The following is a 42,678-nucleotide window of genomic DNA, read 5'->3' as shown; positions in this document are numbered from 1 at the left end:
CTTTCGCCACTGTCCCCTCTCCTAGCAAGCTATTTGAGGTTCTCGTACGACTTGCATGCCTAATCCACGCCGCCAACGTTCATTCTGAGCCAGGATCAAACCCTTCAATTTTGTATTGATTCACCAGTCAGTAAACTGACCGGGAGAAAGCAAAGTTAAACCGAAAGTTGATTCTGCTCTGAGGGCCTCGGTAAAGACCCTCAGCGATTCGCCATTTGTTTTCGATCTTGCCACAACGCCGAAGCTATGTTAGCAAGTTCAAAGAGCGACTTCGCACTGCTGAACTCAACAGAATAATCATCACCAAATTGTCAAATATCAATGTGTCTGGCTGGCAGACTTGTCTCAAGCGAGCTTAGCGGTTTAGTCCGTTGCTCGCAAGAGGTGTTTTTAATTTTGTTTTCACAAAACTGACTGAGTGAAAGTGTCATTCGCAGGAAGCACTTAAAGTGTTTGCCGTGCGAGGTTTGCTTTCGTTCAAGGCTCGGTATCTTAGAGCCTCAAGGCGATCAGTCAACCGCAGTTTCAAAGAAAGTTTTTTAAAGCTTCATTTGAATTTCACTTGATTGAGAGGGCTGGGCCGGAGGCCTTTTCGCTCTCAGCGACTCGCGTTGCTGCGTGTCACGTTTCAAGTGAGGCGGAAAGATATAGGCCACGGCCGTGGATGGCAATAGCCTTTTGATCATTTCCATAGAATTGTTTTCGTCTTCTTCATGCCAAGATCATCAAGCGATTATGGAAACGGCATATAGTCCCTAAAAACGGTACGTTTTAACGCGGGCATTTTGAATGCCTCGGTTGGACATTTTGGTGAGAAACGCGGTTGGCGGGGCGAAATGCCGCTGCTTATCCCTCGCCGCTCCTCATTTTCCAGCCCGATTGCGGCAGCCCTTTGCCGGAAACTGGGGCGCTGGACGGCAATTCCCTGGGGAGTTGCGTTGCAGCTAGGGTGCCTTGGCAAATGACGTGGGATTCAAACCGTAGCTGCGGTCGTAAAACCTTGTCCACGACGTGGTTCACCTTCGGGCGACGGATGCGACATGAAAATGAACAATGCTCTAGCGACGCAGCGCCGATCGAGAAACGCTAGAGAGACGCGTTCGCGTGCGCTTGGTGATCCGGATCGAGCCGAGTGATCGCGTCGACTCAGCGGGTGGATGGTCCCGATTTGCCGCTCCGGTGGGGGCGTTAGCGCCGGCTGGTCGGCGATTGGTCCAACAACAGCGTGTTGGAGACATTGTTTCCAAAGTCAGCGTAGCGTTGGAACGTCCAGCGCACCTTTTTGGTTTCGGGATCGAGTTCGACGATTTGCGGCTGGCCGGGACCTGCGTGACAGTTGCCTAATGTGATGTTTCCGTTTTCGAGCAACTCCAAGGTCGTGACCCAGGCTAAACGAATCGACGGCAAGTCGTTTTGATGGATTTGCCACGCAATCTGTTTGTCGGGAGTGACCTCTAGAACACTGTGTCCATTTCCCGTGGCAATGAGGGTGTTTCCATTGGGCCGTCGAATCGCTGCGAACAAGCGGTTTCCAAACGCTTCGGGGCCATGCCCCCCTTTGGCTTCGCGGTCAAACATCGGGACTTTATATTCCCAGACGACGGTTCCCGTTTCACGCTCATATTCCCGGACCGCACCATCGGCTTCATGAGCGACCAGATAGTTCCCCGTTTCGAGTTTGCGCACCAAGCGGGTATCTGAATGGGCGTTGGGGTGTTCGACGACAAACGGGATTTCAGTGAGCAGGTTTCCTTGGCGATCGATCTCGATGATTCGAGCGGCACCCGATTCCGCGATCATGATGCGATCGTCGTCGATCCATTGAGTGGCATGGACTTCAATGCGTTTGCCTTCATTGCCATTGCGTTTTGCAGCCTCGTATCGCCAAACGACCGCTTTGGTCTGGGGGTTAATCTCCACAACCTGGTTGCCGTTTTGCAGCGTCAAGTAGTTGCCGTTAGGCAAAACGTGCAGATCGTGGATCCCCTGCCAAGGCATTTCCCAGCTGATTTGGCCATTCGCTTCAACGACGGCAAGCTTTCCGTTGCCTTGCAGTAGCACGCGATGATGGCGAGCAGGATCGGCGCTATTGGCTCCGGAAGTGGCGAGCAAGATGAGGCTAAGCGTTAGCAAAGCGACCGAGCGATGGAGCATGTTTGATATCCTGGATGGGGATTTATACCCCATTCAGGATAATCAATTTCGCTACGCCCGTGACGAGCATGGTCGTAGCGAAGCCGTTTTTGCGTGGCTGTCGCCGAGCATTTCACGATGGTGGAGAGGGAAGCTGGGGTGAGCAGGGAAGCCGGTTCAAGCGAACTTCCCGATTCACGGATTAACGATCCCCCCTCTCCTGCTGATGCCGCGAGTGTGGGCGGGTTAGGAGATCGCCGTTGGAGCGGGCGAGGCGGATTGGGAGAGGCATTTGGCGATTTGGCGGACCGCTTGGCGCAGTCGTTGCTCATTTTCGACTAATGACATTCGCAAAAAGCCTTCCCCTGCACTGCCAAACCCGCTGCCCGGACTGACCGCGACATTCCCCTCTTCGAGTAATTTCATGGCAAAGTCCATCGTACTCATTTTGCTTTTCCAGGGCTCAGGGACTTCGGCCCAGACGAACATGCCTGCTTTGGGCGGGTTCACGTTCCATCCCAGACGTTTTAAGCCACTGACCAAGGCATCGCGGCGGCCTTGGTAGATCATCGATTGCTGCTCGACCTTCGCTTCGGTTTCGCGCAGGGCGACGATCGCAGCGATCTGGATGGCTTGGAACATGCCGTAGTCGTAGTAGCCTTTGATGGTTCCGAGTCCTCGGATCATCTCGGAATTTCCAGCGCAAAATCCCACACGCCAGCCAGCCATGTTGTAGCCCTTGCTCATCGTGGTGAACTCGACACCCACGTCTTTGGCGCCGTTGGCGCTCAAGAAGCTCGGTGGTCGGTAACCATCGAACGCGACGTCGGCATAGGCAAAGTCGTGAATGACCATGAACTTGTACTTTTTCGCCAAGCGAACCACTTCGACGAAGAAATCACCCTCGATAACGGCAGAGGACGGATTGTGCGGGTAATTGATGATCAAGATTTTTGGCTTGGGAGCCATGTGTTCGCAGGTGTAGGCGACATTGCGTAAAAAGCGATCGGGGTCCGCTACATCGAGTGCGACTACATTGCCACTGGCCAAAATGACGCCGTACATGTGCACCGGGAAATAGGGCGAGGGGATCATGGCGGTATCGCCGGGCCCCATCAGCGCCAAACACATGTGCGAGAAACCTTCTTTGCTACCGAGACAGGAGATGATTTCCGAGTCGGGGTCAAGTCGCACCCCGTATTGTCGGTTGTACTTGCTGGCGACTTCCTTGCGCAAGTTAGCAATCCCGTTGGATTTGCTGTAACCATGGTTCCCAGGATCCGACGCGGCGTCGATCAGTTTTTGGATCACGCTCTGGTCTGGCGGGTCGGAGGGATTGCCCATACCTAGATCGATCACGTCGTCGCCGGCGCGTCGTTTTTGATAGAGCGAGTTGTTGATTCGCCCAAACATGTAAGGAGGCAGACGGTCGACGCGTGAGGCAAATTTGACCTCAAACGGCTCGGGAATCGGGTCGGTCGTCAAAGGCGAAATTGCGGGAGCATCGATATTGGGCGTATCGGCGTCAAAAGGTTGACTCATGTCATTCAAGCCAAAAAGTAATGTCGGAACCGGGGCGACGGTGAACTTACCGCCGCTTTCTGTTTAGAAGTATTGTCGGTCAGACACTGGCAATCGCCCAGGGGTTATCGGTTTGTTGCTTGCAGAATTGCGATATCCAGCGGCAAAATCCCCGCGAAGTGCCCGGCAGGAGGACACGTTGTCCCGGTGAGATGCCCTCCGAGCAAGGATCGAGCAAGCAGCTTGATCGCTTCTGTAAAAGCAGAATCCGATCTGAAAACGCAAAATCCGATGAACGGGCTCCGATAAGCAGGTTCCGATAAGAGACAAAAAAAGCCCGACCATCAGGCCGGGCTTTTTAGGTCACCATCAGTTTGGAGTGCTGCGGGTGGTAGCAGGATTGGGATCCCGTTTACTTTTTGACCCGTTTACTTTTTGATTGGCTCGGCGGGAGCTGTTGCCATTCGGGGGAGTGCCTTCGTCGCGACGAAGAAGTTATCGATTTCGGCAGCCGATTTGAGTTCGTCAAAGCGGATATTCATGGCCATGTTCAACTTTTTCTCCGACAGATCGCGTACCAGTTCCGAGCGAACGTCTTCGAGTTTCTTGACCACCGGCTCGGTGTAGCCTTGGCATCGCATGATGATGTACTTGTCGCCCGTCACCACAATTCCGCTCAGGTCACCTGGTTTCATCGCAAACGCTTCTCGCTCAATCGCAGGTTGACCGCTGTGTTTACGAATCGGTGGGACTTTGCCCATGTTGCTCGCCGAAACGGGTTCGACGCTGTATTGTTCGGCCAATTTTCCGAAGAATGCATCGGTCGCGTTGTCACGTGCCATCTCCCAAACTTTCTGAGCCGTGCGTTGATCCGACAACACAATCGCTAGCACTTCGACTCGCGGTCCGTAGGAAGACTCGAACCCTTGTTGGATGTCTTGATCGCTGAGTGAAACGGAGTCTTCGACGAGTTTCTTTAAAGCGACACTCGGCCAGACTGCGTCCCGCAGGTACAGATCACGGGTGGTGGTGCCATCGGAGGTGACCGATGCCATCCAGGCATCGACGTCGGGTTGGCCCTGAGGTGTGAGAAAGCCAAAGCTCCCAGCGGCACGTTGTACTTCGTGTTGCAAGTCAGCGTCGGTCACTTCGGTCTTGGCTTTTTTGAGCGCTTGGGCGAGTAGTTTGCGATTGATTTCGCCTTCGAGCACCTCGGTTCCATGACGTTTGGTGCATTCGGCGGCAACCGCAGCGAGGCTGACTTGTTGGCCATTGATGATCGCAGCCACACCAGGATGTTGTTGTGTCTTCTCGGCGTCACCAAAAACCATCACCACTTGGGCTTCGCTTTGGAGTTGGGCGAACAACTGAGTCGCAGCGCCACGCATCTTTTTGTCACGGATTCGATCGTTAATCTGTTCGCGAATGCTAGGCATCGCTTGCGGGCTCGGCGTGGTCTCGGGCAAGCGACGGACCGCTTGAATCACAATCCATTGGTCCCCGAGTTGTAGCACTGGCGAAACTTCATTGTTCTGCAATGCAAACGCAGCGTCTTCTAAGCGTGAATCGCCGGTGTAGCGGCGGATCGGGGGAATCAAACCGCCGACACTCGCACTGGATTCGTCTTCGCTGTGTTCTTTGGCCAATTGGGCAAAGCGATCGGGATTCGCGATGGCTTGTTGACGCAGCGATTCGGCGTCCGCTTTGCTGGCCTTCATGATCAGTCGGCATTTCACCGCTTCGCCAAACTGAGACAGGAACGCTTGGTTGAATTCTTCTTCGCTGACTTGCACTCGGTTTGCGACGAGGCGACGCAAAGCCAACATCGGCCAGACGATTTCGCGACTGTATTGGTCGGGTTGGATGTCACGTTCTTCTTGCAACAGTTGCAGGTAACTTTGCATCGACAACCCAAACTTGGAAGCGATGCGGCCGATTTCTTCGCGAACTTCGGTCGAGGTGACCTCGATGCCATGCGTCTTACAGGCTTGCATGATCAAATGGCGGTTGACCATGTTTTCGAGAACGTCATGCCCATAACGACGAAGTGATTCTTCGTTAAGCGTTTTGCGAGTAATCGGGTCGGCATTGACGACCGCCACGACATCGTTGGCAGTCTCTTGCGCCGTAGCGGCTTGGTCAAAAAGTGCCGGGATGACGCTCAGCAATAGGGTCAGATAAAGACCGACGCGAAGCAGGGAAAGCATCCACGGCTTGAGTTGATGGGAAGATAGTGGCATGGCGGTCACTCCTTTGAGCCGACTTGAACGTTAACATCGCCGAGAACGAAACTCGAGCAGCATACAACTGCATTCTCTGGCGATCGTGCCTTCGTGGCGGAAGATAAGAAAAATTCCGAGTTTGACTCAAGACCGAAATCTTTCGTACCGAGCGCCGTTTTCGTGCCGGTCCAGTGGCTGTGTCGAACATGCGGCCATTCTACAAAGACATTGTAAATCCTACGGAGGTACGTCTTCGATGATGCGTGGGTCAGCAATCTGTTTTTTCCTTAACCTCTTTGTGGTTAACCGTTTGCGGTGTTTGTTGTCGCTTTCTTTTGCGTTTTGGCACGGTCCGTGCATTAACACTCTTTCGTTGCCAAGGCGGAGTAAACCTTCAAGGGTCGCTACCGCTGGGTCACGCCAAATTAACCTCGAAGAAGAATTCACACGCAAAGGACACTGCCATGTTGGTTTTAACACGCAAGCTTGATGAAAAGATCCAAATCGGAAACGACATCACCATCACCCTGATTCGAGTTCAAGGGAATACGGTTCGCATCGGTATCGACGCCCCCCGAGAGATTCGGGTGATTCGCGCTGAGCTTGAATCGCATGATGCGGCGGAGGCTAATGTCGAACGTCCGTTGAGTGAGCGTGAGGAAGCCTTTGCACACCCCACCCTCGTCACGGGGCGTTCAAAAAAACATGTCGTCAAAAAGGAAAATGTCGCTGCGAGTCGCGAATCCAACGCCAACGAAGTTAATCGCGTGGGCACGTTAGCGGAGTCGAAGGTTTATATGACTCGTCTGCCTGTGGCGGGCAACAAGGTGCACAAGAATGTCGCTCCCTTGGCTGCGTTTTTGCAGACCGATGTGAACGTGGGCATTGCTCAATAACGGGCTGGCGGCGCGTCGTCCGCGGATGAAGTCCAACGGTTCATGCCATGGGCTCACGAGTTATCTGGCCCACGAGTTATCTGGCCCACGATTAAACTGGCCCACTAGAACCCGCGATCCAATCAACGCCGGTACGCATCCATCCCCGGTCGCATGACTTCATCCGGTTGAATGGCAATTCGATCGTTGGCATCGACTTCTTGAAGGTGTTCAAGCAGGATGCGTCGCACTTCGAAAATTGCTTTTCCGGTCATGTGAATTTGAGTGTGTTCCGCATCGACCGTGATTTCGCTTTCCACGTCGTCCATGTGAGCGCTGGCATATTCAACGACCCCATCATTTTTGCGAGACTTGGGACCCAACAGCGACGGCTTTTCTAGGACGCCGATGATGTTATGAAATTTGACGTTCGGGGACTTTTTCGCCCGTAACATGACGGGGAAGATCGGTGATTTTGGCGAGAGCGAGTCGACGGCGTTGACCGCCGTTAGCAGTTTGGTGTCACGAAAGAAATCGGGGTTTTCGCGTGTCAAACGCTGGCCGGTGGAGACGAACATCTGAGGCAATTTGATGAATTTTCGGGCTAACCACTGCGTGTAATCGTTCGAGAAATCGCTGCCCCGGTGCGGAGTGCCGATGGTAATCACGCGGCCAACGGATTGATTCGGTTTGAAGAACAATGTGCTCACCAATTTGACGCGGTCCGCTTGCGTTCCCTTCATCTCGTCGGCGGGGTGGTCGCTGACGATTTTCCAGAAATCGTTTCCGCTTTCCATCGTTTGCAAACGGCTGACGAGTCCTCCCATGCTGTGCCCTACCAAGACCATTTGATCGACGGCGCGATCTCGGCCTCCTGGGTCAAAGGATTCTCGCATCGCGGCTAAGTCTTTCCGCAACTGTTGGGCGCTAATCCAAAACGGTTGGCCGGTCGGATACAAATAAAACCAAAATTGGTAGCGTTCACGGATTTCCGGAAAGCTCCTCAAGTCATTGAACATGTCCATCCACGTCAGCGGACTCGACCACAGCCCGTGCACCATCAACACGGGGATGCGATTGGGGTCGTACGGTTCGAGCATGTAAACGCCACGCCGTTCCTGAGACCCATCGGGGTCAAGCAAGCCTTCGGTTGCATGATTGCGTTTGCGGAATTCAGGACTGTCGAGGAAATAAGCTAGCGGAGTCGTGAGGTCGGTTTCCAGCGGTACCCACTGCTTGGCAATTTCAATTTGGTTGGCTTCGAGTGGATCAAAGAATTCGAGCACGCATGTCGGCGATTCGCCGACGCGTCGTCCGCCGATGCCGGGGGAACATCGCATCATCGCCGAAACGGCATAGCTCAGTCCGGTGGGATAGTACCGCTCGCGTGAATCGTCTTTTGCAGCCGGTTTTCGGACTGCGATCAAGGGAACGCCTAACCCGTAAGTGGTGTGACGATTGTTGAGTGTCTCGATATCGAAATCGCTGACAAACTCGTAACGATCGAACTCCTCAGGCTTCCATTTGCCCCGCATTTCCGTGCGGACGATGAACTCACGATCGGGGGTCGAAATGGTATACGTGCTGCCCGGTTCAATGCGATGCTCGCTACACAGAATGCGAAGCGTATCTTCGAGCGATTCGTTGTAGAGATCACAAGCCGCTCGAAATTGAGGGTCGAAGGCGTTTCGTGTGATTTGAAGGTCTTCGCTGAACAGATAGTCGTAAGAATTCGTTAAGGCGATTCCGTAGTGATTCAATGCATGCAGCAGATCACCGCTCCGCTCCGCCTTTTTGCCTTCGACATAAGACAATTCGCTCAGCGCGTAGACCAGTTCGGAATCAGGCGAGTGGGTGATCGCTTGGCGAATTTGCTCGAAACACTTTTGGTGATCCTGAGTGTATTGATCTGCCAACCCAAACCGATTCAGCGTGTGCCAGGTCCGCTCGCTGACCTCGGGACCGCGAAAGGTGACCAATTTCAAGCTGTTGGTCAGCGGGTTCTCGCGAACGGATCGGCTCGAAACGTACCGTGTCGAAGTGCAACCCGAGGCTAGGCAAAGCAAAGCCAGGAGGATCAACGGCGGAACCACCTGGTCTGCGACTCCAAAACGTGCCGCAATCGAAACAGCGGCACGCGATCGCACAACCGACCATCGCGCAATGGGCAACGGTGCATCACACGGAGTGTGAAGGCGATTCGTTGCGCAGTCCGTTGCAAGCAATTGCGGCATTCCGATCCATCATCCCTACGAAACACAGCGGCTTCGTAGGAGGCACGATAAGGCGATATTGCCCAACGGTAGAAACGTTGGGCAATGGGTGTCAACCTTAGCTTGTCACCGTTATTAGAAACCGACGTTGCCGCCGCCGCCGCCGCCAAGACCGCCACCGCCAAAACCACCGCCGCCAAGGCCACCGCCGATACCGCCGCCACCGCCATCGTCGGTGCCCCCTTCGCCTTCGACGAAGTTAAAGGTTCGTACGTCACCGATTTGCGAGAAGAACGGAGCGGGGCTGATGCGAACGTAGCGACGGTCTGCCGAGATAATTGCTAGCGACATGACCGAGGCTCCTTCGGGAAGCTGAGTGATTTCAGGTCGGAAGCCGACCGCTCCACGATTGAAGCGTCCCAGTCCGTCTAGCCCTAGGCCACCAGTGTTGCCACCGATGCTGCCCCCCGTCAGTGATTGAACATCATTGAACAGGTTTTGTAGGACTTGGCCCGCATCGGGGCCGTCGCCGGCAAATTGAGCGAGGGCCGCGTGTTCCATGTCTCGTTGCACATTGCGAAGGTGAGCAAGTTGAGCCGCTGCGACCTCTTCCTTGCGCTGTCCGTCTTTGACTTCAAAGACAACCAGTGCGTCTTGCTCGCCAATCGGAATTTCTTGGCGGATAAATCGTTGGGTTGGGCGACCGACGTCCGTGACGATCTCGACCGTGGCATGGCCGGTGGAGACGTTGCCCCAAACCCGACGCACTAGCAAACGATATTTGCCCGAAAACCCTTTGGGGCACAAGTAGGTTTCTGAAACCGTTCCCGTCTCATCCTCACCCCGGCCGGGGTAGGAGTCTCCAAGCAAGGTGCCCCCGCCAGCCGACGCAGGGCTGTCGATTGCACAAATGGTTCCCGATGGTTCCTCGATCGCCAGATCCAAATCGGCATCGCCGGTCCAAGAAACGCGAATGATCGCGTCATGGGAAGCGGCGAGTCGAAGGGAGTCGCTAAATTTTTGAGCCTCTTCGGTTCGTCCTTCGGCAATCAATTCGCCGTGGGTCGCTCGTGCGACCAAGCGAGCTTGTTCGACGATCGGTTGGAATTTTTCGGGCCACGCTTGGCTCAAAACGCCACTGCATGCCCAAGACAACGCGTCGACGTCATTGATTTGTTGAGCGATGCGAAGTCCCATCAAGTAAGGTTCACGTCGATAGGGATCGATTGCTGAAACCTTTTTGCACAATTCAAGTGCGGCGGCTCCCGAGCCCACGTCTTCAAGTCTCGCCGCAACGTGCAGCACTTCTTCGGGGGTCTCGGCAAAGTCGACTGCCGAAAGCAGCGTGCGTTCGATTTCTTCACGAGGTGCATTCGTTGCTTTCAATGCAATCGCATAGGCTTGGTACATCCACGTTTGCACGTGTCCGGCTCGCATGGTTGCCGCGATCGTGTCTCGCATCTCCGCAAAGTAGGCCACCGTTTGCTCGGTCTTGCCCGCTTTTTGTGCGTTCAATGCCTTGGTGGACAATTCGCCCACGGTAGCGCGAACGCGCTGATCCAAACGGGTGAGGTCTTCGGCTGACTCGATCTTCGTTTCCGCAAAGAATTGGTCCCAAGCTTCCGCTTTGGATTGGCCCTCGGCGACCTGAATTCGGATCGGTTTGATGTCAAAACGTGACAGCGTTTTCTTGGCTGGTTTTGCAACGGATGGGGGAGTCGCGTTTTCAGCGCGAGTGGCTGAAGAGGACACGGAGGCTTTGCTCTGCAACGAGACGTCGTCGGGAACCGCGAACATACCGCCGCCTCCCATGCCGCCCATGCCGCCGCCCATACCGCCCATGCCGCCGCCCATGCCGCCGCCCATGCCGCCACCCATGCCGCCGCCCATGCCGCCGCCCATGCCGCCACCCATGCCGCCGCCCATGCCGCCACCACCGAGGTCAATGATGGGCACGACGAGGTCGCCTACGGGATAAACTTTGGTGATAAGGTTTTCATTGGCAGCTTCTTCGGTGGTGATTTGCATCACTTCATCTTTGATCATGTAGGTCAAATCGAGACCGCGAAGCAACAACCGCATGTACGAGCGGAGCGATACGTTTTCTAGTGTTAGCGAGACGGGGGTGTCCGCGGTCAGGCCAATTTCTTCCAATGCACGAATGTCAACGACGATGGGAATACCATGGTCCGCACTGATTTTTTGAATCGCTTCGTCCAATGGGGTTTCCACGAACGTTTGGCTGGTTTCGTCGCCAAGGGCGCTTTGGATCCGACGTTCGGTGTCGTTATCGCCGACCAATTCGATGGCACCATAGCGTTCAATTCGACGTCGGCTGAGCTTTTGCCAAGCGTCGGCTTCAGGCCAAACGACGGGAGGCTCATCGACAAACGGAATGGACGCTTTTAGCACCAGCGAGAATGCATCGACAAAGTTTCGATCTCGCATTTCACTGTAGCGACGGTCGCGTGCGTAGGTTTGCAACCACAGCGGGTAATCAATGAATTGGCGTCCTGCGGTCGAGTCACGCGTGATCGTATCGCCCGCCAAGCGAGCAAACGGGATCGAGACTTCGCCGTCCGCTTCTTCGTAACGCCCTTCGCCGATTAACGCGTTCATTTGTTCGGAGAGGGTTTTCAGAGACTGTTCGTTGCGGAAGGTTTCTTCCAGCAATCGCGTCATCGAATTGGCACCCTTGGCTTGCTGCTCAAGGTTGGCTTGGGCATCCAGGTATCTCGCTTCTTTGCTGCTTGCGATTTGGATGGCCGAACGGACTTGCCCCATTAATTCTTGACGTAACTCGGGGTTGATGTTCGCAGTGTTCTCGATTCTGCCGAGCAACGACTTCAGCGATCCGGAGACCCCTTGGGGATCGTTGATCAATTGACGTCGAGCGGCACGCAGTTGAGCGTTCACTTCGGCTCGCAAGCGTCCCTCGGCAATCGATCGCTCCGCTTCCACGCGGTCGAGCAAATCGCCACCGGTTTCGATCAATTCGTCATCGCCGGCCGCAGGGCCAAAGAAATTGTCGGCCTGGATGGGGGCTGCGTCGCGAGGCATCGCGGCGCGGGGAGCGGGTTGACGAGGAGCGGGTTGACGAGGAGGCGCCGGTGCGGGATTGGCCGGTGCTGCGTTGGCCGGTGCGGCAGCCGCAGGAGCTGCATCGTCGATCGCCATCGGGTCATTTTCGACCGCGGGGGCGGGTTGCTCGGCTCCGAGGGCCTCGGCACCCTCCGCCATGGGAGCGGCATCGGCACCGAAAATATCATCGAAGGGCGAATCCGCTGGGTTCTGAATGATCAGGGTGTTTGCATCCTCGGCAAGCTTTTCAATCGCTTTGGCTTCCGGATGATTTGGATCCGCTTTGAGTGCTTTCTCCGCAATCGCTTTTGCACCACGCAAATTGCCTTGCTTGACCGCCATGTTGCCCGCACGCACGAGGGCATCGGCTTGAGCGGCCAAGGCGGAAGCGGTTGCACGTAGCATTGGCGAACCCGCGGTTGCCAACAACAGCCCGCGGTTGGCAGCGGAATCATCGACTAAACCCGGCAGGAAGGCAAAGTCGGGATGGCTTTCTTCGATTGTGCCATCGGTCTGGATCGCGACGTTCGCGGTCGTGGTCTCACCGCGTAGTTCAAATGCAGCCGTTCCCGAAGACATCGTCATGCGACCGAGCAAAATCGAATCGCGATCGAGTCGCAACGGTGGCAGCCGGTCTTGTTGGACGGTTTTCATGCCCTCGGTTAGCTTGGCTTCGCTAAGCCAAATCGGAGACATCGTCGCCGAACCGCCAACGTGACGAGCGATGTCCGCTGGACTTGCCTCGGCCGCCGTGCCAGCGACTCCCAGGACTCCGCCGGTTTGATTTGCCAAAATGCCCATCACCTCCATGTTGGCCGTAGGGCCAATCACCACGCTGTGAACGGAGATGCGATCGGATCGCAAGGCATCGACTAAGGCTTCGAAACGTTTCTTGTCGGCGCTGGCTTCCAATGACGAGCCGTCGCCAATGTAAACGATACTTCGAGTGCGATGGATCGGTTCGCCCACCAACGTCGCTCGGATCGAATCGACCACCGAGATCAGATTGGTGTTTCCCAGCGGCAAGCGTTGGCTCAGTTTGTCGATCGCGTTTTGCGTTAACGAGGAGCTCGGGGCGTCGAAGGCACCACTTAAATCGGAGGCCTTCACATCGGCTGCGAATAAGCGAACACGGTCGCCCGCACGCAATTGCTCAATCACGCCGCGGATCGCCGTGATCGAATCGCGACGGTATTCACCCACTTGGCTCGCCGATGTGTCGACGATGACGACGACGTCCGCGTCCGCGGATCGGGTCGCGTCCATCAACGTTTCGCTGGCTGACGGTTGGATCGAAGCTGCAAAATACGCATCACCCGACGGCATTTTGAAACTCGTGACGCGGACTTGACCGCCATCACGCGTGGCTCCGTTTACGGAAACGTCATCCGCCAACGCTGCGGGGATCCAAATCGCTGCGGAGAGCAGCAGACCGGTCGCCAGCTTGATGGTGGTGGATTGGTGAACGATTTGTGCGACTTGTCGCAATCCCATCTGATTATCTCTTTCGCGAGTGACAGAAAACGCGTTTGCAATGTTCTGGTTCTGAATAGCTGAAAAGCAGTGTCGAAATGCACTCTTCCTGAAGAGTCTATTTCGCACCTAGTGGTTTCGCTACGAAAAAACCGGGGTTTCACCACGCAGGGTTGCTGATGATTCCGGTTGTAGGTGTTGCACTTTGCTACAGGTGTTGCAAAGTGAATCAGGACAATGCATCGATTGCCCCTTGGAGCGTTACCGAACCTTTCCTAACGCTGATAAAGCTAGCCGTGTGCCAAACCGGTGGCTTCCGCGGAATTCATTACCCGGCGCGTCACGGCGTGTTGATTCAATCATGGTTGCCTTTCGTAGCTTTGCAGCGAAAGACAACCTTATCGATTTTACCTCGCCGAGGCGTCGGAATCGGCCCCCCCATTGCCACACTTGATCCGTTGGCCGACTGCAGTCGGCTGCGGAGTGTCCTTGTTCCGCATACGGAGAAACGAAAAAAGGCGAGGCCAATCTCGAAAGATCGACCCCGCCTCGCACGGGGGGACGCTTAATATTCTGCAAGTGGAATTCCTGATGCGTTTGCCTCCCGCTTACACCCCTAAGACTAGTTTGAAGTGGAGCGGTGAGTCGGAAATCTTGGCCGTTTTGGTACGCTTTGGGCCCCTCTGGCTGTGAATTCGTGACGGTTGTTGCGATCGCGCCGCTTTTGCAGGGAAAACACGGTGATTTCGCCGCTGATATCGCTGCAGCGAGCTTCGCTTTCATGCGATTTCGCTGCTGGTTGTACGCGACGGAAGCTCTGTGTTGCCTCGCGTTGAGCGTTGCCGTGGCCATTCGTACGCTACTCGTCCTTTTGCGCTGGTCGGCTGGTTTGATTGCGCTCGTAAGTGGGGGGAGGGACACAACGAGCGTTCAGGTTGAGGTTGCTCACTTGTCGTCAAGTTCGCAAACTGCGGCTGCATTGCTCGAGGTTTCAAGCAATGGCGAAGCAATCACTGATAACTTTTGGGAGATCCGGCTGTGGGCGATCAGAAAATTAACTTACCCGAGCGATTGGATTTGATCGCGGTGGGGGCTCACCCCGACGACGTTGAAATCGCCTGTGGCGGAACGTTGGCCAAGCTGGCTCGCAAAGGCTATCGGATTGGGATCATTGATCTCACCGATGGCGAGCCGACGCCGAATTCGCCCAGCCCCGAGGTGCGGCTGCGCGAAGCCGATCAAGCGGCACGCGTGCTGGGGGTACACAAGCGGATTCAGCTCGATTTGCCCAACCGCCGTTTGTTCGACTGTTTCGAGCACCGGGTGGCGTTGGCAAAAGAATTTCGACGTTATCGGCCTCAGCTCGTGATCGGTTTTGGCGAAAAGACTCCGATGGCTTCCCCCGACCATTGGCAAGCGATGCAAATCACCGACGCGGCCGTCTTTTACAGCCGGTTGACCAAATGGGACGAGTATTTTCCCGGTTTGCCCGTCCATTCCATTCAACGGCAGCTCTATTATCGCTTGGCGGTCGAACCCGATACGTTGGCCGGGAATCCCTACCACCAAATCGTCGATATTAGCGACACGATCGAAACCAAGATTGAGTCGATCCTGTGTTACAAGACCCAATTTGAGCACAAACCGAACATCGTGACCCGAGTGCGAGCTGCCGCGACGGTCACGGGAGCGGCCGCCAGCGTGACGGCCGGCGAATCGTTTGCGGCTGCAAAACCCTTTGCCGTCGACAATCTGATGCTCACGTTGGCGCTTGAACCGTTATCCGACTAGGCCCAAATGGGCTCTCGGCCCAAGCCGTGATCCCGATCCCGATCGCGATTGCCCCCCCGGCTGCCGCTAGTACTGCTTTCCGCGACTCGGTGGCTTGCTCTCTTCGGGTTCGTCGTCGCCTTCGCGGTGACGGCGGTGCAGGTACATCTTGATCGGCACCTCGCCAAACGGCAGGTGGTCTCGCAATACACCCAGCAAATAACGCTTGTAATCGTGGGTGAATGCCTTCGGATCACTGCACATCAAAACCACCGTTGGCGGTTCCGTCGAAACTTGCGTGGCAAAATAGATCTTGGGACGTCGGTTCTGATACATCGCCGGCGGATGGGCATCGACGGCCGCTCGGACCAAGCGGTTGAGTTGGCCGGTCGAGACGCGTTCGCGGGCTTGTTTGAACAACATCGAAGCGTGATTCAGCAACGTTTTTACGTTTTTACCGGTTTGTCCGGTGATAAAGGCAATCGGGGCGTAGGCGAGGGTTGGGAATTGAGCGTGGATGTAACGAACCCAGCGATCGGTGGGCACTTCGCCGTGGTACTTGTCCCACTTGTTGATCACAAAGATGCAGGGCTTGTGGTTTTCCATCACATAGCCCATCAATTGCTTATCGACCTTGCTGACGGTTTCACCGGCATCGAAAAACAGCAGCACGACATCGGCACGGCGAATACTGCGTTGGGCGCGGTGCATGCCGTAATATTCGAGGTCGGTTCGTTGACTTTTTCGTTTCCGAAGCCCCGGAGTATCAATCGCCATAAAGGATTGACCATCCATTTCGAAAATCACGTCGACGCTGTCGCGTGTCGTCCCCGGAACCTCGCTCACGATCATCCGATCGTCATTCGCCAGCGAGTTCACAAAGGTGCTCTTGCCGACGTTGCGTCGACCGACAATCGCGACCTTCATCTGGGTTTCTGCGACCGATTCATCGTTGGCCTCCGGCAAACGATCCACGATCAGATCGATCAATTCGTCGCGGTTGCGATTCTGAGTCGTGCTGACACGAATTAGATGGCCGCGGCCGAGCCGGTGGAAATCGTCCGCGAGTATGTCGTGATGCGTTTGATCGGCCTTGTTCGCCACCAGAATCACAGGCCGCTGGACCGTGCGAAGTCGCTCGGAAACCTCTTCGTCCAGGGGCATCACGCCGGTTTGCACATCGACGACTAATACAATCACGTCGGCGGTGTTGATCGCAACTTCAATTTGGTTGCGGACGTCATCGGTGAGATTGTCCGCATCGACAACTCCCATGCCACCGGTGTCCACCAACTCAAAAAAGCGATCATTCGCTTCGATCAGTGTGGTCATGCGGTCACGTGTTACCCCTTCGTAATTATCGACGATGGCAAGACGACGGCGCGCAATCCAGTTGAACAGGCTGCTTTTGCCTACATTGGGACGACCGACAATAGCGACTCGAGGGACGGGCATTCGTGTTAACAGGGGTACGGGAACAACAGGGTGACAACAGTCAGAAGCACTGAATCCTATTCTCGTCGACCCGAATCACAAAGCCCTAGAAGACGTTCTCGCCCAGATTCGTTAGAATCCCCGCTATGCTCGAGAACATTTCACCCCCGTTGGATCGTGACCAATTGATCATGCAAGCCGCTGCGCTGGCCGATCATTTACACCGTGCGGGCGTTCAGTGGATGCCGCGGCCGAATGAACAAGCCGTCCAAGAGCTGAAGACGCGGCTGTTTTCGCCAAATGCGGAAGCGGAGGGAGCCGGAAATGCAGCGGCCTCGACGATGGAGGCACCGGGGGCCGGCACGCAAACCCCTGTGAGTCGTCCTGATTCGGCATCACTGTCTGCGGCAAACCCGTCTGCGGCAAAACCCACCCCCGCAAAGACGGTCCCCACAAAGTCAGCCCCTGCAACGACTTCCGCCCCCACCGCGGCAGGGGCGTCCCCCTTGCTTAACGCCGTCGCGAAGCCTTATCCCGGGGCCAGTTTACCGCTGGCTCAGCGTGAAAGTGAGCTCGTGGCATTGGCCAGCGAGGTCGCAGCCTGCCAAAAATGTTCACAACTCGCTCGCTGCCGAACCCACACCGTCTTTGGGGAAGGCAATGCGAACGCACGGGTGGTGTTCTTTGGCGAAGCTCCCGGTGCGGACGAAGATCGCGAAGCTCGCCCGTTTGTGGGCAAGGCCGGAGAGTTGCTCACCAAGATGATCCAAGCGTGTAAGTTCTCGCGTGACGATGTCTACATCCTTAACACCGTGAAATGCCGCCCCCCCGGTAATCGGAATCCCGACCCCGAAGAAATTGCGAATTGCCGCCCCTACTTTGAGAAACAGATTGAACTGATTCGGCCCGAGTACATCGTCTGCCTCGGTGCGGTCAGCGGCCAAGCACTGTTGGACAGTAAGCTTTCGGTGGGCCGTCTTCGCGGCCGTTTCCATCCGTATTTTGATAGCAAAGTTGTGGTGACCTATCACCCTGCCTACTTGCTACGAAACCCTGCGGCGAAGAAAGCGGCCTGGGATGATCTACAAATGATGCTCCGCGATGCTGGCTTGTTGTAATCGGCGAATTTCTTTCCCCTGTTTTCGCATGCCGAATCATCTGTAGGACGGCAAAGGGCCTGAATTGCACTGTTTGCTAGCATTTGCGTGAGGATTTTCCCTCTTGACCGATTGGATTTGATGGGAACAATTCTTCTTCAACGGTGAAGCGGAGGACTGCTTTTCCGAGTGGCAAAGGATTTGCCCTGAAACCTTCATCATCGCCATGTGCAGGGAGGCCATCATGCGTCATGCGGCCAAATCTTCGTTCGTTTTGAATGCGAAGTCTTCTGAGACCGTCAAGGATTCTGAGAGCACCAAGGATGCGAGCCCCGCTCAAGCCGAGTCGTATTCGCTGGCTCACTTGATTCCCAATGCAAGATTCTTCGCAGGCAGCGACGTCGTTTTTTCGGAGATCGCCGAAAGCGTGCAAGCAGCTCAGACGGGCGAGTTGGTGGTCTATCACATTGGTGAAGAGGAACCAACCGCATTTATCGCAGATGCCTTGGCACGTGGGGTCGCGGGGATTTTGACCGAACAAATTTTGCCTTGCCCGTTGCCGCAATGTGTGGTCGGCGATGTCGACTTGGCGTTGGCAGGATTCAATGCCAATCGACTCAATCGTCCCGACCGCCGCTTGTTAACGATCGGCGTTTACGGTTCGGCGGGCAAGACCGCCACGTCGTTGATGGTTTCTCAGTTGCTTCGCAACATTGGGCTCCGCACCTCCTACCAAACCGACCTCGGGTCATGTGATGGGATCGTGCAATCGACAGCGTCCGAGGGCGTTCCCGCGGCGGCGCCGTTGGTCCAGTGGCTTGCGGATTGCTGTGACGCGGGGGCAAAAACCGCGGTCATCGAATTGGCTGAAATCGATGCCAAGCACGGTCGTTACGATGCAATCGAATTTGATTTGCTGATCATCACCGGATCTCCGCTGGACGACGACGATTTTGGCCCTTCGGGATTGCAATGCGTGCTCGACCGGATGACGCAAAGCGGAGTCGTGGTTGTCTCGGCCGATTCTCCAGCGGTGCTTCGCATCGTTCAGGACCATGGTGCAAACACCTTCACCTACGGGGTACGTAAAGCCGCAGACGTGACGGCAAAATTGATCGAACAAGAATGCGGCATGTCCACGTTGCTGGTGACCAATGAATCCGTCACCGCGGCAATGGAAACCCCGTTGTGTGGTGCCGCGATGGCAGCGAACCATGTGGCCGCCGCAGCGATTGGGATTTTATTGAATCAACCCCTTCAAGAAGTGGTTGAGCATCTCGGCAAGCTACGCGAGATTCCGGGGCGGATGCAATGTTTAAGCTCGTTTGCCGCGGCCGATGTGATTATCGATGCAGCTGATTCGCCCGAGCGAATTGGATCATCCCTGCGTGCGGCGCGTTCGATGAAACAGCCTGGTGGACGGCTGTGGTGCGTGATGTCCGTGGATCCCAACGAAGATCCTTTGCAACTTGCACTCTCGGGCAACCATCTCGAGCGATTTTGTGACCAGTCGATCGTAACTTGTAACGCCGATTCGAAAGAGCATTTTCTGCGTGCTTCGCATGCCGTGCTCGATGGCGTCGAGGATTGTGCCCTGGTGCGTTTGGTTGCCAATGATCGCCGTGCGATCCAATGGGCGATCTCTGCAGCCTCACCACGCGATACGATTTTGTGGGTCGGTGGTATCCAGCGAAGCGGGGCGAAACAGGAACGCGAGCGGATTCAAGAAATCTGCGACTGGGTTTCTGCGGCCCAAGACACCCGCCAAGAAAAAACGCAAACGCAGACGCAACCAGCCCGTACGGAGCGCACGACCGGCATTCCATTCATGAATGGCCACCCGATGATCTTGCCAATGTTCAAAAGTTAACTCGGTGTGCCCTTGAGTGCACCGCGACGAACGTCGAAGACGGCATTGCGAACGTCACTTTTTCAGCCTGCACGTTTTTCCTAACCCGACGTGTCCGTTTTGAAGTTGCGCGATTGCAGTTTTGCCTGAGGAGTTTTAACCCGACGCGTTAGCGAGGGACCGAGTCAATCTCGTAATTCCCTCGCATCCGCGTCGCGGTGTGAAAAACACGCGATTTCAAAACGGACGCGTCGGGGTGTGATTCGCTAAGAGAACGGCAAGCTTTTTAAAGTTCGATGGGGACGCGTTGGATTGCGTTAGCAAGCGCCGCGGTCAGCGTTTGCTTTCGTTTTTCTTGCCAGCGCGTATAGCGATTGTTAATCTCGATCTCGAGTCCCAGGTACCTTGGCGAAGGGTACTGTGTTCTCAAGTGCGTGGTGAGTCCGTCGTCAATACCAAGGTACGGTTCGTTATGGCGCACCCGCAGACGCAGTCTTTCAAATTCAGGACCGCTTAATTCAGAGCTGCGAAACGCAAGGCGGGTGACAACCTGTTCGCTAAACCGGCTCTCTTCGCGGCGGTTCGGATCGTACAAAATGCCGAGATCCAGCGGACGATGCGTGCCGCGAAATCGAGGCGTAAATGTATGGACCGAAAGATGAACGACTCGGTTGGATGATTCCAGCAGCGATCGGATCTTGCCCTCCACTTGCGTGCGGTAGGGATGGTAGTGCTCGCTCAGTAACGACGCTCGTTCCTCAGCGGATAACCGCGACGAGTATTTGGAAAATAGCTGGGGATGGTGGAGTGAGCGATTCAGATCCACCAGCAATCGAGTCGTTTGCGAGGCGATGATTTCCGCATCAAGTGCGGCGGACAACTCTCTGCCAATCTGCAACGATCCGGGGTCGTATCCACGATGGCTGATCAGATCGCGTTTCGCGCCGGGCGACGAAAAGAGGCCCGCATAAGCTCGCGGGATATCGTTTCCGCCATGCTCGCAGGTAATCAGGAAGCAATTCTCACTCATGGCAAAAGCGGTTGCCATTGTTGCAAGCAATCGGCGACTTGGTCATACGCATCCAGCAACCCTTCGGGAGACAAGGAGTCTCCGATCAAATTGAGCATGCGAGTCGACAACGTGCCGTGTTCCAGGATGATCGTCAACGGAGCCATTAAACTGTCGAGCGTCGGGTCCTCCGCTCGCAGCGTTTGGACCAAGTGTTGCCAAAGATCGCCGCTACGTATCGAGTGATCGGAGATTCCGAACTGTCGCAAGAATTCCTGGTCTTCGATGATCGTGTTTTCGGCACGGATGGAGCACTCGGTGAGTAGGGCTCGGAGCCGATCGGTGGGCATCTGCTTTTGCGCTTCGGTCGATGTCCATTTTTGTTGTGTGAGTGCGCGTAGCACCGCGACTACGGCGGCGCAGATCGAAACGTCCGCGGCCGGATACTCTTGCACGTCCATGACGCGGAGTTCCACCGAACCGCGATCAAATCGTGCGATCGCACCACGCGCATTCAGGAACTCGCACTGCAGGGAGTCCCCCGTGGCCAACGGTTTAATCGCGGCGGCAATCGGTGCAAAAATTTCGCGTCGATAAGTGGCTTCGTCAAAGATTGGTTCCGGAATGATCGGCCCCGTCATCACGGGGACACGGTCGCAATGGGCCATGTACATCTTCATTCGCGTCGAATGCCATCCGCTGATCTGAGCATCCACGATCGGGGAGCTCGCGGCCAACGCGGGCAGCAGCGGCAGGACCAATCGCACCGCAGCGTGCAGTTTTGCGAATTGCTCGTCACCGTCAAACGGCACATTGAGGTGCACGCTTTGCACGTTGGCCCAGCCATGCGAATTGCAATTGAAGATGTGGTGGTACTGTTTGTAGATCTCGCCATACTCGTGCGGCCACAGTTGGGTTTCCTTGGTAGGGTTCATCCAAGGGTGCATGGACGTCGGCAATAAACGCAAACCAAGCTTTTCCAAGCTGGGCTCAATCGCCCTTAGTGCGTGCTCGAATTGAGCCGGCAGTCGAACCAGATTGGCGATCGGATCGGTGTTCTTTAGTTCAATGACGTGCAGCGCCAACTCGTTGGACCATGTGCAAAGTCTCTCGCTAAAGTCTGAGGGAAAGTGACCGGGCATCGCGTGGCTGAGCGATTGTAACACGCGGTCCGCACTGCTTCGCACCGACAATGTTTCGCGATCGACAATGACGTATTCCAGTTCGACGCCAAAGGCCTCAAAAAGTTGCCGTTTGCTTGCTGCACTCATTGAGCATGTTCTCCCGCTTTGCGACGTTCAATGCGTCTCAGGAATGATTCCATGATTCTGCGATACAACTCTTCGCGTAGGATGGCATCTTCCACCCCAGAGTCGAGATTGGGATTGTCGTTGACTTCGATGACATAGAATTTACCGTCGCTTTCTTTGACATCGACGCCGTACAATCCATCGCCGATCAGGTTGGCGGCCTTGACCGCAGTGCTAACCGCACGCCGTGGCGCCAATTCGATCGGCAACGTTTCCGCTTTTCCGAAGGTTTGTTTTCCTTCGTCTTCATACTTGGCAATTTGCCAATGCCCGCGAGCCATGTGGTACTTGCTGGCAAAAAAAGCGCGTCCGTCGAGGACGCCGATTCGCCAATCGAAATCGGTTTGCATGAATTGTTGAGCGATCACTAATTCGGAATGGGAAAACATTTCCTCTAGTTTTTCTGCCAATTCGGCTTCCGTTTCTGCCTTGGTCACCCCTTTCGAAAAAGCGCTGTCGGGACGTTTTAGTACACAAGGCAATCCGATCGCCGAGATGATTTGATCGGCGTTGCCGCGATGGATCACGATGGTCTTGGGGACATCGATTTTTGCTTTATCGAGGATTTCCGCGAGATACACCTTGTTGGTGCAGCGGATAATCGACTGTGGATCATCCATCACCACGAGCCCTTCACGCTCGGCCCAGCGTGCTAGACGATAGGTGTGGTGATTGACCGCCGTGGTTTCGCGAATGAACAACGCGTCGAATTCCAGCAGCCGTCCGGCGTCTTCGCGGGTCAGCAGCTCGGCGCGAATGCCGACCGAGGCCGCCGCTTTGATCATTTTTTGAAGCGATTTAGAGTCCGACGGGGCGAGCTCCTTTTCGTCGGGATTGTGCAGGATTGCTAAATCGTAACGAAGCGAGCTTTTCTTGCTTCGCGCCGCGCCGCGACCGGCGAAGTGCAATTCGGCTTGCCGGGCGACAAACGGCCAATGGGCTGGCGGGACCGACTTGATGCCGATCACTTCGGCTCGGCGAAGTCGCCATTTTTCTTTGCGACGTGAAAATTGGAATCGCAATAAGGGACACGGGAACGTATTGAACAGCTCTCGTGCTAAGCGGTCGTAGCGTTTGGCCAAGTTACGCCCAAAGTAGACGCTCAGCTCAAATTCGTCTTTTGTCAGCGGGGCAAACGCATGTTGAATCAACTCATCCAACTCGGGCGACAGCAAGCGCACGTTGGCTTTGCCCGCTAGGTCTTGGATCGCGGTGACGTTGGGCATCGGGCGATGCCCTCGAGCTTCTGCTAATAGCGAAACGTAGTAACCGAAGCTTTGGTAACGGTAGGAGCGAGCGAGGTTGTAAACCTTGATCCCACGGCGACGGTTCCAACGCGGGTCGGTCAAGTATTCACGAGGGTCCACGACCTCGACCCCCTCGATCGCTTCAATCCAGCCTGCTTGCGATTCCGTCACGATCACGTCAGACATTTGCGAAAGCCTTTCCTGGGGAGCGATGATTCCGTGGTCGGATCATCAATAGGTTTGCATCGTACGTGGCGATGCCAAGCAAAATGGCCGCCGCGACTTGGGACAAAGGAGCGGTGTAGAGGTGAGTCGACGCGATGGGATTATTTTGCAGCGGGTCGGCTAACATGACTTGCCCGGTTTGACCGTCGTAGCCGTACATCACCACAAAGTGTCCGACCGGCTCGCCCCCTACGTCGTCGGAAACGCCGGTACGCCCGGATTCGTCGCGAATTTGATAACGTTCTCGCGCCTCTTGGTACAGGAACGTCGCGCTCAGCCCGCTCAACAGTGGCACGCCGGCGACCAGCGTGCGGACGATTAGATTTTCTTCGAGCGGTTCCATTTGGACTTGGCCACCGAGTTCCAAGAAACGCAAATATGATTCCGTCGCGATTTCAAATCGTTCGTCGTTACTCATCTTGGCCTCGCATTGCGCGATCAACTTCTCAGGCAAGTTGACTCGGCCTGGGGGAAACCAAGTGGGGTCAAAAAATTGAAGGTTGTACGTCACGATCGTGGCGTCATAACCGCGAGTGAGCGCATGACACGCCAACTGAACCGCCAACGTTCCGCCGCGGGTGAATTGGCCGATTTCACGGATCACTTGGTCCAACGAAATGTCGTCTTTCCAGTAATTGTAGACCGCATGCAGGCACGTCGGACCACAATCGGAATCACTCGGTTGAGCAAGGATGCTCAGCGGTAAGTGATGAAATGGTGGAGTGATCAAATGTTGCGAACCTCGTTGCCGCCTTTGTAGTTGACTTGGTACATGTCGGTGCGTCGGTCACGCCAATTGGTGACGTTGCCTTGTTCTCGGTGACGACGCAACAGTTCCAAGTCGACATCGTGGATGATCACCATTTCGACGTTTGCGTTCGCTTCGGCACCGATCGCATCGCGCGCAAAGGTGACATCGGCGGGAGTGAAAATTGCCGATTGAGCGTAATGGATATCCGCGTTTTCAACGAACGGCAAATTGCCGGTACAGCCTGCGATCGCGACGTAGAAATGGTTCTCGATGCAGCGGGCTTGAGCGCAAAGCCGAACGCGTAGGTAGCCCAGTCGCGTGTCGGTGTTGAACGGCACAAACATCATGTTCGCACCCCGCTCGGCGGCGATCCGTGAGACTTCGGGGAATTCACAGTCGTAGCAGATTTGGATCGAGATGGGGCCGCAATCGGTATCAAAGACCTCGACCTTGTCGCCCCCCGTGACGCCCCACCAACGACGTTCGCTAGGGGTGATATGCAATTTGTATTGCTTCTCGATACTGCCATCGCGGCGGAACAAGTAAGAGATGTTGTAGAGCGTGTCGTCTTCGACAACGAAATGCGAACCCCCAATGATGTTCGTGTTAAACGAAATCGCCATTTCGGTGAACAGTTCAAGGTACTGGGGCGTGAACTCCGAAAGCGCTCGCGCGGCGCTGCCCGGACGTTGGGGTGGCAAACAGGACAACAGTTGCAGCGTGAACAGTTCGGGGAACAACAGGAAGTCACATTTGTAATCGCCTGCGACGTCGACGAAGTAGCGTGCTTGGTGAGCAAATTCTTCAAAATCCTTCACCGCACGCATTTGATATTGAACCGCACCAATGCGAACCGGTTCCACGCTGTGGCGATAACGCCGCGTCGGCGTGCGGTTGTGATCGAGATTTTTCCACTCCAAGAACGTCGCGTACCCTGCACTTTCGACGTCGGACGGCAAGTAGTTGGGGATCAAGCCTTGCAGCGCAAAACCGTTGGCGAGCTGGGCGGTCAAGACAGGGTCAAAGATCGCCTTTTCCACCACTCGCTCGATGTATTCCCGGGCGCTCAGCTCGTCGGCGTGCTTGTGGTAACCGGGGATGCGGCCCGCGATAATCATGCGAGCCACGTTCATACGGCGGCAAACATCTTTGCGAGCTTGGTACAAGCGACGTGACAAACGCATGCCTCGAAAATCGGGATCGACCATGATCTCGATTCCGTACATCGTATCCCCGCCGGGAACGTGGTTGCGAATGAAGCCGCCATCGGCCACCTTTTGCCAATTGTGCCACTCGAGATTGTCGTCGTAGTGGACCAGCAGACTGCTGCACGAGGCGATGACTTTGCCGTCGCACTCCACAACAAATTGGCCTTCGGGGAACCGTTCTAATTGGCTTTCAATCTGCTCGAGCGTCCACATCGGCATGCCGGGAAAGCACTTCGCTTGGATGGCGAGCAACGCATCCAGGTCCGCGATCGTGGTCGGGCGAACGGCCAGATTCCATTCAAACTTTGACAAATCGAGTTCATCGGATTCTTCGGCGCCTCGGGACGGAATTGACTTCGAATGGTTTTCTCCGCGGGCGTAGTCGTTCACGTATTCGGTCTCTTTCGCTTCTCGGGAGGATTCGGTGGAATGATGGGGCGCTGCAGTGATTTCAATCAGAAAAATAGCGTGCTTTGGCGAATCATATCCACCGCGGACGTTTGGACGAGTGGTCAATCGCGAACTTTAGAAAAGATTTTCCTCTCGATTTCAAAGGCGACTTCTTCGTACAAGATTCGCAATTCGAGGCAGCTTGATTTTTGGGGTGCGGTTTGTCAGAACCTTGGCGCTCTGGGGAACCGCGTCGCCCTTGCTGTTTACGCCACTTAGACCACTCGCTTTTCACGTTGATGTCAATGTTTTTTGGTTCCAACGCGTCGTCGGTAACGAGATCGAATCTCCGGGCGAGTCTCGTCGACGGAGCAAGTTATGGAGTGATGGTGGGGCTGGGGGAAACCTATTTTGCCGCCTTCGCGTTGGCGATCGGCCTTGGCGAAGTTGCCGCAGGTTTGGTTGGCAGCGTTCCGCTATTCTTTGGCGGAATGGCGCAGTTGATTTCCCCTGCAGCCGTGCGATGGTTCGGATTGGAACAACGTTGGGTCGTTTTCTGTGGCACGCTGCAAGCGGCCAGCCTGATTCCGATCGCGATCGCGGCCATGTTCGGTTCGATTTCATTGTTGTGGTTGTTGGTCTTCGCCTCGCTGTACTGGGCTTCTGGTTTGGCAACCGGACCGGCGTGGAATACCTGGATCGAGAGGGTTGTCCCCTCACGCTTACGCATTAGCTATTTCGCTCGTCGAACTAAGTGGGCGCAAGCGACCACCTTGGCTGGACTAGTCGGTGGCGGCATGCTGCTGCAGCTGGCTGAACAGGGCGACTGGGTTACGATCGGGTTTGCGATCGCCTTTTTTGGGGCCAGCTTGTTTCGCTTTTTATCCGTAGCCATGCTCGCGATGCACCGAACCGAGGTGCGGGCAGATGCGAACATTGTTTCGCAATCGGGAGCATCGTTTGGTTTGCCAGCGGACTCAGATTCTACAGCGGACTCCGTTAGTAATGCGGACTCGGATAGTGCAGCGGGCTCGGATAGTGCAGCGGATTCGGATGAGAAAGCGAAGCCGCAACGGGGAGCCGCAGAGACGGGGACGCCCCCCTCCTCTATTGGCATTTCTGCGATCCGCTTGCTCGGCTACCTCGTGTTGGTGCAAGGGATGGTTCAGCTCAGTGGGCCTTATTTCTCACCCTACATGCTCGAAAAGTTGTCGCTGTCCTATCGTGATTTCGTGACGTTGCTTGCAATCACGTTTGTTTCCAAGGTGCTTGCCCTGTCGTTTTGGGGGAATTTCAGTCGCCGGTACGGTGCGAAGCGATTGTTATGGACCGGTGGCATCGGCATCGTTCCGATTGCTTCGTTGTGGATTGTGTCGAGCAATTTTTGGTGGCTCGCGATCATCCAAATGCTCAGCGGAGTGGTGTGGGCGGCTTATGAGCTCGGTTTCTTTCTGTTGATCTTTGACGCGGTGCCTGTCAGCCGAAGAACCAAAATGCTGACGCTCTATAACTTCGCCAACTGCACCGCATGGTGCGGCGGTGCTGCGATCGGAGGCGGGGTTTTGGCCTACTTTGGTGCCAGCCAAGAAGCTTACTGGATCCTGTTCGGAATATCGTCGATCGGGCGTTTCTGCGCTCTCGGATTGCTGTTGGGAATTCAGCCGGGGCGAAGACTGGTCTCAAGGGTGCGAGTGCGTGTGCTTGGGGTTCGGCCCAATGGAGCGTTTCTCGATTCCCCGGTACTACCAACGCTCCAGCGGCGTTCGAGTACGGCGGCGATGCTTGCGACGAAGGCCGATTAGCGAGATTCGCGTGCCAGCAATCCAGTTGAGAACACTGGCTTGGCCCGCTGTGATGGGCAACGCTAGCGTTGCCGAACATCGGTGAACGGTGGCCGCCAACTTGGCGCCAACGAAGCGTCGTCGATGTTCACCCCCGCTTCGACTTGCCCGCGATGGTTTAGCCAAGGGTGATCCGGAATTCCATCGAGCGATGAAAGCGACAGGAATTGGACCCGCCCATCTTCGTACAGGACGTTGATGCCAAAGCCGCTGTGCCCCATGCTTTGCGGCTGAGTTTCCGCACCGCTAAAGCGGAGGGTCGGCGCGTCGGACATCACCGCAAACGAGGACCGTGATTCGAATTTTGGCGACTCAAATTGTTGTCCATCCACCACGCCCAGGGTGTAGGCATAATGGCCACCCGCCAATCGCTGGATCTCTTTTAGCCGGTCGATCGACGCTTCGTGCAATGTTTTGACCGAGGCGAATTCATTCGGGCTCTCGATCGCAACGTCAAGTTCCTCGGGGCGACCGAGCGATGCACACCAGCGTCCTGGGCCATCCCCAAGAAGTCCGGCATCGTTGAGACGCATGAAGTACACCCCGGCGAACGCTTCGGGCCCTTCCTTGGCCACCGCGGGTAAGCGGTTTTGGTGATCCCGGGAAACGTACTGAGTCAGCGCCGTTCCAAATTGGCGGAGTTGGTCCTGGCAGGCAATTTTTCGAGCTTCAAAACGACCTTCCACCAAGGATGGCAAAAGCAAGGCCAGCAGAATTGCGGTCGCCAAGGCGCCGCCAACCCAGTCGAGCCAAGTGAAGGGAGCGTGTCGCGAAGGGTCGACGCCGTTGCCACTATTCATCGCAGGCAGGGTGACTTGGTCTTCCTCCGAGACGCGATCAACGTCGGCGAAGACAACGGGATCAGGGGCGTTCTCGCCGGGTTTGGGCAGCGGGGGGAGGTTCGCCAACGTCCGGGAAACCAGCCCTTGGGGAGGGCTCTCGGGGGGCTGGTAGTGCTCTTCGAGCGGACGCAAGGCGCGCTCGATCTGTTCGAGTTCGCGACGCGCTGCGGGGCTTTCCTGGAGCAACTTGGCCACACGATCCATCTCGTGCGGCTCAAGGGCGCCTAGCAAATAACCGAGCAAGTCTTCGTGCATCAACTTTCAACACTGGTTTGAAATCACGGGATCAACGAGACCATAACGGCTCGAATCATTCTTCGTGTTCTACGCGCGTGCTGCGCATGTGGTTCGACGTTTTGACGAACCGTGTCGCTGGTTGATCGAGAATTTACTCGCTTCGTTCTTCGTGAGACTCTTCCCACAAAATGCCCAAACGCTGAACCGCCGCATGCAGGCGACTCTTCACCGTTCCGACCGGAATCCCCAAAATGTCCGCAGCTTCGCGGTACTTTAAACCTTGGTAGTAAACCAAATTGATGACCTGTTGCATCGATTCGCCAAGGCTCTCGACGGAATGGTTTACCCAGCGGCTGTTCTCTTCTTGCGCCGCCGCGACGTGAGGATCAGGGGTGTCCCCCACTAACTTTTCCGACCAACTGCCCGAACGCTCATCTTTCTCGTTGCTGTTGTTGCGATCCAGGCTGACCATGCGGTGCCGCTTGTTTCGTCGTTGCGCGTCAATCGCTTGATTCGTCGCAATCGCGTACAGCCAAGGACGGAATCGTCGAGACGAATCGAATTGCTGACATTTTAGGTGGACCTGTAAAAAGGTCCCCTGGAATGCGTCCTCGGCGATCTCGGAATTGCCGACGTAGCGTCGTAAATAACTGAATATCTCACGCTCGTAACGTTGAATTAACGTCTCGAAAATGCTGCGGTCACCCGAGCTTTGATACTGCGTGATCAGTCCCTCGTCGGAAACGTCGCAGATCGCCTCTCGACTTTCAATCGCGGGGGCAGGTGTCTTGGTTGTCATCTGAAAAGGCCTTCCGTTGATGGAGATGGAGGCAAAAAAACATCAATGAAAACTATATAATTCGCTCTGCAATGAAGGACGTACTCAGTATACAGGAAACATAATCGCCCTTGGGAGCCGGTGGAGGAGAATAATGAGACGTCGTTGAGTGATCCAGCTCCCTCCTCTTCTAGTATCCCAGGATTTTCGATGTGGTCAAAGCGATTTTCATCGGATCTTAACCGGAATAGCCCTGTGGGGAGGTGTCGCTTGTGCCTATTAAGCGGGGTTTGATGGAAATGCTAGCTAGCGGTTTGTGATTTGATAATTCGCATGCGTTAATTTTGAAGTGACGGGTATTAGGAATCGTCCCGTTTAGTGCTGCATTACAGCTAGGAAATTAGGGTCGAGCGTGCTGGGCGAGGCAACGGGGGGATCGCAAAAAAGGAACGAACGGGGGTTCGTCGCCTTGTCCACTACGCGAAAAGCGAGGGGTAACAACGCATAAGCGGTAAACCAATGCCGTCCATTCCCGTTGCCAACCGAAAAAAAGAGGGGGGCGATCGGGCTGTCGAGAAATCGGCAAGGCACGAGTGCGCCGGGCTAGCTAGCTTGCTGCGTTATGAGGCCCGCTGCGTGCTTGTCCGGTTCAGCTTGCCGCTCGCCAAAACGCGTTATTCGTGCGGTGGCGTGTTGAAGATGCGGTCGCCAGCATCCCCCAGCCCCGGCACGATGAACGATTGTTCGTTCAATTCCGGATCGACCGTGGCGACGTAAAGTTTGACATCGGGGAAATCGCGTTGCACTCGATCGATGCCGGGCTGGGCAGCAATGATGCTGAGCACTCGGATTTCAGCAACACCCCAACTTTTCAGTCGACGAATGACCATTTCGACTGAGCCGCCCGTCGCGAGCATCGGGTCAAGCACTAGGGCGGTGTGTGGTGCACCCCCGTCGGGAAGTTTGTCGTAGTAGCCGACCGGTTCTGCGGTTTCTTCATTGCGGTACAGCCCCAGATGCCAAACGGTGGCGTCGGGCAACAGATCCTGTAGCGGAGCGACCATGCCGAGTCCCGCTCGCAAAATCGGGACCAACCCGATCGGAGAGGCGAGTTGTTGGCAATTCGCGTCGGCGATTGGCGTTTGAATCACCGTGGATCGCGTCGGCAGGTCTGCGGTGGCATAGACTCCGACCAGCACAGCCAAACGGCCGACGGCGGCTCGGAATTCACTGCACGGGGTCGCCTTGTCCCGCACCGTGCAAAGATGGTGCGCCGCCAACGGATGGTCGATTTTGGTCAGTTGGCTCACGGCAGCATCGTCCTCGTTCTAGGTCCGTCAACAACAAGCGGTGAGGACGCTAAGGGAGGTCGCCCGCGACGCGATTCGTATTTGCCGCGAGGCAATCACCGAAGCGGATGGAGTGGGATTCGAACCCACGGTAGAGTTACCCCTACGGCAGTTTTCAAGACTGCTGCCTTCGACCACTCGGCCACCCATCCTGCGTAGCTTTAGACTCTACCAAACCCCAACCGTGGACGAAACCGAGGTTGGCCGGTTCCCGACGCAGAATTTTTTGTTGCCTTCGCTTTTAGTGCCCCGTGTCAAGGTAAGCCCGTGTCAAGGCAACCCAATGTCAAGGCGAGCCCGTGTCAAGGCAACCCAAAGTCAAGGCAAGCCAATGTCGAGGCAAGGAGGCCCCGTGTCGAGGCAAGGGGGCGGTCTCCGCTCACGGAGTGATGGCACCCCAGCCCGATTCTTGACGTTTGCGTTTGGCGGGCGTGCGAGTTTCTGATTGACGCGATACGGGTTGATAAGTCCGATTCACCGGGGGCAACATTTCCGATTCACGCGTTCGTTCACGTACGAGTGCCGCTTCTCGCAGCGGAATCGCATAGCGGCTGCGCTCACGGTTGGATGCGTTGATCGGTTGTTCGCTGCTTGGTGGCAGAGGCGGTGCCGTGAGTGGTTGCTCACGCTCGGTGGGTTGAGGTTGTACCTCTAACGTCTGACGCCGGAACGGAGAGACGTAGTTTGGTGGCGCTTGAATGGGATGGGCGCTGGAGTAGCCGAGGTTGCTTTGCTCTGATTTTTCATTGGCCGTGATCATGCGGTCGGAGGCCTCGGTTGAATTGGATCCAAACACGGACGAGTCCGCTGGGTTTTGCAGTTGCCACTGCATTTTGGATTTTGCGGGTTCACCTGCACTGGGGCTGGTGTTGTCGCGGTGGTCGTCCAGGTAGCGGTCAATGTCGCTGGGGTAACGGTCTTGGGTGTCGGTTTGGCTAGGGCGAGCTGACTCGAGTCGCGGCGGATCTAGCGGAGCGCGGTCATTGCCCTCCGGCGAAGGTGCTCCCGATAGGGGTTCGGTGTTGGGGGTGTAACCGTTGGGAACAAGATTGCTTGGAGCGTAGCCGGCACTCGGTGGCGCGCTAGAGCTGTTGCCGTTGGACGATGCGTAGGGATCCATCGTGGTGGAAGGGATCGGGATCGTGAATTGGCGGTTGGGATCGACCGTCGCACCGGCTTGGTTCACGTTGCCGATGGGAGACGGTGGGGATTGCGACGTCACGCTCCCGTACGCAGGAGGCTGGCCATACGCGGGGGCAAATTGCCCGCCGCTCAAACTCGGAGGGCTCAACGGGGAAGTGTCCGCGGGGGCTCCGGCGGGGACCGGTTGTCCGATCGGAGTGGGCGAGTAAACGCTGGGCTGGTTCGCACCGAGACTGCTGTACGGAGAACGTTGCAGTTGGTCGAGGTACGAGGTGCATGCCCGCTGGGTCGTGACCGTCGTGCCCGATACCGGGTCGATCGAGGTCACCGGACGATAGTACGTCACCGGGGCACGGTAATAGGAGGTTTGGTAGTTGGTGCCAAAGAGCGAACTGAAAAAGCGTCCCAGTCCACCCACACGCGGTTGCGTCGGGACTACGTACAGGGGGGCCGTTTGGGTTGCGGGCATTGCGGTCGCTGGCACGGCATACCCTGCCGAGTACGACTGCGATGCTGATGGTTGCATCGGATAGGTGTTGCCCCCGCCATAGAACGACGACGTGGGCGCGTTACCGCGAAGACGTTGTGCGAGCGGAATACCGCCGTTGGGAATTGGGATGGTCGCAGTCGGGAGCGTCGCAGGAGGATAAGCCGTTGCAATCGGAGTGGGCGTTGAATTGAGGGGCAGACTATACGACGTTTGCGCCGTCGCCGGACTCGCCACTGGCATTCCCGTGTAAACCGAAGGGTTGTTGTAGGCGTAAGCGGGTTGTTGGGCTTGGTAGACCCCGCTGATTTGATACCGCGGCGTTGCCGATGGCGTCAGCGGAGTCGCACCATACGCGGCGCTATAAAGGGGCGACGCGGGAGGATACGCCGCGACCATCGGCGACGCGGGCGCATAACCCGCCGCATAGGCAACCGGGGCGGCCCCGTAGTTGGCCGCATACCCGTAGTTGACCGCATAGGGCGAGGCTACGGGATAGGGAGCGTAGCCAGCGACGTAGGCGGGTTGTCGTCCGTAGAGCCAGTCGGTTAGGAAGCAGGCTGGCGCATCGGCCGCGGCAAAGCTAGCGGCAGCAAATGTGAGAACAGCGGTCAGGCGTCGTCGTTTCGACATCCAGTGTTACCCGTGCGAGAGAAACATGTTTGCACGCCCGGACACAATCCGCGCGAGACTACATGAGCAAGTGGACGTTTGAAGCAGCGTTCGGTCAACGTTTCTTGAGTAAACTTCCTCTGAATGGCAAACGTTCCGGGCCTGTTGGTGACGGTTAAAACGGTCAAATTGAGTTTGTTGTCCCCCATCCGTTCGGTCGCCGACACCTGGAGTGGCCTCCACGTCATGGATCGATTTTCTCGCCATTGAAGTTCGTCGGGGGGTAGATTCAAGTGGCGAAGCCGATTTGGCCCCTCTCGTCATCCAGGTTGTGGATGTGGCAGGGGGGGAAGCTCACGAGGACAAGCGGCCTGTCTGGGCTGGGAGGTTCTTCCTCGCCCGCCTCCTCGCCCCCCTCACCCTCGTCCTTCCTTGGCGTCTACTGTCCCTGGCGTCTTCTGTCCCTGGCGTCTTCTGTCCCTGGCGTCTTCTGTCCCTTGCGTCTACTGGTCCCCCCTTCCGCTGCCCTCCCCCTTCACTGCTGCTCTGTGGGGTGGCCGCTCTGGCTGAGAACACGCTCTGGCTGGGAGCGCGGCTCGCGACTGGAGGTCTCTCACGCGGAGGGCCAAAAGGGGGGCGGTGGCTTTTGTGATTAGTGGGGCGTGATGGTGGCGGAGGTGATCGAGACGAAGTTCTGCCAACCTGACATTGCGTTTTGATTGGGAATTGGGGTGCGAGGCGGGCTTTGTTTTTTAAATCCTTTGTTGGATTGGACTTAGGGATCTTTTTGTGTTCGTGGCACACGGGTTGCTCTCCAGGGAGGCCAACCGGTTGGCTGCTGCCACCGTTGCAGACTTACGTTTCACCCGCGAGAGCGCGTGCCACCCGGAAATGTACGGGTTCGGCTGCCTTTTCCGGCAGACACACATTTTTGATCACATCCCTTTACTTTGTTGTTGTTCGGCTCTGTACCCCTGCTTTTGGGGTGAGTGCCAAGCGGCAGCATTCATTAGACGAAACCACAGGAGAAAAACGTCGTGGCAAAGCAAATCGTTTTCGACGACGATGCACGCGGGCCATTGTTGGCCGGTGTCAGCAAATTGGCGCGAGCCGTCCGCAGCACCTTGGGACCTCGCGGTCGCAATGCCGTGTTGGATAAAGGCTGGGGCTCCCCGAAAGTCACCAAAGATGGTGTGACGGTTGCTGAAGACATCGAATTAGACGATCCGTTTGAGAACCTTGGTGCTCAACTCGTCAAAGAAGCCGCTAGCAAGACGAACGACGTCGCCGGCGACGGTACGACTACGGCAACGGTTTTGGCCGAAGCAATCTTCCGTGAAGGCCTGAAAATGGTCGCCATGGGGGCGGATCCAATGGCGCTTTCGCGTGGGATCGCCAAGGGGGTGGACGCCGTGGTTGCTCAAATCGGTAAGCTTGCCAAGCCCATTGACGAAAAGAGCAAGAGCGACATCAAGCAAGTCGCAACGATCGCTGGAAACAACGATCCCGAAATCGGCAACGTGCTCGCCGATGCGTTCACCAAGGTGGGTAAGAATGGTGTGATCACGGTCGAAGAAGGCCGTACGAACGAAACCACCGTCGACGTGGTCGAAGGGATGCAGTTCGATCGCGGATTCCTGTCGCCTCACTTCGTTACCAACCAAGACGAAGTTTCGGTCGAACTCGAAGATTGCTACGTGTTGCTCTTCGAAGAGAAGATCAGTGCGAACAAGAAGATGATTCCGTTGCTCGAAGCGGTTAGCAAGGCGAAGAAGCCATTGTTGATCATCGCCGAAGACATCGAAGGCGAAGCGCTTGCGACCTTGGTTGTCAACAAAATGCGTGGCATCTTGACTGTTTGTGCTGTCAAGGCACCGGGGTACGGCGATCGTCGCAAAGCGATTCTCGGCGACATTGCCGTGTTGACCGGTGGCAAGGCGATCTTCAAGGATCTCGGCATCGATTTGGAAAGCGTCAAGCTCAGCGACTTGGGCCGCGCCAAGAAGATCACCATCACCAGCGAAGCGACCACCATGGTTGGCGGTGCGGGAAAGAAGGCCGATATCGAGGGACGTGTCGAGCAAATCCGCCGCGAAATCAGCAACACCGACAGCGATTACGATCGCGAGAAGTTGCAAGAGCGTTTGGCGAAGTTGGCCGGTGGTGTTGCCCAGATCACCGTCGGGGCTGCCACGGAAACGGAAATGAAAGAGCGCAAGGCTCTTTTGGACGACGCTCGCGCTGCGACCCAAGCGGCACTCGAAGAAGGAATCGTTCCCGGTGGGGGAACCGCCCTACTGCGTTGCCGCAGTGTGGTTGAGAAATTGGAGAAGGAAACCGAAGGCGACCAGAAGCTCGGCGTCCGAATCATTCGTAATATCCTCGATCAACCGCTTCGCGCGATTGCGAACAACGCGGGGCTCGATGGCGCCGTCGTGGTCAATCGTGTCTTGCAGATGAAGGGCAAGCATGACGGTTACGATGCGAACGCCGAGACCTATTGTGATCTCGTCGCCGCTGGAATCGTGGACCCTGCCAAGGTGGTTCGTACCTCGCTCACCAATGCAGCGAGCGTCGCGTCGCTATTGTTGACGACCGAATCGCTTGTCACCGAAATTCCTTCCGAAGAAGAGGAAGCCGGTGGCGACCATGGCCATGATCACGGCATGGGTGGCATGGGTGGAATGGGCGGCGGCATGCCAGGCATGGGCGGCATGGGCGGCATGGGTGGCATGGGCGGCATGATGTAATGCACTCGCCTCGCATCGAGATTGGGATCGTCTTTCGTGACGTCATCGTTTCGGAGACGATCCCTCCCGCGAGGCACGCTTTTTCCGTCCGCAGAACCCTCGTTCTGCGGCCCATTTGAACGAATCCTTTTTAAACACAACTCTCAATACAGATAAGAAAAATACTATGGCAAAAATGAACCTACGTCCGTTGGATGATCGCATTGTTGTTGAGCCTGTCGAAGCGGAAGAAACCACCGCGGGCGGTATCGTGCTCCCCGATTCGGCTCGCGAAAAACCACAGCGTGGCACCGTGGTCGCTGTCGGGCCTGGCAAGATGTTGGATAGCGGAAACCGTGGTGAGCTAAGTGTCACCGTGGGCGACGTGGTGATTTACGGCAAGTACGGCGGAAGCAACATCGAAGTCGATGGCCGCGAAATGAAGATCCTTCGTGAGAGCGATATCTTGGCCAAGGTTCTGTAGTTTACAGCGCTTTCGATTTTCGCACTCCCGCAGAGCAGGTTTGCTTTGCGGTAAGGGGGTTGGCGAAATAGCTCGGCGGCGTGTGTGTCACCGCCGCTGAATCAATAGAACGAACAACAGCAATATTCATTACAGGAATTCACTCGTGGCAAAACAACTGCTATTTGACGACCACGCGCGGGCTCGCATGTTGGCGGGCGTCGACAAGTTGGCCAATGCGGTCGCCGTAACGATGGGACCGACCGGTCGCAATGTGATCATCGACAAGTCGTTTGGCGGACCCACCGTAACCAAAGACGGTGTCACGGTCGCTAAAGAAATTGAACTCGAAGATCGTTTCGAGAACATGGGAGCCAAGTTGGTCATCGAGGTCGCTCAAAAGACCAGCGACCTCGCCGGCGACGGTACGACCACCGCCACCGTTTTGGCTCGTGCGATCTTCAAAGAAGGGCTCCGCAACATCGTTGCCGGTAGCAATCCAGCGGCGATTCGTCGTGGAATCGACAAGGGGGTTCAAGCGGCGTCCGAGCAATTGATCGCGATGGGCCAACCGGTCAAGAACAAAGAGCAAATCGCGAACGTTGGAGCGATCAGCGCCAACAATGACAAAGTGATCGGTAACTTGTTGGCCGATGCGTTGGAGCGAGTGGGCAAGGACGGCGTGATCACGGTCGAAGAAGGCAAGAGCCGCGAGACCGAAGTCAATTACGTCGATGGGATGCAGTTCGACAAGGGCTACATCTCCCCCTACTTCATCAACGATCCAAGCACGATGGAGGCGGTTCTTGAAGACGCCCTCGTTCTGCTTTACGAGAAGAAGATCAGCAACATTCGCGATCTGGTTCCGTTGTTGGAAAAGACGGCTCAGACCGGTCAACCTTTGTTGATCATTGCCGAAGACGTGGATGCGGAAGCGTTAACGTTGTTGGTGGTCAACAAGTTGCGTGGCACGTTGAATGTGTGTGCCGTCAAGGCTCCTGGCTTTGGCGATCGCCGCAAGGCCATGCTTGGCGATATCGCCACGTTGACGGGCGGAACGTTGATCAGCGAAGACTTGGGGATCCAACTCGAAAATGTGACGTTGGAGCAACTCGGTCGCGCCAAGAAGGTCAACGTCGACAAGGGCAACACCACGATTGTCGAAGGCAGCGGAAAGCGTGCCGACATCGACAAGCGAGTGGCCCAGATCCGCGCTCAAATCGAGCAAACCGATAGCGAGTACGACAAGGAAAAATACCAAGAGCGTTTGGCGAAGCTCGCCGGCGGTGTGGCGGTCATCAGTGTGGGTGCCGAAACCGAAGCCGAGATGAAGCAAACCAAGGCTCGTTTGGAAGACGCACTGCATGCCACGCGTGCCGCAGTCGAAGAAGGTATTCTTCCCGGCGGTGGCGTTGCCTTGGTGCGTTGTCGCGAAGCGGTCGAAGCGGCGCAGAAGAAAGCTCGGGGCGACGAGAAGATCGGCGTTGGCATTATTTTGCAAGCGTTGGATGCTCCGATGCGTCAAATCGCTGATAACGGCGGCATCGACGGCAGCGTGGTGGTTGACGAAGTGCTGCAAAAAGGGCCGACGATCGGCTACGATGCCAACACCGGTCAGTACTGCGACATGTTGAAGGCGGGCGTGATTGACCCTGTGAAGGTCGCACGCACCGCGTTGACAAACGCGGGCAGCATCGCCGGTTTGATGTTGACGACCGAAGCCATGGTCACCAACTTCGATACCGAAGATAAGGAAAAACGACCTGTCGAAGGCGTTGTTTCTTAGTCGATCAAGGGGGCGGCGATCGTTGTAGATCATCGTGCCGCACCCAGGAATGCCATACTGAATCGGGTCGTCGCCAGATTGGCGTGCGACCCGCTTTGGTATGAGGGGCCGGATAGGATTGCGGCCGGATTGTTAGCGAGTCTCGCTGTTTTGCTCTTCTGATTTTTTTGTTCTGGATATTGTTGCCGTGGTTATGGCTGAAAAACGTGATTATTACACCGTCCTAGGAGTGGGACGCGATGCGGCGAAACAGGAACTCGATCGAGCGTATCGCAAGCTCGCGATCAAGTTCCATCCCGACAGCAATAAGAATGACGAAGATGCTGTCGAGAAGTTCAAAGAGGCCTCCGAGGCCTACGAAATTCTCAGCGACCAAGCCAAGCGGGAACGCTACGACCGCTATGGCCATGCCGGGGTCGATGGGATGGCGCACCAATCTCACGATGTCGAAGATATCTTCGAAGCATTCGGAGATTTGTTTGGCGGCGGTATGTTTGGTGATCTGTTCGGATCACGCGGAGGCGGTGGAGGTCGGCGACGTTCGCGGCGAGGCGCTGATATTCGTTGCAACGTGACGTTGACCTTGGAAGAAGCCGCCCGCGGTGTCAGCAAGGACATCTCCTTTCGGCGACGCATTCGCTGTGTCACCTGCGAAGGCAGCGGTGCCGCACCGGGCAGCCAGCCGGAACCCTGTGGTACCTGTGGTGGCCGTGGGCAAGTGATCCAATCGGCTGGGATTCTGCGAGTGCAAACCGCTTGTCCCCATTGCCATGGCACCGGACAACAAATCAGTCAACCTTGTGGCGATTGCCGCGGGGCAGGACTGCAAAACGAAAAAGCGGAATTGACGGTCGAGATCCCTGCCGGGGTCGACGACGGTATGCGAGTCCGTTTGCAGAATGAGGGTGAGGCGAGCCCCGACGGCGGGCCTCCCGGTGACTGCTATTGTTTCATTTCCGTGTTACCTCATGCGTTGTTCAAACGCGATGGCATCCACTTGATTCTGCAGTTGCCGATCTCGTACACGCAAGCGGCCTTGGGCGCCGAAATCGAAGTGCCTACCTTGGTGGGCCCCGAGTCGCTTCGAGTCGATGCGGGGACCCAAAACGGCGATGTGTTTACGCTCCGTGGCAAAGGCATCATGGACCCACGCGGTGGACGCGCGGGGGATTTATTAATCCAAGTGATGATCGAAGTGCCCAAAAAGCTTTCTGGCGAGCAAGAGAAATTGCTTCGCGAATTGGCTCAACTCGAACATGAATCGGTGCTACCGCACCGGAAATCGTTCCTCGATAAACTCAGGACCTTTTTTGATCCTGACGCCCAACCCCAAGAATCATGAAGTGAAAGATGAACGAAGAAGAAAAGAAGTCACAGCAAGAAATGGATGAGATCGACGCGATGGATGCCGTGCACGAAGAAGAAACGGGGGATCTCCCGGAAAGTCGTGACGAAGAAATGGAGCGACTGCGGGCGTCGTCTGAATCGGCGGAAAAACGGGTGTTGATGGCGCAAGCCGAAGCCGAGAACTTTCGTAAACGAATGCGGCGTGACTTCGAAGACCAGTTGCGTTTCGCGTCGGTTCCGTTGGTCAATGACCTTTTGCAAGTACGCGACAATTTGCACCGTGCGATTGAAGCGGCCGATTCTTCAAGTGATTCCGCCGGACTACGTGAAGGGGTCGCGATCGTGGCAAAGCAACTCGACGATACGCTTGTCAAATATAGCGTTCGTGAGATTCCCGCTCAGGGCGAGCAGTTCGATCCCAATTTTCACGAAGCCATTTCACAGATCCCCAGCGACGAACATGCGGCCGGTACCATCGCCCATGTCGCGGTCAGCGGTTTCCAAATGCACGACCGTGTTATCCGCGCAAGTCAAGTCATCGTTAGCACAGGGCCTGCGAACTAACTTGCTCGGCCTTGCGATCCCCTGCTTCCCACTTCTGTTTTAACGTTCCAATTTGGTCAATCATTAAGGGCAACGATTCCCATGCCAACTTACGATTATGAATGTGACGCCTGCGGCCACGCGATGGAGCTCTTTCAAGGGATCAACGATCCCATTGTGAAGAAGTGCCCGGAATGCAAAAAGAACAAACTGAAGCGTTTGTTCGGAGCGGGAGCGGCGATCATGTTCAAAGGCAGCGGATTCTATCAAACGGACTATCGCAGCGACGGTTACAAAAAGGCTGCCAAGGCCGATAAGAAACCAGCGAGCGATGCGAGTGCTTCAAGCAAAACGGAATCCAAGGCCAGCAAACCGAAGAAGTCCAAAAGCGATTCCTAGGCATGCCACACGTTAAATCATCGCGACGACTTTGCTCGGATCGCAGTGCGTTGTGGGTCATCGATCTGCAAGAAAAATTGCTGCCTGTGATTCCCTCGGGTAATGCCGTGGTGGAACAAACCATGCGTTTGATCGAGGCGGCGGCGCTCGTCGAAGTGCCGCACGCAGCGACGCTCCAGTACCCGCAAGGTCTTGGCGGTTTGGTCCACCCGTTGGGTGATGTTTGTGATTTCGTCGAGGAAAAACGTGACTTTAGCGCGACGGTTTGCCGTGCTGCGATTGAAGACTGGAGCAAGCAAGCTCGCGATCAAATTGTCATCACCGGGGTCGAGACGCATGTTTGTGTGTTGCAAACCGTGTTGGATTTGATCGCCGAAGGCTTTGCTCCGTTCGTCGTTGCCGAAGCGGTGGCGTCGCGTCATGGACGCGATCATGAAATCGCGATGCAGCGAATGCAGGCGGCCGGAGCGACGATCACGACGGTGGAATCGGTGCTCTTCGAATGGCTCGGAACCTCGGAGCATCCGCAATTCAAAGCGATTAGCCAATTAGTGAAAAAGCGACGCTAGATGCGACGCGGGTGGTTGGCGACCAAGTTGCTGCGGCGCCGTTGCCAACCTGCGGCCGTGCTATCTCTGGGGCTGTGCTGCTATTTCTGGGCTGTGCTATTCTGGGCTGTGCTATTTCTGGGGCCCTGCCGCCCATCGCCCACGCGAGTCTCAAGGCGTGTGGCCGTTTTTAGCGGCATTTCACAAAGAGCTTCGCGTTGTCTCGGGGTGGCCGCTAAAGTGAAGGTCAGTGACGAAATACCGTATGCCCATTTGAGGTAGGGTTCCGTGGACGAATCTCAGCAACATCAGCCGCGGCGTCTTCATTTCCGCAAGCATTTCTTCCAACCGTTTCAGCGGCGGACGCGTGTCGGTGCGGTTCCGGGAAAAATACGTTCTAGCAAAACGGCCACCCCCACTCACGTCGAACGCATTTATTTCGATGCCGAGTCATTGCGTGAGAGTGAATCGGTCGATGTTCGCTCACTCGCGGACGTCTCCACAGGCACCCAGTGGATCAACGTCGTCGGATTGGCGGACCATCGGATGATCGAGATGATCGGAGAGCGTTTTGGTATTCACCCGCTGTTGCTTGAGGATATCGTCCACACCCACCAACGTCCCAAGGTCGACACAATCCAAGATCGGTTGGTGGTGATTTTGAGAATGACGGATCAGCAAATCCCGTTGCACTTGGAACAGGTGTCGTTGGTGCTTTGTGGCAACACCTTGATTTCGTTCCAAGAGCATCCTGGTGATTCGTTCGAGCCGGTGCGTCGACGCATTCGTCAGTCGCTTGGACGAGTTCGCCATAATCCAGCCGACTATTTGTTGTACTGCTTGGTCGACGCGCTTCTGGATGCCTTTTTTCCGCTACTCGAAGAGTACGGTCGCACGCTGGAGAAACTCGAAGATGACGTCACGGACTCACCGGGGCCGATTGAACAGGTGCAAATTCGTGATGCCAAGCGAGAGCTGACGTATCTGCGGAAAATCGCCTACGGACACCGTGAAACCATTCAACGTTTGATTAAGGAATCGGACAGTCGGTTTAGCGAGGACACGCGTTTGTTTTTTCGCGATTGCTCGGATCATGCCGCTCATATTCTGGAGGTGACCGAGTCGTTTCGTGAAGTCGTTACCGATTTGCGAGACTTGTATTTCACGAGTTTGAGTCAACGAACCAATGATGTGATGCGTTTGTTGACTTTGATCTCGACGATTTTTATCCCCATGTCGTTTGTCGCTGGGGTTTATGGAATGAATTTCGACAGCAGCCGATCGGAATGGAATATGCCCGAAACTCGTTGGCAATGGGGGTATCCGATGGCGCTTGCGATGATGGGATCGATGGCTTGCGGAATGTTGTGGGTTTTTTATCGCCGCGGTTGGTTGCGACGTTAATCGACTTAGAGCGAGTCAAGAAAACGACGGACTCGTTTACTGAATTCTGCCGCGTCCATTCCGATCACGGCTTCAAAGTCGTCCCGTCGCTCGTTGCGCCCGTAGGTTGTGAACGGTCGACGTGTCGCGGTGTGATTGAGGATCTTAGCGAATTCACGCGGTTGCCGCTCGGCGAGATAGAACATCATCGCCCAGGCGACCGAATAGGCGTTTTGGACCTGTGGTTCGTCGGCAAACATCTCGTCCCCTGAGATCATGTCAAAGATGGCCTGGTTAAATTCAGCGTCCTTTTCGCGGGGGTAGGACGATCGCAGGATGTCGAGACTCTCTCGGTTGACACGCTCACGACGCTGGGCGGTCGT

Annotated in this window: 29 protein-coding genes and 1 tRNA gene (1 of these 30 running past the window's edge); 13 read left to right on the top strand and 17 right to left on the bottom strand. The window is 55.9% G+C overall.

What is annotated here, in order from left to right; genetic code table 11:
* Positions 1–1,188: 1,188 nt before the first annotated feature.
* The 3 genes from Pla52o_RS21925 to Pla52o_RS21915 all read right to left on the bottom strand — a co-directional run bounded on the left by Pla52o_RS21925 (position 1,189) and on the right by Pla52o_RS21915 (position 5,894).
* The gene (locus tag Pla52o_RS21925; RefSeq protein WP_231612547.1) at positions 1,189–2,154 is read right to left on the bottom strand and encodes an outer membrane protein assembly factor BamB family protein; all 966 of its coding nucleotides are present in this window, start codon (positions 2,152–2,154) and stop codon (positions 1,189–1,191) included.
* A 225-nt stretch (positions 2,155–2,379) separates the two neighbouring features.
* Complete coding sequence (locus Pla52o_RS21920) at positions 2,380–3,675, bottom strand: aminotransferase class I/II-fold pyridoxal phosphate-dependent enzyme (RefSeq protein ID WP_146596771.1); 1,296 nt, start codon at positions 3,673–3,675, stop codon at positions 2,380–2,382.
* A 407-nt stretch (positions 3,676–4,082) separates the two neighbouring features.
* Positions 4,083–5,894, bottom strand: a complete 1,812-nt coding sequence (locus Pla52o_RS21915) for a peptidylprolyl isomerase (RefSeq protein ID WP_146596770.1) — start codon at positions 5,892–5,894, stop codon at positions 4,083–4,085.
* Positions 5,895–6,340: 446 nt separating this feature from the next.
* Here Pla52o_RS21915 and Pla52o_RS21910 point away from each other — a divergent pair, with 446 nt between their 5' ends.
* Positions 6,341–6,772 (top strand): carbon storage regulator, encoded by a 432-nt coding sequence (locus Pla52o_RS21910; RefSeq protein WP_146596769.1) that lies wholly within the window; start codon positions 6,341–6,343, stop codon positions 6,770–6,772.
* 122 nt (positions 6,773–6,894) lie between these two features.
* Here the strand turns inward: Pla52o_RS21910 and Pla52o_RS21905 are convergent, their stop codons facing one another.
* Together Pla52o_RS21905 and Pla52o_RS21900 are read right to left on the bottom strand one after the other, a co-directional pair.
* Positions 6,895–8,844: an esterase/lipase family protein gene (locus tag Pla52o_RS21905; RefSeq protein ID WP_390620913.1), complete on the bottom strand. Its 1,950-nt coding sequence runs from the start codon at positions 8,842–8,844 to the stop codon at positions 6,895–6,897.
* A gap of 255 nt (positions 8,845–9,099) precedes the next feature.
* Complete coding sequence (locus Pla52o_RS21900) at positions 9,100–13,539, bottom strand: hypothetical protein (protein WP_146596767.1); 4,440 nt, start codon at positions 13,537–13,539, stop codon at positions 9,100–9,102.
* Between the two features lie 1,017 nt (positions 13,540–14,556).
* Here Pla52o_RS21900 and Pla52o_RS21895 point away from each other — a divergent pair.
* Positions 14,557–15,309, top strand: a complete 753-nt coding sequence (locus Pla52o_RS21895; RefSeq protein ID WP_146596766.1) for a PIG-L family deacetylase — start codon at positions 14,557–14,559, stop codon at positions 15,307–15,309.
* 66 nt (positions 15,310–15,375) lie between these two features.
* On the opposite strand, the gene der is transcribed toward Pla52o_RS21895, so the two are convergent.
* Positions 15,376–16,743 (bottom strand): ribosome biogenesis GTPase Der, encoded by a 1,368-nt coding sequence (der, locus tag Pla52o_RS21890; protein WP_146596765.1) that lies wholly within the window; start codon positions 16,741–16,743, stop codon positions 15,376–15,378.
* Between the two features lie 125 nt (positions 16,744–16,868).
* Between der and Pla52o_RS21885 the strand changes: the two genes are divergently transcribed.
* Positions 16,869–17,840 carry a uracil-DNA glycosylase gene (locus tag Pla52o_RS21885; protein WP_146596764.1) on the top strand — a complete coding sequence of 324 codons (972 nt, stop codon included), beginning with the start codon at positions 16,869–16,871 and terminating at the stop codon, positions 17,838–17,840.
* A 223-nt stretch (positions 17,841–18,063) separates the two neighbouring features.
* Complete coding sequence (locus Pla52o_RS21880; protein ID WP_197169421.1) at positions 18,064–19,689, top strand: Mur ligase family protein; 1,626 nt, start codon at positions 18,064–18,066, stop codon at positions 19,687–19,689.
* 265 nt (positions 19,690–19,954) lie between these two features.
* Here Pla52o_RS21880 and Pla52o_RS21875 read toward each other — a convergent pair whose 3' ends face one another.
* The 5 genes from Pla52o_RS21875 to Pla52o_RS21855 are packed head-to-tail and all read right to left on the bottom strand — an operon-like array spanning position 19,955 to position 25,769.
* A complete protein-coding gene (locus Pla52o_RS21875) occupies positions 19,955–20,698 on the bottom strand; it encodes an N-formylglutamate amidohydrolase (protein WP_146596762.1) in 744 nt (247 codons plus the stop codon).
* Complete coding sequence (locus Pla52o_RS21870; RefSeq protein ID WP_146596761.1) at positions 20,695–21,948, bottom strand: glutamate-cysteine ligase family protein; 1,254 nt, start codon at positions 21,946–21,948, stop codon at positions 20,695–20,697. The genes Pla52o_RS21875 and Pla52o_RS21870 overlap by 4 nt, the downstream gene beginning before the upstream one ends.
* Positions 21,945–23,420, bottom strand: coding sequence for a RimK family protein (locus tag Pla52o_RS21865; RefSeq protein ID WP_146596760.1), 1,476 nt, complete (start codon positions 23,418–23,420; stop codon positions 21,945–21,947). The genes Pla52o_RS21870 and Pla52o_RS21865 overlap by 4 nt, the downstream gene beginning before the upstream one ends.
* Positions 23,413–24,189: a cysteine peptidase family C39 domain-containing protein gene (locus tag Pla52o_RS21860; protein WP_146596759.1), complete on the bottom strand. Its 777-nt coding sequence runs from the start codon at positions 24,187–24,189 to the stop codon at positions 23,413–23,415. The genes Pla52o_RS21865 and Pla52o_RS21860 overlap by 8 nt, the downstream gene beginning before the upstream one ends.
* A complete protein-coding gene (locus tag Pla52o_RS21855; protein ID WP_146596829.1) occupies positions 24,186–25,769 on the bottom strand; it encodes a bifunctional GNAT family N-acetyltransferase/carbon-nitrogen hydrolase family protein in 1,584 nt (527 codons plus the stop codon). Before Pla52o_RS21855 ends, Pla52o_RS21860 begins: the two co-directional genes overlap by 4 nt.
* Positions 25,770–26,113: 344 nt before the next feature.
* Between Pla52o_RS21855 and Pla52o_RS27735 the strand changes: the two genes are divergently transcribed.
* A complete protein-coding gene (locus Pla52o_RS27735; RefSeq protein WP_146596758.1) occupies positions 26,114–27,610 on the top strand; it encodes an MFS transporter in 1,497 nt (498 codons plus the stop codon).
* A 62-nt stretch (positions 27,611–27,672) separates the two neighbouring features.
* Here the strand turns inward: Pla52o_RS27735 and Pla52o_RS21845 are convergent, their stop codons facing one another.
* The 5 genes from Pla52o_RS21845 to Pla52o_RS21825 all read right to left on the bottom strand — a co-directional run bounded on the left by Pla52o_RS21845 (position 27,673) and on the right by Pla52o_RS21825 (position 33,118).
* Entirely contained in the window at positions 27,673–28,749 is a 1,077-nt protein-coding gene (locus tag Pla52o_RS21845; protein WP_449289964.1) for an anti-sigma factor family protein, read from the bottom strand.
* A 130-nt stretch (positions 28,750–28,879) separates the two neighbouring features.
* Positions 28,880–29,527 (bottom strand): RNA polymerase sigma factor, encoded by a 648-nt coding sequence (locus Pla52o_RS21840; RefSeq protein WP_146596756.1) that lies wholly within the window; start codon positions 29,525–29,527, stop codon positions 28,880–28,882.
* 653 nt (positions 29,528–30,180) lie between these two features.
* Positions 30,181–30,816, bottom strand: a complete 636-nt coding sequence (gene upp, locus Pla52o_RS21835; protein WP_146596755.1) for a uracil phosphoribosyltransferase — start codon at positions 30,814–30,816, stop codon at positions 30,181–30,183.
* 104 nt (positions 30,817–30,920) lie between these two features.
* Positions 30,921–31,007 (bottom strand) — tRNA-Ser (locus tag Pla52o_RS21830).
* A 227-nt stretch (positions 31,008–31,234) separates the two neighbouring features.
* A complete protein-coding gene (locus tag Pla52o_RS21825) occupies positions 31,235–33,118 on the bottom strand; it encodes a hypothetical protein (protein WP_146596754.1) in 1,884 nt (627 codons plus the stop codon).
* Between the two features lie 1,016 nt (positions 33,119–34,134).
* Between Pla52o_RS21825 and groL (Pla52o_RS21820) the strand changes: the two genes are divergently transcribed.
* The 8 genes from groL (Pla52o_RS21820) to corA all read left to right on the top strand — a co-directional run bounded on the left by groL (Pla52o_RS21820) (position 34,135) and on the right by corA (position 42,316).
* Positions 34,135–35,847 (top strand): chaperonin GroEL, encoded by a 1,713-nt coding sequence (groL, locus tag Pla52o_RS21820; RefSeq protein WP_146596753.1) that lies wholly within the window; start codon positions 34,135–34,137, stop codon positions 35,845–35,847.
* Between the two features lie 166 nt (positions 35,848–36,013).
* Complete coding sequence (gene groES, locus Pla52o_RS21815; protein WP_146596752.1) at positions 36,014–36,310, top strand: co-chaperone GroES; 297 nt, start codon at positions 36,014–36,016, stop codon at positions 36,308–36,310.
* A 145-nt stretch (positions 36,311–36,455) separates the two neighbouring features.
* Complete coding sequence (groL, locus tag Pla52o_RS21810) at positions 36,456–38,075, top strand: chaperonin GroEL (RefSeq protein WP_146596751.1); 1,620 nt, start codon at positions 36,456–36,458, stop codon at positions 38,073–38,075.
* A 193-nt stretch (positions 38,076–38,268) separates the two neighbouring features.
* A complete protein-coding gene (dnaJ, locus tag Pla52o_RS21805) occupies positions 38,269–39,417 on the top strand; it encodes a molecular chaperone DnaJ (RefSeq protein WP_146596750.1) in 1,149 nt (382 codons plus the stop codon).
* A gap of 8 nt (positions 39,418–39,425) precedes the next feature.
* Positions 39,426–39,986 carry a nucleotide exchange factor GrpE gene (locus tag Pla52o_RS21800; RefSeq protein ID WP_146596749.1) on the top strand — a complete coding sequence of 187 codons (561 nt, stop codon included), beginning with the start codon at positions 39,426–39,428 and terminating at the stop codon, positions 39,984–39,986.
* Positions 39,987–40,067: 81 nt separating this feature from the next.
* A complete protein-coding gene (locus Pla52o_RS21795; protein WP_146596748.1) occupies positions 40,068–40,364 on the top strand; it encodes an FmdB family zinc ribbon protein in 297 nt (98 codons plus the stop codon).
* Positions 40,365–40,366: 2 nt separating this feature from the next.
* Entirely contained in the window at positions 40,367–40,933 is a 567-nt protein-coding gene (locus Pla52o_RS21790; RefSeq protein ID WP_146596747.1) for an isochorismatase family protein, read from the top strand.
* A 267-nt stretch (positions 40,934–41,200) separates the two neighbouring features.
* On the top strand, positions 41,201–42,316 hold the full coding sequence (gene corA, locus Pla52o_RS21785) for a magnesium/cobalt transporter CorA (RefSeq protein ID WP_146596746.1): 1,116 nt from the start codon (positions 41,201–41,203) through the stop codon (positions 42,314–42,316).
* A gap of 5 nt (positions 42,317–42,321) precedes the next feature.
* On the opposite strand, the gene Pla52o_RS21780 is transcribed toward corA, so the two are convergent.
* Positions 42,322–42,678: the final stretch of a DUF1570 domain-containing protein gene (locus Pla52o_RS21780; protein WP_146596745.1), read on the bottom strand. The gene runs 732 nt beyond the window's last position; the window shows 357 of its 1,089 coding nt (coding positions 733–1,089); its start codon lies off the right edge, out of view; its stop codon occupies positions 42,322–42,324.

It is taken from the genome of Novipirellula galeiformis (genome assembly GCF_007860095.1).
GTDB classification, from domain to species: domain Bacteria; phylum Planctomycetota; class Planctomycetia; order Pirellulales; family Pirellulaceae; genus Novipirellula; species Novipirellula galeiformis.
This window is presented reverse-complemented; position numbering and strand designations above follow the sequence as displayed.

Coding starts and splice junctions, on each gene's coding strand:
- Pla52o_RS21925 (WP_231612547.1), bottom strand. CDS start 2,154: ATGCTCCATCGCTCGGTCGCTTTGCTAACGCTTAGCCTCATCTTGCTC.
- Pla52o_RS21920 (WP_146596771.1), bottom strand. CDS start 3,675: ATGAGTCAACCTTTTGACGCCGATACGCCCAATATCGATGCTCCCGCA.
- Pla52o_RS21915 (WP_146596770.1), bottom strand. CDS start 5,894: ATGCCACTATCTTCCCATCAACTCAAGCCGTGGATGCTTTCCCTGCTT.
- Pla52o_RS21910 (WP_146596769.1), top strand. CDS start 6,341: ATGTTGGTTTTAACACGCAAGCTTGATGAAAAGATCCAAATCGGAAAC.
- Pla52o_RS21900 (WP_146596767.1), bottom strand. CDS start 13,539: ATGGGATTGCGACAAGTCGCACAAATCGTTCACCAATCCACCACCATC.
- der (WP_146596765.1), bottom strand. CDS start 16,743: ATGCCCGTCCCTCGAGTCGCTATTGTCGGTCGTCCCAATGTAGGCAAA.
- Pla52o_RS21885 (WP_146596764.1), top strand. CDS start 16,869: ATGCTCGAGAACATTTCACCCCCGTTGGATCGTGACCAATTGATCATG.
- Pla52o_RS21880 (WP_197169421.1), top strand. CDS start 18,064: ATGCGTCATGCGGCCAAATCTTCGTTCGTTTTGAATGCGAAGTCTTCT.
- Pla52o_RS21875 (WP_146596762.1), bottom strand. CDS start 20,698: ATGAGTGAGAATTGCTTCCTGATTACCTGCGAGCATGGCGGAAACGAT.
- Pla52o_RS21870 (WP_146596761.1), bottom strand. CDS start 21,948: ATGAGTGCAGCAAGCAAACGGCAACTTTTTGAGGCCTTTGGCGTCGAA.
- Pla52o_RS21865 (WP_146596760.1), bottom strand. CDS start 23,420: ATGTCTGACGTGATCGTGACGGAATCGCAAGCAGGCTGGATTGAAGCG.
- Pla52o_RS27735 (WP_146596758.1), top strand. CDS start 26,114: ATGTTTTTTGGTTCCAACGCGTCGTCGGTAACGAGATCGAATCTCCGG.
- Pla52o_RS21840 (WP_146596756.1), bottom strand. CDS start 29,527: ATGACAACCAAGACACCTGCCCCCGCGATTGAAAGTCGAGAGGCGATC.
- Pla52o_RS21825 (WP_146596754.1), bottom strand. CDS start 33,118: ATGTCGAAACGACGACGCCTGACCGCTGTTCTCACATTTGCTGCCGCT.
- groES (WP_146596752.1), top strand. CDS start 36,014: ATGGCAAAAATGAACCTACGTCCGTTGGATGATCGCATTGTTGTTGAG.
- dnaJ (WP_146596750.1), top strand. CDS start 38,269: ATGGCTGAAAAACGTGATTATTACACCGTCCTAGGAGTGGGACGCGAT.
- Pla52o_RS21800 (WP_146596749.1), top strand. CDS start 39,426: ATGAACGAAGAAGAAAAGAAGTCACAGCAAGAAATGGATGAGATCGAC.
- Pla52o_RS21795 (WP_146596748.1), top strand. CDS start 40,068: ATGCCAACTTACGATTATGAATGTGACGCCTGCGGCCACGCGATGGAG.
- Pla52o_RS21790 (WP_146596747.1), top strand. CDS start 40,367: ATGCCACACGTTAAATCATCGCGACGACTTTGCTCGGATCGCAGTGCG.